55 protein-coding genes, 1 tRNA gene and 2 pseudogenes (1 of these 58 cut by a window edge) are annotated in these 56,707 nt (G+C 56.3%); 27 read left to right on the forward strand and 31 right to left on the reverse strand.

Translation table 11 applies throughout. The features are described 5' to 3' along the window. The first annotated feature begins 474 nt into the window (after positions 1–474). Positions 475–1,947: a DEAD/DEAH box helicase gene (locus ACQZ48_RS10015; RefSeq protein ID WP_080789972.1), complete on the forward strand. Its 1,473-nt coding sequence runs from the start codon at positions 475–477 to the stop codon at positions 1,945–1,947. Positions 1,948–2,200: 253 nt separating this feature from the next. Here the strand turns inward: ACQZ48_RS10015 and ACQZ48_RS10020 are convergent, their stop codons facing one another. The 4 genes from ACQZ48_RS10020 to ACQZ48_RS10035 all read right to left on the reverse strand — a co-directional run bounded on the left by ACQZ48_RS10020 (position 2,201) and on the right by ACQZ48_RS10035 (position 5,496). Further along, positions 2,201–3,109: an EamA family transporter gene (locus tag ACQZ48_RS10020; RefSeq protein WP_191218306.1), complete on the reverse strand. Its 909-nt coding sequence runs from the start codon at positions 3,107–3,109 to the stop codon at positions 2,201–2,203. Between the two features lie 161 nt (positions 3,110–3,270). Next, on the reverse strand, positions 3,271–3,660 hold the full coding sequence (locus tag ACQZ48_RS10025) for a DoxX family protein (RefSeq protein ID WP_165691093.1): 390 nt from the start codon (positions 3,658–3,660) through the stop codon (positions 3,271–3,273). A gap of 243 nt (positions 3,661–3,903) precedes the next feature. Beyond that, the gene (locus tag ACQZ48_RS10030; protein WP_077981495.1) at positions 3,904–4,521 is read right to left on the reverse strand and encodes a L,D-transpeptidase; all 618 of its coding nucleotides are present in this window, start codon (positions 4,519–4,521) and stop codon (positions 3,904–3,906) included. A gap of 78 nt (positions 4,522–4,599) precedes the next feature. Then, positions 4,600–5,496, reverse strand: coding sequence for a DMT family transporter (locus ACQZ48_RS10035; protein WP_077981494.1), 897 nt, complete (start codon positions 5,494–5,496; stop codon positions 4,600–4,602). Positions 5,497–5,940: 444 nt separating this feature from the next. On the opposite strand from ACQZ48_RS10035, the gene ACQZ48_RS10040 reads away from it, so the two are divergent. From ACQZ48_RS10040 to ACQZ48_RS10070, 7 genes are all read left to right on the forward strand, one after another. Then, complete coding sequence (locus ACQZ48_RS10040; protein ID WP_162520313.1) at positions 5,941–7,350, forward strand: circularly permuted type 2 ATP-grasp protein; 1,410 nt, start codon at positions 5,941–5,943, stop codon at positions 7,348–7,350. 3 nt (positions 7,351–7,353) lie between these two features. Next, positions 7,354–8,295, forward strand: coding sequence for an alpha-E domain-containing protein (locus tag ACQZ48_RS10045; RefSeq protein ID WP_077981493.1), 942 nt, complete (start codon positions 7,354–7,356; stop codon positions 8,293–8,295). 21 nt (positions 8,296–8,316) lie between these two features. Next, positions 8,317–9,138, forward strand: coding sequence for a transglutaminase family protein (locus ACQZ48_RS10050; RefSeq protein WP_077981492.1), 822 nt, complete (start codon positions 8,317–8,319; stop codon positions 9,136–9,138). Between the two features lie 4 nt (positions 9,139–9,142). Continuing rightward, positions 9,143–9,739, forward strand: a complete 597-nt coding sequence (locus ACQZ48_RS10055; RefSeq protein WP_191218307.1) for a class I SAM-dependent methyltransferase — start codon at positions 9,143–9,145, stop codon at positions 9,737–9,739. Between the two features lie 117 nt (positions 9,740–9,856). Beyond that, positions 9,857–10,315 (forward strand): GNAT family N-acetyltransferase, encoded by a 459-nt coding sequence (locus ACQZ48_RS10060; RefSeq protein ID WP_191218308.1) that lies wholly within the window; start codon positions 9,857–9,859, stop codon positions 10,313–10,315. 55 nt (positions 10,316–10,370) lie between these two features. Then, positions 10,371–10,787 carry a VOC family protein gene (locus ACQZ48_RS10065; protein ID WP_077981489.1) on the forward strand — a complete coding sequence of 139 codons (417 nt, stop codon included), beginning with the start codon at positions 10,371–10,373 and terminating at the stop codon, positions 10,785–10,787. Between the two features lie 18 nt (positions 10,788–10,805). Then, on the forward strand, positions 10,806–11,441 hold the full coding sequence (locus ACQZ48_RS10070) for a histidine phosphatase family protein (protein WP_077981488.1): 636 nt from the start codon (positions 10,806–10,808) through the stop codon (positions 11,439–11,441). A 97-nt stretch (positions 11,442–11,538) separates the two neighbouring features. On the opposite strand, the gene araD1 is transcribed toward ACQZ48_RS10070, so the two are convergent. The 4 genes from araD1 to chvE form a co-directional block, all read right to left on the reverse strand. Then, positions 11,539–12,534 carry a 2-keto-3-deoxy-L-arabinonate dehydratase AraD1 gene (gene araD1, locus ACQZ48_RS10075; RefSeq protein WP_191218310.1) on the reverse strand — a complete coding sequence of 332 codons (996 nt, stop codon included), beginning with the start codon at positions 12,532–12,534 and terminating at the stop codon, positions 11,539–11,541. Between the two features lie 120 nt (positions 12,535–12,654). Next, on the reverse strand, positions 12,655–13,851 hold the full coding sequence (gene gguB, locus ACQZ48_RS10080) for a sugar ABC transporter permease GguB (RefSeq protein ID WP_077981486.1): 1,197 nt from the start codon (positions 13,849–13,851) through the stop codon (positions 12,655–12,657). Next, the gene (gene gguA, locus ACQZ48_RS10085) at positions 13,848–15,386 is read right to left on the reverse strand and encodes a sugar ABC transporter ATP-binding protein GguA (RefSeq protein WP_077981485.1); all 1,539 of its coding nucleotides are present in this window, start codon (positions 15,384–15,386) and stop codon (positions 13,848–13,850) included. The genes gguB and gguA overlap by 4 nt, the downstream gene beginning before the upstream one ends. A gap of 90 nt (positions 15,387–15,476) precedes the next feature. Then, complete coding sequence (gene chvE / locus ACQZ48_RS10090) at positions 15,477–16,541, reverse strand: sugar ABC transporter substrate-binding protein ChvE (RefSeq protein WP_077981484.1); 1,065 nt, start codon at positions 16,539–16,541, stop codon at positions 15,477–15,479. 255 nt (positions 16,542–16,796) lie between these two features. Between chvE and ACQZ48_RS10095 the strand changes: the two genes are divergently transcribed. Together ACQZ48_RS10095 and ACQZ48_RS10100 are read left to right on the forward strand one after the other, a co-directional pair. Then, complete coding sequence (locus tag ACQZ48_RS10095) at positions 16,797–17,801, forward strand: LysR family transcriptional regulator (protein WP_089153201.1); 1,005 nt, start codon at positions 16,797–16,799, stop codon at positions 17,799–17,801. A 75-nt stretch (positions 17,802–17,876) separates the two neighbouring features. Beyond that, entirely contained in the window at positions 17,877–18,353 is a 477-nt protein-coding gene (locus ACQZ48_RS10100) for a hypothetical protein (RefSeq protein ID WP_077981481.1), read from the forward strand. A 55-nt stretch (positions 18,354–18,408) separates the two neighbouring features. On the opposite strand, the gene ACQZ48_RS10105 is transcribed toward ACQZ48_RS10100, so the two are convergent. Continuing rightward, a complete protein-coding gene (locus tag ACQZ48_RS10105) occupies positions 18,409–18,672 on the reverse strand; it encodes a hypothetical protein (protein ID WP_077981480.1) in 264 nt (87 codons plus the stop codon). Between the two features lie 260 nt (positions 18,673–18,932). After that, positions 18,933–19,439 (reverse strand): MarR family transcriptional regulator, encoded by a 507-nt coding sequence (locus ACQZ48_RS10110; protein ID WP_173989973.1) that lies wholly within the window; start codon positions 19,437–19,439, stop codon positions 18,933–18,935. Between the two features lie 519 nt (positions 19,440–19,958). On the opposite strand from ACQZ48_RS10110, the gene ACQZ48_RS10115 reads away from it, so the two are divergent. From ACQZ48_RS10115 to ACQZ48_RS10125, 3 genes are all read left to right on the forward strand, one after another. Beyond that, positions 19,959–20,035 (forward strand) — tRNA-Arg (locus ACQZ48_RS10115). Positions 20,036–20,113: 78 nt separating this feature from the next. Then, positions 20,114–21,439: a DUF6538 domain-containing protein gene (locus ACQZ48_RS10120; protein WP_448728773.1), complete on the forward strand. Its 1,326-nt coding sequence runs from the start codon at positions 20,114–20,116 to the stop codon at positions 21,437–21,439. Positions 21,440–21,834: 395 nt separating this feature from the next. Beyond that, a complete protein-coding gene (locus ACQZ48_RS10125) occupies positions 21,835–22,641 on the forward strand; it encodes a hypothetical protein (RefSeq protein WP_448728774.1) in 807 nt (268 codons plus the stop codon). Here the strand turns inward: ACQZ48_RS10125 and ACQZ48_RS10130 are convergent. Then, positions 22,591–23,223, reverse strand: coding sequence for a recombinase family protein (locus ACQZ48_RS10130; protein ID WP_448728775.1), 633 nt, complete (start codon positions 23,221–23,223; stop codon positions 22,591–22,593). The two genes, ACQZ48_RS10125 and ACQZ48_RS10130, sit on opposite strands and share 51 nt — an antisense overlap. A 511-nt stretch (positions 23,224–23,734) precedes the next feature. Between ACQZ48_RS10130 and ACQZ48_RS10135 the strand changes: the two genes are divergently transcribed. From ACQZ48_RS10135 to ACQZ48_RS10150, 4 genes are all read left to right on the forward strand, one after another. Continuing rightward, complete coding sequence (locus ACQZ48_RS10135) at positions 23,735–25,087, forward strand: DNA cytosine methyltransferase (RefSeq protein WP_448728776.1); 1,353 nt, start codon at positions 23,735–23,737, stop codon at positions 25,085–25,087. Between the two features lie 4 nt (positions 25,088–25,091). Beyond that, on the forward strand, positions 25,092–26,831 hold the full coding sequence (locus tag ACQZ48_RS10140) for an AAA family ATPase (protein WP_448728777.1): 1,740 nt from the start codon (positions 25,092–25,094) through the stop codon (positions 26,829–26,831). After that, positions 26,831–28,096, forward strand: a complete 1,266-nt coding sequence (locus tag ACQZ48_RS10145) for a hypothetical protein (RefSeq protein WP_448728778.1) — start codon at positions 26,831–26,833, stop codon at positions 28,094–28,096. Before ACQZ48_RS10140 ends, ACQZ48_RS10145 begins: the two co-directional genes overlap by 1 nt. A 106-nt stretch (positions 28,097–28,202) precedes the next feature. Next, positions 28,203–29,096 carry a YecA family protein gene (locus tag ACQZ48_RS10150; RefSeq protein ID WP_448728779.1) on the forward strand — a complete coding sequence of 298 codons (894 nt, stop codon included), beginning with the start codon at positions 28,203–28,205 and terminating at the stop codon, positions 29,094–29,096. A 51-nt stretch (positions 29,097–29,147) separates the two neighbouring features. Here ACQZ48_RS10150 and ACQZ48_RS10155 read toward each other — a convergent pair whose 3' ends face one another. The 3 genes from ACQZ48_RS10155 to ACQZ48_RS10165 form a co-directional block, all read right to left on the reverse strand. Beyond that, positions 29,148–29,516: a YbhB/YbcL family Raf kinase inhibitor-like protein gene (locus ACQZ48_RS10155; RefSeq protein ID WP_448728780.1), complete on the reverse strand. Its 369-nt coding sequence runs from the start codon at positions 29,514–29,516 to the stop codon at positions 29,148–29,150. A 98-nt stretch (positions 29,517–29,614) separates the two neighbouring features. Next, positions 29,615–29,962, reverse strand: coding sequence for a hypothetical protein (locus ACQZ48_RS10160; protein WP_144577103.1), 348 nt, complete (start codon positions 29,960–29,962; stop codon positions 29,615–29,617). Between the two features lie 11 nt (positions 29,963–29,973). Further along, positions 29,974–30,690, reverse strand: a complete 717-nt coding sequence (locus tag ACQZ48_RS10165; protein WP_448728781.1) for a DUF7424 family protein — start codon at positions 30,688–30,690, stop codon at positions 29,974–29,976. Positions 30,691–30,833: 143 nt separating this feature from the next. Between ACQZ48_RS10165 and ACQZ48_RS10170 the strand changes: the two genes are divergently transcribed. After that, a complete protein-coding gene (locus tag ACQZ48_RS10170) occupies positions 30,834–31,124 on the forward strand; it encodes a helix-turn-helix domain-containing protein (protein WP_448728782.1) in 291 nt (96 codons plus the stop codon). Here the strand turns inward: ACQZ48_RS10170 and ACQZ48_RS10175 are convergent. Continuing rightward, the gene (locus tag ACQZ48_RS10175) at positions 31,101–32,261 is read right to left on the reverse strand and encodes a hypothetical protein (RefSeq protein WP_448728783.1); all 1,161 of its coding nucleotides are present in this window, start codon (positions 32,259–32,261) and stop codon (positions 31,101–31,103) included. The genes ACQZ48_RS10170 and ACQZ48_RS10175 overlap by 24 nt on opposite strands. Continuing rightward, positions 32,245–32,598, reverse strand: coding sequence for a hypothetical protein (locus tag ACQZ48_RS10180; protein WP_448728784.1), 354 nt, complete (start codon positions 32,596–32,598; stop codon positions 32,245–32,247). Before ACQZ48_RS10180 ends, ACQZ48_RS10175 begins: the two co-directional genes overlap by 17 nt. A gap of 887 nt (positions 32,599–33,485) precedes the next feature. Between ACQZ48_RS10180 and ACQZ48_RS10185 the strand changes: the two genes are divergently transcribed. After that, positions 33,486–34,385, forward strand: coding sequence for a Kiwa anti-phage protein KwaB-like domain-containing protein (locus ACQZ48_RS10185; RefSeq protein ID WP_448728785.1), 900 nt, complete (start codon positions 33,486–33,488; stop codon positions 34,383–34,385). Between the two features lie 219 nt (positions 34,386–34,604). Here ACQZ48_RS10185 and ACQZ48_RS10190 read toward each other — a convergent pair. The 3 genes and pseudogenes from ACQZ48_RS10190 to uppW all read right to left on the reverse strand — a co-directional run. Further along, positions 34,605–34,724, reverse strand: a pseudogene (locus ACQZ48_RS10190) (transposase); the annotation flags it as partial. Positions 34,725–34,977: 253 nt separating this feature from the next. Continuing rightward, a pseudogene (locus ACQZ48_RS10195) lies at positions 34,978–35,208 on the reverse strand (restriction endonuclease); the annotation flags it as partial. 460 nt (positions 35,209–35,668) lie between these two features. After that, positions 35,669–36,991 carry a Wzy-type polysaccharide biosynthesis protein UppW gene (uppW, locus tag ACQZ48_RS10200; RefSeq protein WP_162520566.1) on the reverse strand — a complete coding sequence of 441 codons (1,323 nt, stop codon included), beginning with the start codon at positions 36,989–36,991 and terminating at the stop codon, positions 35,669–35,671. Between the two features lie 128 nt (positions 36,992–37,119). On the opposite strand from uppW, the gene ACQZ48_RS10205 reads away from it, so the two are divergent. Together ACQZ48_RS10205 and ACQZ48_RS10210 are read left to right on the forward strand one after the other, a co-directional pair. Then, complete coding sequence (locus tag ACQZ48_RS10205) at positions 37,120–37,302, forward strand: type 2 periplasmic-binding domain-containing protein (protein ID WP_302062089.1); 183 nt, start codon at positions 37,120–37,122, stop codon at positions 37,300–37,302. Positions 37,303–37,450: 148 nt separating this feature from the next. Then, positions 37,451–37,591 carry a hypothetical protein gene (locus ACQZ48_RS10210; protein WP_103036226.1) on the forward strand — a complete coding sequence of 47 codons (141 nt, stop codon included), beginning with the start codon at positions 37,451–37,453 and terminating at the stop codon, positions 37,589–37,591. Between the two features lie 231 nt (positions 37,592–37,822). Here ACQZ48_RS10210 and ACQZ48_RS10215 read toward each other — a convergent pair whose 3' ends face one another. The 7 genes from ACQZ48_RS10215 to ACQZ48_RS10245 all read right to left on the reverse strand — a co-directional run bounded on the left by ACQZ48_RS10215 (position 37,823) and on the right by ACQZ48_RS10245 (position 45,460). Continuing rightward, on the reverse strand, positions 37,823–39,769 hold the full coding sequence (locus ACQZ48_RS10215; protein WP_448728786.1) for a methyl-accepting chemotaxis protein: 1,947 nt from the start codon (positions 39,767–39,769) through the stop codon (positions 37,823–37,825). 380 nt (positions 39,770–40,149) lie between these two features. Continuing rightward, the gene (locus ACQZ48_RS10220; protein WP_191217859.1) at positions 40,150–41,352 is read right to left on the reverse strand and encodes an MFS transporter; all 1,203 of its coding nucleotides are present in this window, start codon (positions 41,350–41,352) and stop codon (positions 40,150–40,152) included. A gap of 139 nt (positions 41,353–41,491) precedes the next feature. After that, the gene (locus ACQZ48_RS10225) at positions 41,492–42,406 is read right to left on the reverse strand and encodes a homocysteine S-methyltransferase family protein (protein ID WP_448728787.1); all 915 of its coding nucleotides are present in this window, start codon (positions 42,404–42,406) and stop codon (positions 41,492–41,494) included. A gap of 19 nt (positions 42,407–42,425) precedes the next feature. Further along, entirely contained in the window at positions 42,426–43,115 is a 690-nt protein-coding gene (locus ACQZ48_RS10230; RefSeq protein ID WP_077981461.1) for an ABC transporter permease, read from the reverse strand. Between the two features lie 11 nt (positions 43,116–43,126). Continuing rightward, positions 43,127–43,849 carry an ABC transporter permease gene (locus tag ACQZ48_RS10235; RefSeq protein ID WP_077981460.1) on the reverse strand — a complete coding sequence of 241 codons (723 nt, stop codon included), beginning with the start codon at positions 43,847–43,849 and terminating at the stop codon, positions 43,127–43,129. Between the two features lie 12 nt (positions 43,850–43,861). Continuing rightward, a complete protein-coding gene (locus ACQZ48_RS10240; protein ID WP_137410828.1) occupies positions 43,862–44,638 on the reverse strand; it encodes a transporter substrate-binding domain-containing protein in 777 nt (258 codons plus the stop codon). Positions 44,639–44,680: 42 nt separating this feature from the next. Beyond that, positions 44,681–45,460, reverse strand: coding sequence for an ABC transporter ATP-binding protein (locus ACQZ48_RS10245; protein ID WP_191217857.1), 780 nt, complete (start codon positions 45,458–45,460; stop codon positions 44,681–44,683). A gap of 744 nt (positions 45,461–46,204) precedes the next feature. Here ACQZ48_RS10245 and ACQZ48_RS10250 point away from each other — a divergent pair. Continuing rightward, complete coding sequence (locus ACQZ48_RS10250) at positions 46,205–47,275, forward strand: GNAT family N-acetyltransferase (RefSeq protein ID WP_165691104.1); 1,071 nt, start codon at positions 46,205–46,207, stop codon at positions 47,273–47,275. Between the two features lie 42 nt (positions 47,276–47,317). Here ACQZ48_RS10250 and uppG read toward each other — a convergent pair whose 3' ends face one another. Together uppG and uppI are read right to left on the reverse strand one after the other, a co-directional pair. After that, entirely contained in the window at positions 47,318–48,397 is a 1,080-nt protein-coding gene (gene uppG, locus ACQZ48_RS10255; RefSeq protein ID WP_448728821.1) for a polysaccharide biosynthesis glycosyltransferase UppG, read from the reverse strand. A 2-nt stretch (positions 48,398–48,399) separates the two neighbouring features. Next, positions 48,400–49,467: a polysaccharide biosynthesis UDP-hexose transferase UppI gene (uppI, locus tag ACQZ48_RS10260; RefSeq protein WP_077981456.1), complete on the reverse strand. Its 1,068-nt coding sequence runs from the start codon at positions 49,465–49,467 to the stop codon at positions 48,400–48,402. A 177-nt stretch (positions 49,468–49,644) separates the two neighbouring features. On the opposite strand from uppI, the gene uppH reads away from it, so the two are divergent. Then, positions 49,645–50,556, forward strand: coding sequence for a polysaccharide biosynthesis endo-1,4-beta-xylanase UppH (gene uppH, locus ACQZ48_RS10265; protein WP_191217856.1), 912 nt, complete (start codon positions 49,645–49,647; stop codon positions 50,554–50,556). Positions 50,557–50,564: 8 nt separating this feature from the next. Then, entirely contained in the window at positions 50,565–51,509 is a 945-nt protein-coding gene (gene uppJ / locus ACQZ48_RS10270; RefSeq protein ID WP_191217855.1) for a polysaccharide biosynthesis UDP-hexose transferase UppJ, read from the forward strand. A 23-nt stretch (positions 51,510–51,532) separates the two neighbouring features. On the opposite strand, the gene ACQZ48_RS10275 is transcribed toward uppJ, so the two are convergent. Together ACQZ48_RS10275 and uppL are read right to left on the reverse strand one after the other, a co-directional pair. Then, positions 51,533–51,874: a hypothetical protein gene (locus tag ACQZ48_RS10275; RefSeq protein ID WP_321186473.1), complete on the reverse strand. Its 342-nt coding sequence runs from the start codon at positions 51,872–51,874 to the stop codon at positions 51,533–51,535. 83 nt (positions 51,875–51,957) lie between these two features. Then, the gene (uppL, locus tag ACQZ48_RS10280) at positions 51,958–52,758 is read right to left on the reverse strand and encodes a polysaccharide biosynthesis UDP-hexose transferase UppL (RefSeq protein ID WP_191217861.1); all 801 of its coding nucleotides are present in this window, start codon (positions 52,756–52,758) and stop codon (positions 51,958–51,960) included. Between the two features lie 245 nt (positions 52,759–53,003). Between uppL and ACQZ48_RS10285 the strand changes: the two genes are divergently transcribed. Then, positions 53,004–53,213, forward strand: coding sequence for a hypothetical protein (locus tag ACQZ48_RS10285; RefSeq protein ID WP_003509414.1), 210 nt, complete (start codon positions 53,004–53,006; stop codon positions 53,211–53,213). Positions 53,214–53,235: 22 nt separating this feature from the next. Here ACQZ48_RS10285 and uppM read toward each other — a convergent pair whose 3' ends face one another. After that, positions 53,236–54,858: a polysaccharide biosynthesis protein UppM gene (gene uppM, locus ACQZ48_RS10290; RefSeq protein ID WP_448728788.1), complete on the reverse strand. Its 1,623-nt coding sequence runs from the start codon at positions 54,856–54,858 to the stop codon at positions 53,236–53,238. 257 nt (positions 54,859–55,115) lie between these two features. On the opposite strand from uppM, the gene uppO reads away from it, so the two are divergent. Continuing rightward, positions 55,116–56,531, forward strand: coding sequence for a polysaccharide biosynthesis phosphomannomutase UppO (gene uppO, locus ACQZ48_RS10295; RefSeq protein ID WP_191217853.1), 1,416 nt, complete (start codon positions 55,116–55,118; stop codon positions 56,529–56,531). A gap of 38 nt (positions 56,532–56,569) precedes the next feature. Continuing rightward, positions 56,570–56,707: the 5' portion of a nucleotidyltransferase family protein gene (locus tag ACQZ48_RS10300; protein WP_448728789.1), read on the forward strand. The gene runs 159 nt beyond the window's last position; 138 of the gene's 297 nt are visible here — the first part of the coding sequence; its start codon is at positions 56,570–56,572; the stop codon falls past the right edge of the window.

The following is a 56,707-nucleotide window of genomic DNA, read 5'->3' on the forward strand; positions in this document are numbered from 1 at the left end:
CCTGTCGAATCAAATATTTCCGGACGCCGTCTCAGAAAACGTTATGTGAGAAAATCGATCTTTGCTATGTATTCGAGGGTGTCGTTACCCTTTTTTAACCATAATTCTTCGGCTGCACCCGCGTCGTTGCGGCAATCGCCGGCCACCGATGCGCATGGCTGCCATGCGCCCGCCTGCGGCCATGTTACAAAACTATCGCTTGACTTTGATGCGCAAAACGCCCACATCCCCGTCAAGCTTTCACCTTCGGCAGCCGCGTGAGCTGCAGCGTATGACCGGAAAACACCCTTAAGGTATCCGGCCCGCATGAAGGAAAAGCGCAGAGAATACAGAAGACGGCATGTGCCGCACTGATGCGCAGAAAGTTATTCCAACCCACAAGTTCCCAATTCACGCGGGGTTCTTGACGCCGAAACCGCCGGACAGCTACCCTGTTCCGGACGATTGGTTTTTGGCGCCCCGAAAGGCATTATATTGACCAGTTTTAGCGAACTCGGCCTCTCCGAAAAGATCGTGGCCAGCGTTACCCAGCTTGGCTATACCGCTCCCACCCCTATTCAGGCAAAGGCCATTCCGCTGCTGCTTGAAGGCCGCGACCTGATCGGCCTCGCACAGACCGGCACCGGCAAGACCGCCGCTTTCGGCCTTCCGATCATCGAAATGCTGATGAAGCAGGCCGACCGCCCGGCAAACCGCACCTGCCGCACCCTCATCCTCGCCCCCACCCGCGAGCTGGTGAACCAGATCGGCGAAAACCTGCGCTCCTTCGTGAAGAAGACGCCGCTGCGCATCAACCAGGTTGTCGGTGGCGCATCGATCAACAAGCAGCAGCTCCAGCTCGAAAAGGGCACGGACATTCTGGTGGCCACCCCCGGCCGTCTGCTGGACCTCATCGCCCGCAACGCCATCTCGCTCTCCAAGGTTACCTATCTGGTGCTCGATGAAGCGGACCAGATGCTCGATCTCGGCTTCATCCACGATCTGCGCAAGATTTCCAGAATGGTTCCGGCCAAGCGCCAGACGCTTTTGTTCTCGGCCACCATGCCGAAGGCGATTGCCGATCTGTCGCACAGCTACCTGACCGATCCGGTCAAGGTCGAAGTCACGCCTCCGGGCAAGGCTGCCGACAAGGTCGAGCAATATGTGCATTTCGTTGCCGGCAAGAACGACAAGACCGATCTCCTGAAAAAGTCGCTGAACGAAAACCCGGATGGCCGCGCCATCGTTTTCCTGCGCACCAAGCATGGCGCGGAAAAGCTCTACAAGCATCTCGAACATATCGGCTTCAAGGTCGCTTCCATCCATGGCAACAAGAGCCAGGGCCAGCGGGAGCGGGCACTGAAGGGCTTCAAGGACGGTGATATCAAGGTTCTGGTTGCAACCGACGTTGCCGCCCGCGGCATCGACATTCCGGCTGTGACGCACGTCTTCAACTACGACCTGCCGGAAGTGCCTGACGCCTATGTTCACCGCATCGGCCGTACCGCCCGCGCTGGCCGTGACGGCATCGCCATCGCTTTCTGCGCACCGGACGAAACCCGCCTGCTGCACGACATCGAAAAGCTGATGAAGATCGATATTCCGGTTGCCTCGGGCGAACGCCCGTCCGTGCTTGCCAGCCCGACGCGCCCCAACAACAACCGTGGCGGCCGCAACAACAATGGCGGCCAGCAGCGCGGCCCGCGTGAAGGCGGCCGTCACAACGGCGAATCCCGCCCGTCCCGCCACCATGCGCCGCGCGATGCCGACAACGATCTGGAAGTCACCTCCGACTTCAAACGCGTGAAGCAGGCAGAAGGCGATGCAGGCCGTCCGGCCGGCCCGCGCAAGCACCGCCGCCCGGCCCGCAAGCCCGGCGGCAGCGGCGCCAATCGCCACGCACCCGCTGGCGGCAACGGCCAGGAAAAACGCGCTTCCGGCAACGGCAATCGCGGCCGCAACCGCTAAGTCGGCCTGAGGCGCTCGGCGCTGCCGCGCCTTTCTTCTCCCCGCCGGGGAGAAGGTGGCCCGAAGGGTCGGATGAGGGGGCAAGCTCTCCGAAATCCGGCGAGGGGCGCCCCCTCATCCCGCTGCCGCGGACTTCTCCCCCTCGGGGAGAAGAAACAAGCGGCACCCGCTCGGTCTACATGCGGTTGTCGTGCACCCAGGCGCTTTTAAATTTCACCCCGCAAGCCCAGGCTTTGCGGGGCTTTTCTTTGCCTCAACCGCCCTGCCCAACCGCCCGGCGTCGTGACGGCAAGGTCATGGCCAGCACGCCGGCGATCACGCAGACGAGCCCCACCCACATGACCGGGGTCGGCACCTCCCCCAGAAACACCATGCCGATGGCGACACCGACCGGGACCCGCAGATACGCCTGCGAGGTGGTGCCGACCGAACCGAGCGTCTGCATCAGCCGGAAATAGATCATGAAGGCGAGCGCCGTTGAGAAGACGCTGAGGCACCCAAGTGCCATCAAAGACGCCGCCGAAGGCGACAAGGTCCACGGCCGATCAACGATCAGGCTGACGGGCAACAGCAGCACGGCACCACAGATCAACGAGCCGGCAGCCGGCATGATCGGATCAAGCCCCTTGAAGTTCTTGCCGAATATCGCAGCACAGGCATAGGAAAACGCCGCCGTCAGCACGGCAAGCTGGCTCCATATAGCCTCGCCCGCACCGCCCAACGCTTCCATGCCAATGATCATGCAAACGCCCGTCATGCCGGCAATGGTGCCGAACAGCTTGCGCCCGCTGACCGCCTCGTGCCGGATGACCAGCGCGGTGAGAAGAAAGGTGAAGATCGGCGTCGTTGCATTGAGAATGACGGCAAGCCCGGCATCGATGCTCTGTTCCGCCCAGGCGATTAATGTGAAAGGCAGAACGCTGTTGATGCAGGCCTGAATGAAAAACAGCCGCCACGTCGCCAAATCCGTGGGCAGGCGCAGCCCGCGCAGGCGGATCACCGCATATAGCAGCAGACCGGCTATCATCGTACGCGACGCGATGAAGGTGATCGGCGGTATCGTCTCCACCCCGATCTTGATGAAAGTATAGGATGCGGCCCACAGCGTGGACAGCAAGGCGAGAAACAGCAATTCACGGGCTATGGTGTTCTGAGGGGTCACGGATCGATCTTCCAACGTCGTTCAGGATGAACCGTTGCTAACCCGAAAACACGCACCAATGCTTCGGCGACGGCCGAAGTTTCTGCCACTTCAAGACACAAGGCCCCGCATGGCTCCAGCCATGCGGGGCCTTGATAAAGATCAGTGACCATCTCGGCCAATCAGGCGCGGCGCTCATCCACAGAGAAAGCGCCTGGACCGGCAACGAACAGATAGAGGAAGATGAAGCAGAACAGAATGGCGGCGTCGCCACCGTTCAGGGCCGGGAAGAAGCTCTTCGGTCCATGCGCGATGAAATAGGCAACGGCCATCTGACCGGACAGGATAAAGGCGACCGGACGCGTGAACAGGCCGATCAGCACGAGAACGCCGCCGACGAATTCCAGAAGCGCCGCCACGAGCAGCATTGTCGGCAGGGAGCCTTCCATCTGCGATGCCGGAAAACCGAACAGCTTCTGCGTTCCATGCGAAATGAAAAGTAGCGCCGTCATGATGCGCAGCGCCCCGAGCGCCTGCGGGCGATAGCGGGAGAGAGAGTCGAAAGTTGCCATGGTCATGTGTCCCCGTTGAAGTGGTGCCGCGCTCGATACAGTGCATTTACGCCTTTATGGATACACGTCTCTAACACCGGAAATCACGTTTCCGATATAGCAGAACTCCCTTAAATACAGAAAGGGAGGCATTCTACACATGGTTGATTTTCAAGCGCAAAATTGACCTTTTGCCAAAAAAAAATCAACTCAAGGATACAGGCATTTTCTGGCGTGCCAAAGGCGGAAAAATCCGCCTCTTCCTCATGCCTGCAAGACAACAACCTTCGAACCCACCGGCACGCGGCTGTAAAGATCGATGATGTCGTGGTTCAGCATGCGAATGCAGCCGCTCGACATGGCGTGGCCGATGGATTGCGGCTGGTTGGTGCCGTGCAGACGGAACATGGTGTCGTTGCCGCCGCGATAGAGATAGAGCGCGCGTGCGCCGAGCGGATTATTCGGGCCGCCCGCCATACCGCCGGCGAATTTCAGATTGCGCGGATCACGGCGCATCATGTTCGCAGTCGGCGTCCAGGACGGCCATTCCGCCTTGCGGCCGATATAGGCATCGCCCTTCAGTGCAAGACCCTGCCGGCCGACACCGACGCCATAACGCATGGCGCGGCCATCGCCCATAACGTAATAAAGCCGCCGCGCCGGCGTATCCACGACAACCGTTCCTGCCGGGTGTCTGGTGTCGTAGCTGACTTCCTGCCGACGAAGCTCCGGCTTGACCTTGTCGAGATGCATGGCGGGAAGCGGGAATTTCTCCTCCGGCTTTGCCGCATAATTCAGCCTCTGCTGACCAATACCGGTATTCGCGCAGCCAGCCAGGAACAACGGCAATCCGAACAGAACACCACGACGTGAAATAGACATGTAACCCCCGCCAAATCTTTGGATTAACGAGAGGTATAATTTTATGGTTAACAAACCCCTAATATGCGGTTGTAGTAATTAACGCGTCGCAACCGCTGCGGCAGGCCTGCGATTGGCGAGATAAACCCCCGTTACCGCCAGAACGGTGCCGGCAATCATGGCGGGTGTCAGCGTTTCGCCGAAAAGCAGCGCGGCTTCCACGGCGGCAAGCGGCGGCACGAGATAGATCAGCGAGGCGGCCCGCGAGACCTGCCCGCGCCGGATCAGATAAAGAAGCAACGCCACGGCGCCGATGGAGATCGCACCCACGGACCAAGCAAGCGTGGCGGCAAGGCCAAGGCTCCAGTCCACATGCCCATCCTCCAGCAGAAGCGCGAAGGGAACGGTGACCAGCAACGCACCGACATATTGCAGCGTGGCTACTGCCATGATGTTTCCGCCATGGACATATTTCTTCTGGTAGAGCGTGCCATAGGTCACCGACGTCATGCCCAGCACATTGACCGCCACGGCGTAGAGCGGCACCGACAGGCCGACAGCACCGGTGGCCATGACCTTCGGCAGCACGGCAATGGCGATGCCGGCAAAGCCGATAAGCAGGCCGGCGCGCTGCAGGGGCGAGATTTTCTCACCGATCATGAAACGGGCGGCCACCGCCGTCATCAGCGGCTGCAGACCGGCGATGATACCGCCGATCGCCGCCGGCACGCCCTGCCCGATCGCCCACCAGATCATGCCGAGATAAAGGCCGTGCAGGAAGACGCCGGACAGGATCGCCCGGAAGACATCGGCACGTCGCTGAGGCCACTGGATGGAGGAAACGCGGCAGATCGCCCACAGTAGCGCCCCCGCCAGCAGATAGCGCAGACAGAGAAAGGTGAGCGGTCCGGTATAATAGACCGCATATTTGGCGGTGACCCAGCCGGTCGACCAGAGAAAGACGAAGATGGCCGGAGCCAGACGGTCGAGCGACATGGGAACATCCCCTGTGCCGCACGATGCCCGTAACCGAACGCGGTGTAGGACAGGCGGCGAATTGACACTTCTTCGACTTGACGCAAAACCCGCGCGTGATCGAGCTGAGTATTCAGCAAGGCGGTATCCGCATCCGAAAAAAAGGTCAAAGGTGTTTTGGTGATCACATCTTTCAGATTTTCTGATGCAACGTCCGACATTCTTCAACCGAAAGCGACCGACTAAAATTTATGCATTCGCCCAGGGCGTACACAGCACGGCCACCTCATTACACCCCTCGCCACCGCGCAACCAATTTGCCAATGCCGCATTTATAGGCTGAAACTCAAAAAACGCTTCTTTTTTAAAACTCTAAGGCGACAAAAAATCTTCTCGGGGAGGCCTGCATAGTTCTTGCATTGCATTTCTCGTTGTATTCAAATGGCAAAAAAGGGGACATCGAAGTTGGCATTTGACGAAATGATAAATGCGGACGACACGCCGCGAAGCCCATATGAAAACTATAACGAGTGGTACAGCCGACAGGACAGGGCGCACCTGATCCAGAAATCAAAAGACGCGGAAAACATCTTTCGAAAAACCGGTATTACTTTCGCAGTCTATGGCCATGCCGACAGTTCAGAAAAACTGATCCCCTTCGATATCATCCCGCGCATCATCTCCGGCCGCGAGTGGCGCAAACTGGCCCAGGGCATCGAACAACGCGTCCTCGCCCTCAATGCTTTCCTCGACGATATCTATCACAAACAGGAAATCATCCGCGCCGGGCGCATTCCCCGCGAAATCATCGAGAAGAACGAAGCGTTCCTGCCGGAAATGATCGGCTTCACCCCGCCCGGCGGTGTCTATACCCACATTGTCGGCACTGACATTGTCCGCACCGGCGAAGACCAGTTCTACGTTCTGGAAGACAATGCCCGCACGCCTTCCGGTGTCAGCTACATGCTGGAAAATCGCGAAACGATGATGCAGATGTTCCCAGAACTCTTCCATGAAAACCGCGTGCGGCGGGTGGAGGATTACCCCTATCTGCTGCGCCAGTCGCTCGCCTCGCTCGCCCCGCCTGGCTGCACCGGCAAGCCGCGCGTCGCGGTGCTGACCCCCGGCATCTACAATTCCGCCTATTACGAACATTCCTTCCTCGCCGACATGATGGGCGTGGAGCTGGTGGAAGGATCCGACCTGCGTGTCATGGACGGCAAGGTCAAGATGCGCACCACCCGCGGTTATGAAGCAATCGATGTTCTCTATCGTCGCGTCGACGACGACTTCCTCGATCCGCTGACCTTCCGGCCGGATTCGGCGCTCGGCGTGCCCGGCATCATGGATGTCTACCGCGCCGGCAACATCACCATCGCCAATGCCCCCGGCACCGGCATTTCCGACGACAAGGCGATCTATTCCTACATGCCCGAGATCGTCGAGTTCTATACCGGCCGCAAGCCGCTCCTGGAAAACGTGCCGACCTGGCGCTGTTCCGAGCCCGACAGCCTGAAATATGTGCTCGACAACCTCGCCGAACTGGTTGTCAAGGAAGTCCACGGTTCGGGCGGTTACGGCATGCTGGTCGGCCCCACGGCGACGAAACGCGAACGCGCACTGTTTGCCGATAAGCTGCGGGCGCGCCCCTCGAATTACATCGCGCAGCCGACGCTGTCGCTCTCCACCGTGCCGATCATGGTGAAAAACGGCATCGCGCCGCGCCATGTCGATCTGCGCCCCTACGTGCTCGTCTCGGACAAGGTGCAGATCATTCCCGGCGGCCTGACCCGCGTGGCGCTGAAAAAGGGCTCGCTGGTGGTCAATTCCAGCCAGGGCGGTGGCACCAAGGATACCTGGGTACTGGAGGATTAAGCCATGCTGGGCAGAACGGCAAACGGGCTCTACTGGATGTTCCGGTACATCGAGCGCGCTGAAAACATCGCCCGGCTGATCGATGCGGGCCTGCGCGTTTCATTGACGCGCAGCGGCAGCGGCGATGAGGATTGGGATGGCGTGCTGCAAAGTGCGGGCGTGCGCGAAGCCTTTCTCGAAAAGCAAGAGAAGGTGACGACGGCGGATGCGATCGATTATCTGCTTCGGGAAAAATCGAACCCTTCCAGCGTCATGTCCTGCATAGAGGCGGGCCGCAACAACGCCCGCATGGTGCGCACGGCGCTGACGCGCGAGACATGGGAAGCCACCAATGAATTCTGGATCGAGCTGAAGAATATCCTCGGCCGCAAGCTCAACCACGCGGAACTGCCGCAGACAATCGATGTCATCAAACATCGCGCCGGTCTGGTGCGTGGCGCCTTCCACGGCTCGATGCTGCGCAACGATCTTTACAATTTCTCCCGCATTGGCACGTTCATCGAGCGGGCGGACAACACGGCGCGCATTCTCGACGTCAAATATTACGTGCTGCTGCCGGCGGTCGCCCATGTGGGGTCGTCGCTGGACAATGCGCAGTGGGAATCCATCCTGCGTTCGGTCTCGGCGCACCGTTCCTATGGCTGGGTCTACGATGCGGAATACAAGCCGGCCAATATTGCCGACTTCCTCATTCTCAATGGCCGCATGCCGCGCTCGCTGGCCTATTGTTATGAAAAGATCGCCAGCAACCTCAACCATATAGCCGAGGATTACAGCGAGAGGCACAAGGCGCATGACACGGCGGAAAGCATTCGCGACAGCCTGCGCGCGACCACCATCGCCCGGGTCATGGACGAGGGCCTGCACGAATTTCTGGAGAGGTTCGTCAACCGCAACGGCCAACTGGGACAGGAAATCACGGAAGGCTACCGCTTCTATCAATAAGCGCGTGGACGGGGACAGCTTATGCGTCTGAAAATCACCCATACGACGGAATATGTCTATGACGAGCCGATGCCCTATGCGTTGCAGCGGCTGCGCCTGACGCCGCAGACCGGCCCGGGCCAGACGGTGGAAAACTGGGATGTCTCGGTCGATGGCGCCACCGTCGAAGTGGCCTATGACGACCATTTCGGCAACCGCGTTGCGCTGGTGGAAACCGAAGGCCCGCAAAAGCGGGTGAAGGTCGTGGCAAGCGGCACGGTGAGCACGCAGGACAAGGCGGGCGTGTTCGGACACCACATCGGCAACGCACCGCTCTGGCTTTTCCTGCGCGAGACGCCGCTTACCAAACCGGGAAAGCTGGTGCGCGAACTGGTGAAGGTGAGCGCCGGCGACAGCGAGCTGGCCCGCCTGCACGACCTCATGGAAAATATTCACCGCAAGGTGGAGTATATGCCCGGCGCGACCGATATCGAAACCACGGCGGAAGCGGCGCTGGAAGCGGGCAAGGGCGTCTGCCAGGACCATGCCCATATCCTGATTTCCGCAGCCCGGCTGATGGGCCTGCCCGCGCGTTATGTTTCCGGTTATCTGATGATGGAAGAGGTGGAGGAACAGACCGCCACCCACGCCTGGGCCGAGGTTCATCTTCAGGGGCTGGGCTGGGTGGGCTTCGACGCTGCCAACAATATCTGCCCCGATGACCGTTACGTCCGCATCGCATCCGGCCTCTGCTACCGCGATTGCGCGCCTATATCCGGTATGCGCGTCGGCCCTGCCGGTGAGACCCTGAATGTGTCGGTCACCGTGCAGCAATCGCAGGGCCAGAGCCAGTCGCAAAGCTGAGACCATGGTTGCCAAGGACGACGATACAATCGGCTTTTATACGGGTAACGCCGCAGCCTATACCTCGCGCGGGCAGGCGGCAGATCGCCCGCATCTGGAAACATTCCTGGCGCGGCTTCACGAGGGTGCAAGCATTCTCGAACTGGGATGCGGCGGCGGGCAGGACAGCGAATTCATGCTGGCCGCCGGTTACGATGTCCACCCCACCGATGGAACGCCTGAAATCGCCAAAGCGGCGCAGGCCCGGCTCGGCATTCCTGTCCGGACATTGCTGTTCGAGGATATCGACGAGCGTGAGCGATATGACGGCGTCTGGGCCAATGCCTGCCTGCTGCATGTGCCCCGCCCTGCCCTGCCGGGCATTATCGGTCGCATCCACATCGCGCTGAAACGGGGCGGCGTTTTTTACGCCAGCTTCAAGGCGGGAGAAGCGGAAGGCCGCGACATGTTCGGCCGTTATTACAATTACCCTTCGAAGCCCTGGCTTGAAGACGTTTACGGCCAGTTTGGCTGGGCGATGGTGGAGATCGAGGCAAGGCAGGGCAGCGGTTACGACCAGCTCCCGACCGCATGGCTGCATGTGACGGCAACGAAACTCTGATCCGACGCGACAAGTTGGCGGTTGCGAAACGCCGTCCCACCCGGTTTAATCCCCGCATCGATTTGAAAGCACGATCCGGCTTCCACCCGCGGGAGGAAAGTCGGCCGGGAGACGGCATTGTACAGCATTTCCGACTATCGCGACTGCCAGTCGCATGGACCCATCATAGCAGAAAGGGTCTGGACGGCCTGGTGGCAGGATAGCGGCCTGCAGGTGGGCGACGTCGCCGAGCACCTGAAGGACATGACCAACCCCCATGCGCTGCCCACCGGCTTTGTCGCCCATGACGGCGGCGACTATGTCGGCTCCTCCTTCCTCATTCATTGCGACCTGGAAGAGCGTCCGCAATATTTGCCCTGGGTCGCAGCCCTGTGGGTGGAAGAAGACCGTCGGCGCTCGGGCGTGGCGCGAGCCTTGTTGCGGGCCGCGACGCAAAGGGCGGCCGAACTTGGCCACGAGACCAGCTATCTCTGCTGCCAGCGGGGACTCGAAGACTATTATGTCAACTGCGGCTGGACCGTTCTGGAACGTGGCGTCGGCAAACACGATCTGACGGTGCTGACCTACAAGACGTGACGCCGCCTGCCATTTGCCCATCATTCGCCACCGCGTCTGAACCATCGGAGGGACCATGCGACCGCCAGCAGCCATCATGGAAACCGCAATTTATGTGGACGATCTCGATGCCGCCGAAGCCTTTTACCGGGATGTCTTCGAGCTGGAGATCGTCCGCAAACTGCCCGGACAATTTGTGTTTTTCAGATGTGGGCAGCAGATGTTGCTGGTTTTCGATCCCGAGAAGTCGCGCAAGGCTGATCCAGAAAATCCCATTCCCCGCCATGGCGCGGCAGGCGAAGGCCACTTCTGCTTTTATGCGAAAGACAAACAGGACGTGGATGCCTGGAAGACGCGTTTTGAAGCATTCGGAATCCCAATCGAACATTACCACCGTTGGCCGAATGACAGCTATTCCGTTTATATCCGCGACCCTGCGGGCAACTCCGTGGAAGTTGGCGAAGGCAAGCTATGGGGAATTGAACAGGCCTGACGACAACAGGAGACAATCGTGAAGAACATTTTTGTGGTGACGCACCCGCAATCCATTCACCACATCGAAAACAAGGTTGGCGGCTGGTATGATACCGAACTGACGCCGCTCGGCAGAGCCGGTGCGGCAGCGGCGGCCGCCAGGCTGGCGACGCTGGTTGGCGGCGAGCCCGTGGAAATCTTCAGCTCCGACCTGCTTCGGGCCTCACAGACGGCCGAGATCATCGCCGAAGGCTTTGGTCAGCCGATCGAGCTCACGCGGGACTTGCGGGAAATGAGCTACGGCGAAGCCGAGGGTATGCCGCAGCAATGGCTGGACGACCGCCAAATCCCGGCACCGCACCATAATCGTCTGGATCACCGCGGCGGCATAGCCGATGGCGAGACCCGGCGCGAATTCGCCGAAAGGGTATATCGGGCCGTAGAAATGATCATCGCGCGGCCATGCGCCACGCAGATCATCGTGACCCATGGCTTCGCTCTAACATTCGTCATCGCGGCATGGATCAAGATGCCGATCGACAGCGCCGGTTATGTCAGCTTTCCGGCGCGCCCCGGAAGCATCACGCATTTGAAGGAAGACGATTACTGGCAGAACCGCGCCGTTGTCTCATTGGCGGATGTTTCGCATCTGGAGGATTTTGCCCCACGGTAACCTGACGCAGACAATATGACTTGCGTCATTCCGGCCTTGTGTGGACGAATGGAGGGAGCAATAGCTCCCCCCATCATTCGCAAAGATGGCCTGCAGATCATATCTGCCGAACGCTGATCTCTTCTTCCGCGTCAACGGCCAGCGGATTCTTCAGAGGCAGGCCGAAACCGGCGGCTTCGATTTCGAAGACGTCGCCCGCTTCCGGTTTGATGCCGTCTGCGAAGGAAAGCGTCGCGGTGCCGAACATATGCACATGAACGTCACCGGGGGTGCGGAACAGGCCGTATTTGAAGTGGTGATATTCGAGGTTCGCGAAGGTGTGGGACATGTTGTCCTCACCCGAAACGAAGGGCTTTTCGAAGATGACCTTGTCGCCGCGACGGATGCGCGACGTGCCGCGAATATCCGACGGCGGGGCGCCGACGCGGATTTCCGGGCCGAAGCTTGCCGGACGCAGCTTGGAATGGGCGAGGTACAGATAGTTGATCCGCTCGGTGACGTGATCGGAAAACTCGTTCGACACGGCAAAACCGATGCGCACCGCTTCACCCTTGTCGGAAATCACGTAGATGCCGGCCATCTCAGGCTCTTCGCCACCATCGAGCGCGAAGGATGGAGAGGTGAGCGCCGCACCCGGTGCTGCCGCCACATGACCGTTGCCCTTATAGAACCACTCGGGCTGAACGCCCTTTTCGCCAGCCTTGGGCTTGCCGTTTTCCAGACCCATGCGGAACATCTTCATGGAATCCGTCAGGCTTTCTTCAGCCGCTTCCGTGGTCTTCTTGTGCATGCTGTCGCGGGTCGCGGCCGACCCCAGATGGGTAAGGCCGGTGCCGGTCAGATGCAGATGCGCCGGATCGGGATGGGTGATCGGCGGCAGGAAACGACCTTCGGCATAAGCCTTTTCAAGATCGACGGCATCGCCGAGACCATGGGCGGAAATGACGTCGGCAAGGCTCTTGCCGCCATTGGCGGCTTCCATGGCAAGCGCGTAAACCGACGCCGCACCCTTGACGGCGTGCGCCTGCCCGCCTTCTTCGCGAACCGCTACGGTGATGTTGCCGCTGGCATCTTTGATCTGTGAAATGAGCACGGGATTTCCTTCCTCCGGCGCTAGGCGCCTTTATCTCTTCTAAGCGGCGCCTTGCGCCTGCATCTTATGAAAGTGGCCGGAAACCGGCCACTTTTTTGACTGCGATAGGGGTTGGGCCGATCAGCCCTTGTTCTTGTTGTAGACGTCGAAGAACACGGCGGCGAGCAGCACGAGGCCCTTGACCATCTGCTGGAAGTCGATGCCGAGGCCGACGATCGACATGCCGTTGTTCATGACACCCATGATGAAGGCGCCGATGACAGCACCGGTGATCTTGCCAACGCCGCCGGATGCCGAAGCGCCGCCGATGAAGCAGGCCGCGATGACGTCAAGCTCGAAGCCAACACCTGCCTTCGGCGTTGCCGAGTTGAGGCGGGTCGCGATGATCATGCCGGCAAGACCCGCCAGCACGCCCATGTTGACGAAGGTGAGGAAGCTCAGGCGTTCGGTGTTGATACCCGAAAGCTTGGTCGCCTTCTCATTGCCGCCCATGGCGTAGACGCGGCGACCGATGGTGGTGCGACGTGTTACGAAGCTATAAAGCGCGATCAGAACCAGCATCACGATCAGCACGTTCGGCAGGCCGCGATAGGTGGAAAGCTGGTAGCCGAGGAACAGGATCGCGGCCGCAATCAAAAGGTTCTCGGCGATGAAGAAACCGAAAGGCTCGACATTGATGCCGTGCTTCACGTTCACCACGCGGCGACGCCATGCGAGATAGAACATGACGACCGTAATCAGTATCGTCAGGATCATCGAGGTGGTGTTGAGACCTTCAATGCCGCCGATGTCAGGCAGGAAGCCGGTGCTGATGATCTGGAAATCGGCAGGGAACGGGCCGATATTCTTGCCGCCAAGCACAAACAGCGTCAGGCCGCGAAACACCAGCATGCCCGCCAGCGTCACGATGAACGACGGAATACGGTGATAGGCGATCCAGTAACCCTGGGCAGCACCGATGATGCCGCCGATGACAAGACAAATCAGCGCCGCCAGAAACGGGTTCATACCCCATTGCACGGTCAATATGGCGGCTATCGCGCCGACAAAGGCGACGATGGAGCCGACCGAAAGGTCGATATGCCCGGCCACGATGACCAGCAGCATGCCCAGCGCCATGATGACGATGAACGAGTTCTGCAGGATGAGGTTGGTCAGGTTCACAGGGCGGAACAGGATGCCGCCGGTGTAGAACTGGAAGAAAACCATGATGGCGACGAGCGCGATCAACATGCCGTATTCGCGGATATTGGAGCGAATATAGGACGTGACCGAGACGACGTTACTTTCTTCGTTTGTTGTGTTTGCCGAACTCATGAGTTCTTCTCCCCTGAGCGCATGATAGCGCGCATGATGCTTTCCTGGCTCGCCTCTCCCTTCGGCAATTCAGCGACGATGCGGCCTTCGTTCATGACGTAGATGCGGTCGCAATTGCCGAGCAGTTCGGGCATTTCCGATGAGATCATCAGAACGCCTTTGCCGTCGGCAGCGAGCTGGTTGATGATGGTGTAAATTTCGTATTTCGCGCCGACATCGATACCGCGGGTCGGTTCATCGAGGATCAGGACATCGGGATCGGAGAACAGCCACTTGGAGAGCACGACCTTCTGCTGGTTGCCGCCCGAAAGATTGACCGTTTCCTGGAAAATGCCTGAAGACCGGATGCGAAGACGCGTGCGAAAATCGCTCGCCACCTTCATTTCCTTGATGTCGTCGATGATGCTGGCATTCGACACACCGGCCAGATTGGCAAGCGTGGTATTGTGCAGGATGTTGTCGTTGAGCACGAGACCGAGATGCTTGCGGTCTTCCGTCACATAGGCAAGACCGGCATCGATCGCCTTGCGCACGGTGCTGACGTCAACGGGCTTGCCGTCGATCAGCACCTCGCCGCTGATCTTGTGACCATAGGACTTGCCGAACACGCTCATGGCGAATTCGGTGCGCCCGGCACCCATCAGACCGGCTATGCCAACGACTTCTCCCTTGCGCACGGTCACGTTGATATCATGCAGAACCTGGCGGTCGCGGTGCTGCTGGTGATAGGCGTTCCAGTTCTTCACTTCGAAAATGGTCTCGCCGATCGGCACGTCGCGCGGCGGATAACGATCTTCGAGATCGCGCCCCACCATGTTGCGGATGATGACATCCTCGCTGATTTCTTCCTGGTGGCAGTCGAGTGTCTTCACCGTCATGCCGTCGCGCAGCACGGTGATCTGGTCGGCCACCTTGCGCACTTCGTTGAGCTTGTGGGTGATGATGATCGAGGTCATGCCCTGCTTGCGGAATTCCATCAACAGGTTCAGCAGCGCCTCGGAATCGCTTTCGTTAAGCGACGCCGTCGGCTCGTCGAGGATAAGCAGCTTCACGCTCTTCGACAGCGCCTTGGCGATTTCGACCAGCTGCTGCTTGCCGACGCCGATATCGGTGATCAGCGTCTCCGGCGATTCCTTCAGGCCCACCTTCTTTAAAAGTTCGCGGGTGCGGTTGAAGGTCTGCTGCCAGCTGATGACGCCATTCGTGGCGACTTCGTTGCCGAGGAAGATGTTTTCTGCAATCGACAGGAGCGGTACGAGCGCCAGCTCCTGGTGAATGATGATGATACCAATATCTTCGCTGTCGTTGATGGCGCGAAAGTTTCGCACTGCGCCTTCATAGTGGATTTCGCCCTCATAGGTACCGGCGGGGTAGACACCGGAAAGGACCTTCATCAAGGTCGACTTCCCTGCGCCGTTCTCACCGACGAGTGCGTGGATCTCACCCTCTTTAACCTTGAGATTGACGTTCTCAAGCGCTTTCACGCCCGGAAACGTCTTGGTGATGTTCCGCATTTCGAGAATGGTATTGGCCATATCGCAATCCAGCGCCCGATTAATTCAGGCGTTTTTATTTTTATGGAAAAACGGGGATGACGCCAAGCCATCCCCGCATGTGTGTCGAGCTTATTTCAGCTGATCTTCGGTGTAATAACCACCATCGACGAGAACCTGCTTGTAGTTCTCCTTGGTCACGGCCACCGGCTTCAGCAGGTAGGACGGAACAACCTTGACGCCATTTTCATAGGTCTTGGTGTCGTTTACCTCAGGCTCCTTGCCTTCCATGACAGCGTTGACCATGTTCACGGTCACCTTGGCGAGTTCGCGGGTGTCCTTGAAGATAGTGGAATACTGTTCGCCGGCGATGATCGACTTGACGGAAGGAACTTCAGCGTCCTGACCGGAAACGACCGGCAGCGGCTGGTCCTTCGTGCCATAACCAACGCCCTTCAGCGAGGAGATGATGCCGATGGAAAGACCGTCGTAAGGCGACAGGACGGCGTCAACCTTGGCGTCGGTGTAATAAGCCGAAAGCAGGTTGTCCATGCGAGCCTGGGCCGTCGCCGGGTCCCAGCGCAACGTACCGACCTTGTCCATGCCCATCTGGCCGGACTTCACGACAAGCTTGCCGCTGTCGATGTATGGCTGGAGAACCGACATCGCGCCGTCATAGAAGAAGAAGGCGTTGTTGTCGTCCGGAGAGCCGCCGAAGAGTTCGATGTTGAACGGACCCTTGCCGTCCTTCAGACCGAGCTTGTCGACGATCGAAGTCGCCTGCAAAACGCCGACCTGGAAGTTGTCGAAGGTCGCGTAGTAGCTGACGTCGCCGCTGTTGCGGATAAGGCGGTCATAAGCGATGACCTTGATGCCCTGCTCGCCGGCCTGCTTGAGGACGTCCGACAGCGTCGTGCCGTCGATCGATGCGATCACGAGGACCTTGACGCCCTTGGTGACCATGTTTTCGATCTGGGAAAGCTGGTTCGGAATATCGTCATCGGCATATTGCAGATCGGTCGTGTAACCGGCTTCCTGCAGCTGCTTTACGATGTTGTTGCCGTCGTCGATCCAGCGTGCGGACGACTTGGTCGGCATTGCGATACCAACGGAACCCTTGTCCTGCGCGAAAGCCGGCGCTGCGAAAGAAGCAGCACCGATGGCACAAGCCGCCATCAGCGAAATAATGGACTTCATAAACTCTCTCCCTTGAGCCCTTCTCTGGAGCCCGCATGCTGCGGTGCACCATGAAATTCATGCCGTCAGAGGAAGAAGCCGCATCGCGCTCACTCCGATTTCGCAATTGCGAAATGGAACAGCTGCCGCTCCTCCCCGGCATTCCGCAAATTGTTCTGAATCCATATAACTGTCAAATAGAATAAATCAGTTTCCATATATCAATTATGATATATTAAATCGATACAAAAACCGATGAGGGGTATAAAACGACGAATGAACAACCTAAAAGTGTATGAGCAAGCGCAAACAACAGAGGCCCTTTTCGTCTTTGAAGACAACCCCTTGCTGCGGGCCGGATTGAAGATGAGCCACCTGCGCATGCTGGTCATGATCGAGGAACACGGACAGGTGAGCGCGGCCGCCGCGGCCATGAACATGACGCAGCCTGCAGCCTCGCGCATGCTTTCGGAAATGGAGGCGATCGTCAAATCACCCCTCTGTCAGCGGGCGTCGCGCGGCGTGGTGTTGACGAAATTCGGCGAGGCGCTGGCGCGCCGGGCGCGCACCATATTGCTGGAGCTGCGCGAGGCGAGCCGCGAACTGAACCAGATGAAATCCGGCAGCGGCGGCTCGGTCTATATCGGCGCCGTCACTGCACCGGCGATCAGCCTCGTGGTTCCCGCCATAAGGCGCGCCATGGACACCTATCCCGGCATCGAAATCAACGTGCAGGTGGAAAGCAGCAACGTGCTGGCCCGCGAACTGCTGGCGGCCCGCCACGATTTCATCATCGGCCGCATTCCCGACGATTTCGATCCCGGCCTCTTTTCCATCCATGAAATCGGCATAGAACGCGCCTGTCTGGTGGTGCGCGAAGGTCACCCGCTGCTTCAGGGCGCGCCCGTGACCTTGCAAGACCTTTCCGGCTACGACTGGGTCTTCCAGCCGCCCGGCGCGCTTTTACGCAGAACCATGGAAGATGTGTTCCTTACCCACGGCGTCGCCATGCCGCGCAACGTCATCAACACGCCATCCGTAGTGCTCACCCTTGCGCTTGTCTGCAACACGGACGCCATCGCCCCGATTGCCCAGGACATGGCCGAATTCGTTACCGGCCAGCAGGCGGATATCGGCCGAACCCGAATATTGCCGACGGATTTCGAGCTCGTGGTCAAGCCTTACAGCATCATCACCACCAAGGGCCGTGTTTTGCCGCCCAGCGCCCGCCTGCTTTACGATCTGGTTCTGGATGAAAGCCGCAAACTGACCACCACATGACGAGATGGCAAGCCCGACTCCACCTTCATCCCCTATGAAGGCCGGATCATTGAGGCCGGCGCAGGGAACAGCCGCATGCTCTTCGGACAATCCGTTTTCCAATCGGTCGTCGAAAGACTGAAACAGGAGGAAGAAGAACAAGGCGCGGAGCCTTCACCGCCTGCCGGCCACCGTATTGCCGGTTTCAGCTCGGGGTTCGTTGTCGATACCCATATAGAAGCGCCACCGCCCGCGAACGGCAATCTCGATGCCTATCTCGCCTTCCTGGCCGACCCCGCGCCGCCGCCGGAACCGGAGCAGGAACCCGAACCGGAACCGATGCCGGCTCATCTCGAAAAGACGTCGCTTGCCGATGTTTCGGTGGAACTGGCGATCCACGACGCGGACACGGCCGCAACGCTTGCGGAGAAGCGTCGCGCCTTTGCCCGCCTCAATCATCCCGACCGGGTGAAACCGCAGTTCCGGCACAATGCGACGCTGCGCATGACGGCTGCCAATCTCCTGATCGACCAGGCGATAAGGATGCTGCGGGCGCGCGAGCATTTCCGGTAAAAGTGCCGGACGGCCTTATCCCGCAAGATACCTCAAACGAAAGATAGAAGGCGCTTCAGCCCGCATCGTTCTTGTCGGCGGGCGCGCTTTCGGCGGCGTGCTCATTCGTGCCGTCCCCGCTTTTGGCGGCATCGCTAGCGGGTTTGAACTTCAGCAACAATTCATAGGCCGCATAGGCCCCGATGCCGGCAACGATGGTTCCCCAGAAAAACTCGCGATTGACGAATTCGATGACGGCCCATGCGGCGCAAAAGCCGACGATGAGCAACCGGACCCACAAGGGACGATAAAGCGGATGACTCGTATCGATATTCAGCATGGCGTTCCCGTCCCGGGCCTCTCCAGTCGATCGCATGATTGCGGTTCCACGCCCAACGGCGTGAAGATGCTTACGCGTCTTGGCGGTTTCACAGGAAAATTGCAACGCAATTCAGCCCTGCCGCCGATCAGGCTCGCGTGAAAGACCAGCGCAGCAAGATCGTCACCGGCGCCGCAGACATGGGAAGACAGGAATATCTGCAAACCAGGCCGCACCTTGCGGCTGCCTGCGCCATTGTGACCCATCGCTCTCTTCGAATGTCAGTCGCGCAGGCGTCCGAGCAGCGCCAGAAGCTGATCGCGGGCCTTCTTGCCGCCGATCCTGTCGATCAGCTTGTCCTCACGATCCCGCCAGGTGTTGGAAAGCCGGTCAAGAAGGTTGCTGCCCTCCTCCGTCATGTCGAGGAAGTGAACGCGCCTGTCCTCTTCCGATTTGCGGCGGACGAGTAGTCCCTTGTCTTCCATGCTGTCGACGATGGCGACGAAATTGGCGCGCTGTATGCCGAGCGCTTCGGCCACATCGCTCTGCTTGAGACCCGGATTGCCGCCGACGATGACGAGAACGGAAAAATCGGCCGGCCGCAATCCCTGCTCCGCCAGCACATCGGCAAAACCGTTTGCCACGGCAAGTTGCGAGTGCCGCAAATGATAGCTGATCGCAGTCGTCAGCAACCCATAGTCGATAGCCGTGATATGCGCCGCTTCCGCGCTGCCGTTTTCGGCCTTTTCCGTCCGCGGCCCGTTGCTGTGTGCCAATCGCAAAGCCATCCGATCCCCCGCCTGATTCGTTCCTTTACCTTGCCGAAATCATAACCGACAACGTCACGAAACTGTATCCCAAATAAATGTAGATGATACTAATATTGTATAATAATTTGACAGTTAATCGCCGACGACGCAAACCCTGACACCGGATCGCCACGCGGCGAGCAAAATAAGTATGACTATTTACCCGCCAATTTTGAGGGGATAAAACCGCTTCCCGAGCCGCTTTTGAAAGGCGTTGACCTCATCCGAGCACCTCTTCACGAAGGCGGCAAAACAGCGTTTCGACCCGGCAATAACATACTACTTATAAGAGAAACCCCGTTCCAACAAAAAACAATACGTCAAACGACGCATCGCCCCGCCACCGCGCAAAGGGCGGCGGCCGCCGCGAAACACGCCCCACAACGAGTTCCGCCCAAAAACAGGCAACGTTTCGCAAAACTCTGATTTTTAGACATTGATGCGCAAACAAAGCTGGGGTATGAACCAACCGCTGCACGCGATTCAAGCGTGACCGCTGCACCCGTAGCTCAGCTGGATAGAGTGTTGGATTCCGATTCCAAAGGTCACAGGTTCGAATCCTGTCGGGTGCGCCATTTTACTCAACTAACATATTGTTTTTATTGGCACATCAGGTGATTTCATGACCTATATAGTACAAAGAAAGGTACAAATTGAGAAAAATAACGAAGGAGCTCGCAAACCTCTACCGGAATGAAAAGAGCGGAGTTTACGTTTTTCGAAGGGCAATCCCTGAGAAATATCGTGATCTAGCTGGGAAACGGGAATTCAAATTTTCCCTTAAAACGACTGATTTCAAGACAGCCCTAGAAAACTTCGAAGCTGCAAAGAATGCCGTCGACAAAATGATGCTCGACTTAAGTCACGGGAAATCCATCAGGGAATCTATCACGTTTGACGAGTCAGCCACTCTAGCGAAAGCGCAAGGACGAGAACTACGCCCGCTCAAACAGCTTTTGAGCGATTCCGCCGAAATCCTTGCCGCCCACGCCCAGTGGAAAAACACCTCGCGCGCAACGCCAGAAATATTCAAATCATATTTTAACGCCGGCACGACCGATGTGCGGATATCCGAACTCGTTAGCTGCTACGAGCGCGAACAAGCACATAACCTTGTCGATCTGAACATTCGCGATCAAAAGAAAAAAGTCGCGCCCCTGAAGTTGGCATGCAAGGATCTTGTTGATCACCTTAAAGAGGACAAGCTACTAGGAAGCCTTACGGATAACGACGCAAAAACGTACGAGAGCGTCCTAAAATCCCGAATTGCCGACCAGAAGATAAAAGCGAATACCGCCAACAAGCGCCTCGTAGCTCTGAGAATTCTGATAAAAACTTATCTTGGCTCGAAGGGCGTAAAAAAAAATTCGCGTCAGACTCCTTTCGACGAAATGAAGTTTAAGGAAAAGCGTACCAAACGCGTGGCATTTTCTGTAGGCTTCGTGAGAGATCATTTGTTAAAGGCTGGCGCACTCGCAGGACTGAACGACCAAGCCAGTAACTTGGTTTTTGCCTTGATCGACACTGGTTGCGGCTTCAAAGAGTTATGCGGTCTCGATCCTTTGGACATAAGGCTTGATGCGGATATCCCGCACATACTAATCAGACCTAACGCTAACCGCACACTAAAGACCGATTTCCGCGAGCGCACAATCCCTCTCGTAGGTCTCGCTTTAACGGCATTCAAAAATTGCCCTGCGGGTTTCTCGCGATATTCGGGTCCGACTGGCTATGAGAGCGCATCTGCTACAATCAACAAATTTCTGAAGCAAAACAACCTTGATGAACAAGGCCAATGTACAGCGAACGGACTTCGACACTTATTCAAGGATAGACTCCGTGAGCATAATATTGCTTCGGAACTCCAAGACTGCTTGATGGGTCATCAAACACCGGGCATGTCACCAGAATATGGGAAAGGCTTCAGTTTGAAAGCGCGCCTTGCGGCAATGAACGAACTCGAAACCGACTTCAGTTGATATTGACAATTTTCTGAAAATCCTCTAGTAAAATTGTACAACATCGAAAATTTTGACAATAACATAGCTCGGGATGATTTCACTCGAGCTTTTTCTGTTTGTGAAATATTCATATTAACATAGCGATCTTATTATCGCGTAGAAATAGAAAGGATTTTTTATATTGCAGCCGACAAAACCCGAAGCCGTACTCGAAGCGCTGAAAGAAATTGGGGAGTACGCCTATAAAAATGGGTTAAAAGACGAGTACCACCTTATAAACGAAGAATACAGAAGACTATACAAAGAATTCGATATGGAGAGACCAGCGTGGGTGACTCTCCATTGATTTTTAAATCTAGTTTATGGTTATCATTACGTGAAAATTTATTGAAAGGAATTGAGTTAGAGTACGCATGAAAAAAAGAATTTATACCAAGTATCTAAATTATAACACTGCTTCAAATATCTTGCATGCATTTGATTTTTCTAAATTTATTGGAAGACCATTGAATGTTCTTATTACTATAAATTTTTATAATTATGATAATGCTTATAAAAAATTTCAAAAGATTAGAGAGTTATATAGTGGATGGATACGCGCGAAGCGCAAGAAGTCTGGTAAGACTTCTTATTTAAATCCGTGGGTTTATGTATTTGAAAAACCACATTCGAATTTACATGTTCATTGGGCTATTAATATTGAAGATGATTTCATTTTAGATTTATATGAAAAGCTTGAAAAATGGATTCCAAAATATGTTGGTTGTATCAAAAAAAGACAGATAGATGTGAGACCCATCAACATTTACAATGACAAGGTTTTGGCAAACTATCTCGTAAAGGGCGTAAATCCTTTTGCTTCGAAAAGATTGAACTTGGAAAAATATCGTAAATACCAAGGTCTTTTCCACGGCCCGCGAGCGAGCGCGGCTCGGTGTCTTGGCAAGGCAGCGAGAAAGAAGGCTGGTTTCATACCACGCCGTGATCGCTATAAATGGGCGATTAGGCATCCCGACTTGATGATCGGGCACATTCGGCCAGCAGATTGGGATTTGCGTGTGGCCAAAGCGCAATCACAGCGTAATAAGCAAAAGTCCGCTGGGAAAACAAAAAACACTTCGTTTTCGGGAAAGAGGAATCGCTCATCGAAAACGGGCGGTGCGCCAGTGTTATATGGTCCTGTCGGTCGTCAAAGGTCGAATCTTATTCAATCTCGATAGAGTGGATCGAGAGCAACCTGTGGCAGCCACAATGCTGTTCCAGCTCTGACCGCCGGCAAGCATTTTTAGGATGGCAGCATTTCTTGCATCGTTTGCAGGGCGGCCCTTGTAGAGACCGGCATCTTTTGCTTTCGCAATTCCTTGAATTTGACGACGTCTTCGATCCTCATAATCCTTACGAGCAATAGCCGCGATCATATCCAGCATCATGCTGTTGATGGCTTCACTCATCCGCATGGTGAACTCGTCAGCATTCGATGACATCAACGACCATGAAGTCGGCAGGTCCAGAGCAACAACTCTCACCTGCCGGCTTTTGATTTCATTCTTCAGCTTTTCCCAATCCTCAGCATTGAGGCGGCTTAATCGGTCTACCTGTTCAATTAGCAAAATGTCTCCCGGCTGGGAATCCGAAAGCAGCCTGAATAGCTCGGGCCTCTGCAAAGATGCTCCGCTCTCGTTCTCAACATAGGAAGAAGCGATCTTCAGACCTCGCTCTTTTGCGAAAGAAAGCAAATCCATTTTTGCACGGTTCGCATCCTGTTCTTTCGTTGAGGCTCTGAGGTAGGCTCGGACAAACATTTATAGCACCACAGTTCGTTTAATGTGGTTCTATAGTACTCAGTTCGATTTAAGTTTCAATAGCACAGTTACCGAACCAGAAAGCAGGTAGTTCGATTGAGGTATACGCATCTGAAACCGAAGCAGGCACTGTCCGACTGCTTCGTATTCTCGTGGGAGGCTGCCGCACTACTGCACACAGGCAATACGGCCGTCTCTGTTGCGAACTAAGTGGGTTACTTCGGGACATGTAGGAACGCCAGTGCTATAGCCCCCCTGGAAGCGGGGGTGCGCCAATCAGCAAGTTCTGTGCGTAGCCATCATTCGAGAAGAAGAATGTGGAGCTTTCCCGGTCCCTGCTTCCCCAGTCGTCGGCGCTCGACAGCCTCTAGTAGAAAATTGGTTCCAGAAATGTGCCGATAACTTCGCGATAGGAAGAAAAAAATACCTCAGGTCAATTGGAAATTGCTAGGCTGACACTTGAAGATTCGCATGTGTTCACGTAATGTTCTGCTGAATTTGGAGTACTGAGATGGCGCACAACGTAAAGAAAATACAAGAAAAACAAGAACTTGCTCCGCGCGTACTCGATTTGTTCTCGGGTGCGGGCGGAATATCGTGGGGCTTCCGTTCTGCTGGGTTCAAAATCGTTGGAGGCCTCGATTATTTTGGCGCGTCCATCGAGTCGTTTCAGTATAACATGCCAGAGGCTGTCGGCATGGTTCGGGACTTGCGTAAACCGGGGTTCGATGACGTCCGTGAAGCAATGGGCAAGGACGTCGATGTCATCGTCGGGGGGCCATCGTGCCAAGGATTCTCGACCAGTGGCGGCCTGAGCCGTGCTTCTGGCAGAGACGAAACCGATCCGAGAAATAAACTTTTCATCAATTACCTCGATATGGTCGATGAATTCCGTCCGTCTTGGATCGTATTTGAAAATGTGCCCGGCTTGCTGCTTTATAATCAGGGGCGTGTGGCGCTCGACATTGTCCGTGCATTCAAAGAAATTGGCTACTCGGTAGCCCCTATGATCTTGTTGGCAGCTGATTTCGGCGTGCCGCAGCTTCGCCGACGCTTGTTCTTTATCGGAAATCGCACGGGTGCTGATAATTGCTTTCCAGCTGCGACGCATGGAAATCCCGATCTTTGGAAAAATTACTCGCTTCCATTTGCCCACCTTTCTAGGATTGGACATGGTGCAAACAGAGAAGTTGCGTCGCATGTGAGTTTTGCTGACGCTTGCTCCGATCTTCCACCTATTAAAGAGGGCGAAGAACTTAATGATGTTCCGTATCTCACTGACCCAGCTACGCCTTATCAGTCGTTGATGCGGGCACATTCAAAAACAGTCGCGCAACATGCTGCGGCAGACCTTCCTAATCTTGACCGATTAGCCGCTCAGGTCCTTTTGGAGGGTCAAAATTGGCGCAATATGCCGGCCAATTCGCTTCCCCCCAGATTTAGCCGAATTCGCCCTTACGATGCTACAACCTTGCTCAAGCGGCTTTCAAACGGACTGCCGTCATACACCATTACGACAAAGTTTAATGAGGCGACTACAGGAGCCTTCATTCATCCGACACAGGCTAGAACGATCAGCTTACGCGAGGCCGCGCGGTTACAGTCGTTCCCGGACCATTTCAAATTCTCTGGCACCGCGTCTCAAATAAGGCAACAGATTGGTAATGCTGTTCCGCCACTGCTTGCCCAATCTATTGCAGAGGCCATCTATCCGTCAGTTGTACGCGACGTCTTTAAGGAGGAAGTCGAATCAACTAGGGATAGTGTTGTCGTTGAGAATTGTTTGAGTGAAAGCGACATACTGAAGCTCAAGGCACCGCGTAAGGTCCGTGAGCAGGAAGAAATTGCTTACGACGCGGTATAACCTCATGCCATTTGTTTCGATTCAGCATCTCGAACTTTCACTCCAATATATGTTCGAACACACTCATCCGGCTTTGATGAGTGTGTTAGCACTTGCAAGAGATGGTGCCCCTGTCAGCGATGACCCCGAGCAAACCATAAAGTATGGGCAAGCTACCGAAAAGCGATTGATGGCAGAATACTTTAGCCCCTCGGGTGGAAGCCCACAGAGGCCGTACTATATCCCTTTCGGCGATGCTCAAGGAAAGTCGCGATGGCGCGATGATGGCTATGCCGGCTCGAGTCTTCAGCGACAACGAAAAGATAAGCGAGAGTTGTTTCGGCAACATCCGTCAGATCGAGGTCGTTGGGCATTCGCGGCTGGAGCGCAAGGATGGCTGTCCGTAAACGCGGTACAGGCGATAGGGGATATCCCGATTGTAATCGGCTATCTTGCGGCGTGGTGTTATAGAGGCATTGAAATTTACAACTGGGCGTCGGCCATTGAGCGCTTCTCAACAGAGTTTCAATTGAGCGAATTAGGGTTCGTCCCTGAGCTTTTCACAAAGGATGTGCCAAAACAGCTTGCTGAGATTGCCTTCGAAGAAAGCCCGTTCGATGAGGCTCTTCTCCTCGAACGCTTGCAACTTAGCGAGCCGTCAAAGGGGGTTGCACCAGAGGCTATTCTGGTCGGCCATTCCGGGTATGTGCCGTCACTAGCTGACCCTAAAATTGTAAAGGCTCCTGTGGACACGACTGGAAGCTGGGACTTAGGGATTACCGATCTTGAGACTCTTGAAGATTTGCAGGGTGTATTGGAGCCCGCAAGGCGTGCGGTGGCGGCGCTTCAAGCCGGGATGCATATCATTTTTACCGGCCCGCCGGGAACCGGGAAAACAAGTTTAGCCAGAGCGTTGCTTGAAAAAGCTGACTTCTCGTACAGCATAGTACCTGCTACGGACCAATGGACGACATTCGATACGATTGGTGGCTATTTTCCCAAACCTCAGATGGATGGCAGTGAGCGACTGGACTTCATGCCCGGTAAAATCGTTCAAGCGATTGAAAAGGGTCAGTGTCTAATCGTTGATGAGATAAATCGTGCTGACATCGACAAGGCGTTCGGTGAGCTATTTACGCTACTTACCGGTAACTTCGTGAGCTTGCCCTATCAGCGCCGATGGGAGCCGGAGGTTGGAAAGGTAGCATTTCGTAACATTCGACTCCAGTTCGGTCCTGCCAAGGCTAACGATGACGATGACGTAATTCCTGTACCAAAGTGGTGGCGTCTGATTGGCTCAATGAATGATTCAGATAAAGCGAGCCTGAAAAAATTGTCGATGGCTTTCGTAAGAAGGTTTGCTTTCGTACCTGTAGATCTTCCCGAACAGACAGTCTTCGAGAACCTTATCCGGACTTGGGCCGAAAAAACAGAGGCAGCAAAAGCAGGACTGGAGCAGGTCTCGTCAGTCACTGAGACTCTCGTCACGTTGTTTGCGGATCCCGAAAATGGCTTCGCTAAAATCGGCATGCCATTAGGCCCGTCTTTCCCTAAAAGCGCTATCTCTTACATGGATAGTGAATTAAAAATCGACCCTACGCGGTCGGCCGATGACATTCTATTGTCGGCCTTCGAACTTCATATCATGCCGCAATTTCAAGGCAGGCCCGATCTCCATGAGCAATGCCGCGAGCTAATTGGGGCATTCGTGGGTGGGGAAGACCGGATTGACGCTCATTTGGCCGTGTGGACTGGCTATATCTGATGTCGAGGGAGGCGTGGCGGGACTTTATATGTTCTGAAGAGCACGCTGGTCGACACCTAGCCAGCATCGGAAAGGGTGTCGTCGGCTCCACCCACGCATCTATAGACCTATCTGCATTACAGGCTTTTCTGGAAAAATTGGGCGGCGCAAATGCAGACGTCAGTCTACTCGCAAACGTTGTTGATTTGCTAACGGGAGGCTACCTTCAGTTCCTTCGTGGCGGTTTCCAGAAGCTCCTATATGCGTTGTCTAACGAACGACTAGTACGCGAGGAAATCGTGGGCCCCGCATTGCGCGGAAATCCGAAGTGGGGAGCCACAATGTTGCGACGTCGAATTGGGACGTTGTCTCGCGCACACTACGTAACCCACACAGCGCACAGATCTTTTGATTTGCCCGAGAACCAACTTCTTGCATGGTTCATCAATGACACTGCGCAACGGGTAAAATCCATAGAAAAGAGAGTTGGTTTCAAGAGCCTTCATCCGGATCTTCGTGACATGTCGTTGGTTTGCAGAGACGCACTCAAACACGAGTATTTCGTAGATATCGAAATACCATCGCAATTGACACAAACTCTCGTGCTGAGTGGACAGCGCCAAAAGCGGCCCGAATATCGCGATGTTGCTGCGTTCGCTCGAAAGTCCGAAATATTCTCAATGAATGACCCTAATGCTTGGTGGTACAATATAATATCTCTGCTTGCTGTTAATTGGCTAGAACCGATCAGTAGTGATGATCTTTTCGAGCTCTATATTTTAGTCCTGACTATCGATGTATTGGCGAAAGAGTTATGCTTTGGGGATCCTCTGGAATACGGCTTGGTAGTCGCAAAACGAGATCGAATTGCTCACTTTGCAGGACAAAATCTGACCATCGACTTGTTCTTCGACCAAACGCCGGCTGCAAGCTTGAAAATTGCAACGGCATACGGAAGTGTCGTCGCCGATTATAAAGAGCTGAAGGGTGCCGAACGTCGGCCCGACATTATGCTTCACGTTGAGAAAAACGGCGTTAAAAAGTTGATTTTGATTGAGGTGAAGAAGACAAATGATGACAAGTATGCCAGCGACAGCGTCTATAAAATGTTCGGTTACATTCACGATTTCAGCTCGCTTAGCGGTCGCGAGGTTGTTGGTATTTTGATGCTGCCGGGAGGTGTGACGCAGCCATTGACCCGCAAGATCAATACGAAGCTTTATGTTGCGTCTGGTAGCTCAAGAGCCGATTTTGCCAGCGTGTTGAAAGCGGTATTGACCTTCTAGCTATGGAGAAGCTTCGCCAACGAATTCGCCATAAAAATGGCTATGAAAAACAGGCAGCATAGAGCCGAATAGAAAGCTAAAGACTCTCCGCAATCCCGGAGAAGATTTGGGTCTCTGGTTTTTTGAAAAAACCGATAAAGGGGGTGGCGGATTGGGCGAAGCTAAGACCAAAAGAGAAAAGCCGTGCCATTGTGGAAGTGGTCTGGCTTACGTCAAATGCTGTATGAGCCGCGACCATAGTAACCGAACGCAAGGCTTTGTCTTCAGCGTCAAGGAATCCTCATTAATTACTGGATTGCAAATAAGCAGCGACGGCCGGGTTGAACTGTTGTCCGGTGACTCGGTGTTGTCTATGGAAGACGTTAGGCCAACCGAATGGCGGGAAACTACCAAAGGTCTGAAAGCCAAATCACAAGCATTCACCTCGCAAACCGGTTACGTTAGCCCAGAGGCTGCCATTGCGGGGGCGGATTACGTCTTCGGAATTGACACGAATACCTTGAGCAAGGAAGGAAGGTCAGTGCACGTCTCTTGTTTAACGTGTGCGACGACGCAAATTGCCCAAGAGTATTTTGAAGGTAGCATCCAGCAAATCCTATGTGTGGATTTTCAGGATGCTGAGTGCCATCCAGAAAGGGTCGGTTGGCTTATCGCAATCGAAGCAATTTTGCGGTCCTCGCCTCATGCGGGCGCAGACATTGTTTTAGTTACGGATCACGATTTGAACAGTCTGGGTAAAATCAATTTACGTCAAGCGCCGGTGGCCCTTGACCAATTTTTACCACCCGGTTTTCGAATGGTTTATGCTGCTGACAAGGGAACAGCGATGCCCAACAAGCTCATCAAAGCCGCACACACTGGAGCTACCAAAGTCGCCCAACTCGTTCTTTCAGAAGATATTCCCGGTCAAAACGTTCTGCCGCTTCTCCTAAATGGAAAAGAGGCCCATGGCATGCGCAGGTGGATAAACGACAGGAATTTATCCCAATTTTTCTCGTAAACCTGCTTTTAAAGAGACGAGTGAACTCGTCTCTTTATTGAAGTAAGCAGATCATGGAAAAGATTTTGCTGCGCTCGCACTTCCCAATTCTTTTCCCTTTGCGTCAAGAGCTTTCACAGTGAAGGTATAGCGGTGCTTCGTTGGAGGACATGGGCCCTTGTAGCGAAAAGCGCCGTAAGGAAGATCTGATTGCCCAGTGTAGTCGACTTTGCCACCACCATGATAAAAGTCCGGTGCGTCCAGATCCTTCATCAGAAACGAAAGCTTGGTTGTGCCCGCGGGAACGCCAGAAACTTTGAAAGGCGGCGATTTGCTGTCAAAGCATTTTCCGGTAGGGCCCCACTCGAACGAAGCCTTCATTCCTGCGAAGGCCGTTCCTGATAACGCCAGAGAAAGTGCTAATACTAAAAGAATGCGCATTGAAAACCCCCGATATAGATTTGCTATTTCAGCTTAGTGTGCCGCCCACCTAATGCAACTTAAATTTGATTAATTGGGCATTGAAAAATGTGATTACATCAACCCGCAGCGACGACGGCTTTCTTGGTCCCGAACGTTGCCAGCAAACCGCCGATGAACGCGAGCACCATGCAAATCGCTACAAGCATGCCCCCGAGAACGGCTCCTACGACGGCACACAGCATGAGGAGCATTCCGGGAGTTTTCGTTTTGGCACCCATCGCGACCGCTCCGAGCACGATGGTCAGGAACGAGAAGGCAACACCACCCCATCCAAGACCGACAACCGTGGAAGCACCTTCAGCTTCGAGTCCTGCACCGATACCCCCGATCAACAATGTTGCCAAAGCCGCGATAACACCGAAGATGCCCGCAACGAGACCGATAATTCCACCTGCTTTCTGCATGTCTAAATTCCTTAGTTTGATTGTGTTTGTTGATTTTGGTGTTTCCAGCCCAGCAGGAACGCCCAGCCGTTCTTTCCGAGAAAGGCCGTTTTCACATCGCCAAGCTCTATGATCGCTTCTTCGCGAAGCTGAAGAGCGCGGTCCTTCGTAGTGTCAATGGCTTCACCATCTACGAAAGAGCCCGGCATGAGGAACAGCGGCACGCGAGCGCCAGTGTCGTTGTTGACCGTAATTGAAACCCGCGTGTCGGAAAGCTTGATGTTGGACATCATGCTAATCCTTTTCAGATCATCCTGGAGTTCCGCGTATTTCTGCGGATCGAACCGCAGCGACAAAGGATCAACATTCTCATCAGGTCTTCTGCTGGCCTGAAGCTCGATCAGATATTTGATCGGAGCGTCTTCACCCTCAGGGGCAGCCAATCGTGTGGTTGCCTTGATTGACATGCGGCCATTCATGCTTCCGGTGATTTTCTCGCATCCAAGCAAAGTAGCCTTCTCAAAATGAGCTGCCACGGCCTCTAGAATCTTTTGACCGGATGGCTTTTGGCATTCCTGTTCGATGCTCGTTTCGTAGACATCGATTTTGATTTCGACTGGCATTTCAGCCGGTGCCGTTGATGAAAGAAGCTGTTGAACGTCTCGCAAATAGACGGTGGCTGAAACCTTCTGCTCACAGCCCGCCAGTGCAACCGCAACCAAGCAGATGCTCGATAATTTCCTGATCAATTTTTATCCCCTTACCCCAACCATTAAGACGCCAAATGTCACCTGAGTCCGGGACAAAATCAGATAATTACAGATTTAGAGTCTTATATAACCACGTTTAATATAACGTGGTGTGGAGAATGCCAAGGTGGTTTTTTACGACCATGGATATTCAAGAAATCTTCGCGCTCAATCTTCGCCGAATTCGGGTTGCAAAGCAGATCTCACAGGATGAGCTCGCGCTTACGTCAGGCGTAGAGCGGTCATACGTGGGCTACGTCGAGCGAGGGGCAAAGAACCCGACAATCAAGACTGTGGAGAAGCTCGCCATTGCGCTCGGATGCAAGGTGTCCGAGCTCTTCGAAGATATTGCAGAAGGCGAGGAAAAATCGATCACGACGCTTCCCCGTGGCCGGAAAACCAAATCGCCCTCAGAAGTCCTTCTTGATCCCTGATTGCCCCGCGAATTTCGAGAGATAGCTGTCTACCCCAGCCGTGATGAGCGGTGTTATGCGGCTGCATCCCCCGGAGAATCGAACACGATCAGTTGGCTCAATCGGCATAGTTTTGTAGAGTTGGAAAAGCTTGTAATCGGCATCCTTCTCCATCTTGTTTGTTGCCTTGCTCCATAGCGACTGGATGTCTATGCCTTTGCTTCCGGCAAACTTATCCATTTCCTTCATTCTGGCTTTGGCACCGTTAAGGCCAAAACTGCCGGAGTAGCTCAGGTCGCAGATAGCCTTCGCGAGGATATAGGTTTCGTAAACCGTCGATATGTATTCGGCAGCTTCACCATCGGGCTGCTGTGACGATGACGATGCGAGTGGATCAGGTTTGACATCCGCAACCTGTTCTGTGGGCTTCGTAGGGGGCTCTACAGGCATAGTTTTAGTGCTCGTGACACGATCCAACCCATAGCGGCAAATACCATTCCACAGCGCTTGCGAACGGCTAACAAGCTCAGCAGAAACATCGCCGTTCAGTTCTTCGGCCAAATCGCTGCCAATCCCCACAAGAACTTTCTTGTCAGCCCAATAGGCCGCACCGTTATCGATATCGCAATATAGGGAAACCCACTCGGCATCGACTTTCGCTTCAACCAAATTCGACAGGTTTTCTTTGATATCCAACCGCTTCACCGGAATGGCGAACAAACTTCCATCGAAAGAAATGGAAACCTGATCAGGCAGGTTTTCAAGTGTCGAAGACGGTGCGGGACGCTTTGATACTTTGGCGAACTCTTTTCGGCAAACGGCCTGCCACAGCTCCCATGTGAACTTTTCTGCGCTGCTTGGCGTCTTCTTAACCCGGATAGCATGATTAACGTTTGCATCGTCCAAAACCTGCGCATTATGACGATTGCAGTTGACCACGAAATCTCGGGTTTCGATTTCGCCCAGATTATTGGAAAAGCGGACGGTTGCCACCACGTTCTGCTCGATAGACGTCTTTTCCGTCCCGGTCAAAAACATATCAGCATAGTGGCCTGAGCGGCCTTCGCTGGAAAAATACTGCGCCTGTGCGGCTTGAGATGCGCTCATACTGAAAATAGCCGCACCGGTCGTGAGCAAAACCTTATTTGCAGCGTTCATAGATACCGCCTCCCTCGACGTTGATCCGATCATTGCCGACAGGGGTGATTTTCAACGTGTCCCGGACCGTTTCCCCTTCAGTCTCGCAGAGGATCTGAAGGACATGCACGTCCTTTTGTTTGCTTTGACGTGTGATCTCGCAAGCGCCTTCATAACGAGCGATCTGCTTTTGGCCGATTTTCAGAAAGTCTTCGGTGCTTTCCTCTTTTACAGCAGCGCAGCTTTCAGCGTATTTGCCGCGCCATGAGCCGATGAGGGAAACTTCTTGCGCGCCGGCATACTGAGTGAGAGATAATGTGAAGAACGCCGTGAAAGCGGCAGCTGTCGTGGATTTCATGTCGCCTCGAAATGACCCGTGGATGCAATAAACATGGTATTAAAGAACCATAATAAATTGCACGTGTCGCGTAATTTTTTGTCGCCGCGGGTAAACGCAATCAAGGTGACATCAACGAACTCGATGATGAGCAGAGTAGGGTACTGCCTGCGTAGCGTGGGACGGGACCCTTAGTATTCTAAAAATGATCTGGACGATCGCACTTACGAACGTTTATCAAAATCAATAAGTTCGACGTCCAATAAGCGCGTAGAAAAGGCGCTACCGTGAGGAATGAGCGATGCAATTGAGGTTATGGATAGCCGCTTCAGTTTTCTTGGGATCCTATTTTCCGCTCTCAGTAATCCTACTGGTGCAAGACTACGAGACGAAATTTTTATCACAAAATATCTGTCTCGACTTTATCTCGCCCGACAGCAGCTGCGTGCTTCCTCTAAAAAACCCCATCACCTCACTGCTATTTGTGACGGTATGCCTTACCGGCCTGCTGTTAACTAGTTCAGTTTTTCTGACCGCGAGATCTAAGAGGCAGATAGAAATCAGAACAAGCAAGCATATTCCGTCCGAGATGATTAATTATACTCTTCCATATATAGTTTCATTCATGGGACTAAATTACGATGAGCCGAACAAAGTTCTCGGTTTCTTTATTTTTTTATCTTGGATGTTTTGGATAACGTACAAGTCTGGGCTCATTGTCTTGAATCCCGTACTTATAGTTATGGGGTGGCGGCTGTATGAAATTACATGCAGGGAGATAGGGAAGAAAGCTGAGTACCAAGCGGTTGTATTATCCAGAGCTGAAATTTTTAGTGGAAAAATTTACAAGTATGCGCCTATACAGGATATCTACATCATAAAAGGCGCAAGTGAATTGAGGTTATCGGATGGCGTTGCATGAGCTTAAAGACTTTGATTTTAGCCATTCCACCGTTACTCTATGGACGTTCAAAGGACGAGTTCCCAGCATAAACGGTCACTGGATCGACACAACTACTGATCTGGACGCCGAGTTTCAAAAGATCGCCAGTGCGCAGTTGGCGGGGCTTGAGGAGGAAATGGAATATAGTCTTCTGGCAGAAAACAATGAAGCCAGCGTCCTAACTCTTCCGCATGATGAAACGCGCTTCTACCTCGTCGAAGAAGCACTTTCCAACAGAAGCTATGCGCGGAAAATTCGTGACGTAAAAACTATTCAGAACGCCAAATTTTATGTTGTAGAGTTCGTCAACAACGACGAAGTCGTCTACGCGGTCCGCCGTACGGATAAAAGCTGGAGAACTAAAGAAAAGACTGATCTTTTGACTCTGATCTGGAAAGACAAAGAGCTAGACATAATTGAAGATGAAGGATTCCAGATTCATAAGTCATTTGATTTTTTTATTCTCAATAACAATATTTTTATTGTTAATAAGGGAAATTTTGAAATAGTAATGAATTATCGCGAAGCGCACGCGCAGGACTTTCATGATCTCTGCTCCGAACCGGAGTTCAGGAATCTCTTCGAAGAATTGGACGTGCTGATTTCGTACGTTGGACAAAACAAAGTGCAACTTCGTCGGATGTCCGCCATTAGGCAGAAGGCGTTCTATAAGGACGCCAACTTCATGGCTCGATTAAGTGCTCAATTCGCCGATCATGGCTTGAATTTAACTTACAGCGCAAACGGGCTGCTTGTTCCGACCCCAGAGAACTGCAAGGACGTGCTTACCGCACTTCTCGACCACAGGCTTCGATCCTCATTTTCGGAAAACACTTATGATGTTCAGAACACGACTAGTGTCTGAGCCGGAGATCAACGTGACAAAATGACCACCGAAAGGGCAAGAAACCCTTTCACTTCCGGCTGAGAGGCTGCTGGGCAAAGGCGTACGAAAACGTCTGTGAGACCCCAATACTTCTTCATTTTCAGTATTGACGGTGATGCCTCCATTCAACACGTACGACCTCCCCTCATTGTTCAACTCATCAAACCAATCACCGCGATGTCTCCACTTTCAACGTGAGTTGGTAGTGAGGGCAGGCGAAATCCCGTGTCTACGGAAAAGATCAGCCGCTTTCGCTCCGGCCCCCTGCTCCTTCAACACTGCAATGATCTGCTCTTCCGTAAATCGCTGCTTCTTCATAAGTCCGTCCTCAAAGGGCCGGACTCTAATCCATTCTGGAGGAAATTCTCAGTGGGAGGCCAATTTAATTCACTGTCGAGGTTTGTCTGGCCATAAAACCATATGTCCAAGCGCAACTCTGGTTGCGAGCCCACATTCAGTGGCGCTAACATGCTAATAGCCGGGGTTAACAAAAGCCCAGAAAACCGGCCTTTTTTACCATATAGAGAACCCGGATCAGGTTCACAGGTTGCCCCTCTCCCTTTCTCGTCGCTTATCCATAATCACGAAGATTCAGCTCCTTTCTCGCCTCGCGCAGATCAATTTTGGCGCGACAACCGTGCCTATCGAGTAGGTGCAACAAGTTAGCTTCCGTAAAGAGCGTTATCGGTTTTCCAGATGCAAAACTGTAGGCGTCTGGACCATAATCAGCAGTTGTTATCAGAATGCCCCGTGAAGCACACTCGTATTGCATGGTTCCATACAAGTCGCGAACAGCATTGACGGATGATGTCGCGGCTAGCTGAGTGCTCCTGAAACCGACCGCAAGGAAGAGAAAAAGTTTGAAGTTTCCTTATATGGGTGGTCGCGGTACAAAACGAAGTACAAAACCGACAACGCACCCAAATAAAGACCATTGATTTCAATAATGAATTTTGCTTTGATATACCTAATCGAATGATGTCGGGTGCGCCATTAAAATCAACTATTTATTGATTTTCGAGCAACCAAGCATGAAGCCTTGAGCAGCTTGCTCTTCGATACGCTTGGAAGCAAACGTTTCTGAGGCCATGGCACAAGCAATTTCAGACACCCTCATATGGCTTCAGGCAACATCGCTGATCGCACATTCACTGTGTGAGCTCGCGCTCGACACAGCCGATGGGTCGCATCTGCCCGAAGCCCGCCGTGCTCCAGGCGACATTGAGAACATTCTTCACTTTTGTGGAGATCAAGCTTTTTAATTACATAATCGCATCGCTCCCGGTCAGGGCGGGTTTCGCCTCCACCTCGTCTTCGGCAAGGCTGGCGTTTGCCTGCAGGTGCAGGCCCATGACCGCGACGAGGAGAAAAAACCAGACGAAGCCCGAACTGAGCAAGAACAGCGTTTCCAGAAAGCCGTAGAGCAGGACATAAAGCCAGACGCCGACATAAAGCCGCGTCAGGGGGCTATTGCGCGTGGCCTCATCCATTTTACCGAGATAGTGAAGCGGCAGCAGGAAAATCCACATTAGCACCAGCCCAAACCCCGGGACGCCGCCCGCAAGCAGCAGGTCGAAATACCCATTATGCGAATCCGGCGCGGTCGTCGCCCAGGTGTTGTTCTCGGTGAAACTCGACATCAGGGCGTCGCTGCGCCAGAAGGCCTGATAGCCGTATCCGAGTAGCGGGCTTTGACGGATGTAATCGATGGCGACGGTCCAGATATCCCGTCTGCCGGTAAAGCTGGCATCGAGCCCCAGCTTCGTCAGCATCTGCGAAAAGACGGGATCGACCGTGGTGCCGACGGTCACGAGCGCGAAAACCGCCAGAAACAAGGTGACGACAGGGTAGCGCCAACGGGGCCAGCGCAGGATGAACCAGCCTGTCGCAATGATGATAGGCATCAGGCCGAGCGCGGTCTTGCCGCCTGACTTCACCAGAAAGAGCAGCGACAGCAACAGCACCGACAACCCGCCGATGAACGACCAGCGCTTGCAGAGATAAATACCGACGATGATCAAAACCGCCATGACCGAGGCGGCCTCGTTCTTATGGCGGAAAACCCCGCGCCAGTCCCCTGCCAGCAATGGCTCCAGCGCATCGCTGGCCTGATGGATCGAGCGTGAGGGCAGCACGATGATTCCGAAATAGCACAGGAACAATATGATCAGGGTGCATGCGGCAAGCAGCGTGGTAAAATGCCGCTCGGTGCGCGGCAATTGCAGGAAGCCGCCGGCAAGCACACAGATGATGGCGCACATGGCAAGCCGCCGCAGCGAAAACGCCGGCGCCTCGCCCATCAGCGAGGTGAAAACAAACCAGCCGAAAACCGCCGCCATCAGCAGACGCGGTGAGAAGACGAGGGAAAACGAACGCTCCTTCGCCATGAACGCCAAGAAACTGAAAAGCAGAATGATCGCGGTAAGCTGGTTCAGCAGGTTGGACCCTGCCGCCATGGCGGATCCCTGATAGGTCGAAGAAAGCGAAATATAGGGCGAGAAGCCGACCGTGAAATAAAGGAACGTCACATAAAACAGTGTATTCCGCCAATATGCACGCGCCTGTTCTTCGTGCGCTGCAGCCATAAGGGGGGCTTCTCTGTCTTTTTCCATGCGTGCCACATCGTACCCGATGCTTCATTGCGGTACCATGAGTATCCCGCCAAAAACCTATTTTTTAGTTATTCCGAATTCACGGATGAATAGCAATTCCTGTGCACGGCCTCGCCTATCTGCCGCTCGATCAGGTTCGGCCGCATCTGGATGCAGGCCGATCGATGCGGGTGCCCGGCAAGTTTACGCCCGACCTGCCGGGCTATCACCTCTATTATCCCTGCCGACGGCATCCATCCGCCGCCTTCAGCCTGTTTGTCGAGACCCTGCAGTTTCGCGGGTAAGATTGAAGAGCTCCGGATGAAACGATCCGGCCCGGGCTGCGTCAAAAAGACCCTGCACGAAGGCATAAAATGGCGTTGTTGAAGCAGTGGTTTTAAGGTAGCCCTACCCTCGATAGATTGTGTCAAGTAACAGACTGGAAATACGAAAATGATGGATTGGGATTGGGTAGATTTGTTTCCCTTAGTCTTCTTTCCTTTCAAGATTCTCGTGCTGGGCACGGGCATGTTCTTCGCCATCAAGTGGCATCACGATCAAGCAAAGAAAGAAAAGGACCCCAGCGGGCCGTGAGTGTCCGCCGGTCGGGTTCGGACTTCACCAATTGAATGTTTTCCCGCTTGAGCCGGCGCCGACCCCCATGGCGCTGGTTGCGGATGCGGATGATCTGGCTGTCGCGAAAATATTGCGTTTCACACGGTGGACATCGATTTCGCCAGAACGGCTTTCCATTGCGCCGCATCGCCGTTGAACGCCGGCGGGGATGTCTCCCCGCCGAAACGCATGCTGGAAACGGACCGCCGCTCAGAACTCCCGCCAGTCGCCTTTTGTATCGACGGCGGCATTGCCCGAAAACGCAGAGGCGATCTTGCGACCCAGCGCGCGGACCGGGGATGCCACATATCTGTCGTTATCGCCTGCGCTGCGAACCGGCGCAGGCTGGTTTTTCGGCTGCTGGGTGCCGTCGGCGAGCCGAAACTGGGAGAGCAGCTGGTTGAGCGACGCCACTTCCTTGGCGAGGCTGTGGCTTGCGGCATTGGTTTCTTCCACCATGGCCGCATTCTTCTGCGTGTCCTGGTCCATCTGGTTGACGGCCGTATTGATCTGCTGCAGTCCGGAAGACTGTTCCTGCGCGGCCTCCACAATGGAGACGACGTGCCGGTTGATCTCCTGAACTTCCGAAACGATGGTTTCCAGCGCCTTGCCGGTGTCGCCCACCAGTTGAACACCCTGCTGTACCTGATCGTTCGAGGTGGTGATCAGCGCCTTGATCTCTTTCGCCGCGTTGGCGGAGCGCTGGGCAAGCTCGCGCACTTCCTGTGCGACGACGGCGAAACCCTTACCGGCCTCACCAGCGCGGGCTGCTTCCACGCCCGCATTCAGCGCGAGCAAATTGGTCTGGAAGGCGATTTCGTCGATCACGCCGATGATGTTGCTGATCTCACTGGCGGATTTGGCGATCTGCTCCATGGCGACCACGGCGCGGCGCACCACCTGGCCGGATTGTTCGGCGCCCGTCTTGGCGCGACTGACGATCAGGCCCGCCTCCTGCGCGCGCTTGGTGGAATCCCTGACCGTCGTGGTGATTTCTTCCAGAGCGGCGGCGGTTTCCTCCACGGCCGCGGCCTGCTGCTCGGTGCGCTTGGCCAGATCGTCGGCAGCAGACTTGATCTCGTCCGCACCCGCGCCGATGCCGCTGGCGTTCTGAGCCACCTTGGTCAGCGCCGCCTGCAGCTTTTCAGCGGACATGTTGAAATCGTTACGAACGGCGTCGAGCGTCGCGGTGAACGGCTGGCCGATGCGATAGGAAACATCGCCTTCCGAAAGCTTCGAGAGGCCGGCTGCAAGATTGTCGACGGCGAATTTGACGTCGGCGGCTTCCCTTGCCTTCTGCTGTTCTCGCTCGATACGGTCTTTCTCCGAGAGGGTGCGGTTGGCATCTGTTTCCTGTTCGAGACGAATGCGCTCAATAGCGTTTTCCCGGAAGACCTGCACGGCTTTCGCCATCTGGCCCACCTCATCCCGACGCGCCATGCCATCGATCTCCGTGGCCGTCTCGCCGCCGGCAAGCGATACCATGCGCTCGCGCAGACGGGCGATCGGGGTGGTGATGCCACGGGACGCCACGAACAGCGCCAGAATGATACCGACCGCAAAAGCGATGCCGACAATCACCAGCGAGGCCATGATGGTCGAATTGGTCTGATCCGTCAGTTGGGTGCTTCCCTTGACGACACCCTTGGCAAGCTTGTCCAAGAGGGCGGCGATATCACTTCCGACCGAGCGGATTGCAACATCGGCCTTTAGCAGTTCCGCAGCGGATTCTTGGTTGCTGTTGGCAGAGCCAAGTTCCACAGCCTTATCGGTAATTGCAATAATGCCCTGAACCTGCCCCAACAACCTGTCCACCGTCGCGGCCTCTTCCGGGAAAATGGCTTTGACATTGTTCAGGCGCGATATCAAATCTCCCTTGTCTCCCTGATATTCCCGCATGACGATCTTGAAGTCGGGAGCCTTCGCATCGTAGGCCATGACCTGATAGGCGCCATAGGCCATCGCCTCCAGATTGCGATTTGCGCGGGAAAGCTCCACCAGCGCGGCACTGTCAGTAGCGATAAAGAAAGAATAAGCCATGTCCGCTTGCTTGTAATGGGTGGACATGTAAGCCGTGGCGCCAAGGCCGACGATGCAGAGCGGGAGAATGAGTGACAGGATTTTGGTGCGAATACTGGCGTTTTGAAGAAAAGACACGGAAAGCCTCACGTCATTAAAAACCGCTCCTTCCCCGTGCCGGAGGTGTTCGGCAAGACTCACATTGCACGTCAAGCGCCCCGATCATCGAGGCTTCGCTAGCCGCATCATAGGCTCTGGTCGCATCTGCATCATGCATGCGCCGCAGAAAGCAGCCCGTCCCCTCAAATGCGGGGAGGCCGCTTCCCGCGTTGGCGCGGCGACCCGCCAGCAGGCGGAAACGCCGGGCCTAATTTCCGGGAAAAAGCGAAAGCATGCGAGCTTTCAGCCGTCACCATCGATTTATTTTACAGTAAAATGATTATAATCAAAAACTTTACAATTCCTTCATGCCGTGGCGGGCAAAACCCGCGTGTTTTTTGCCCGTCGAAGACCGGTCGTCAGTCGCCCGGCGTGAAGGGTCGCGCCCTTCGCATGAGCGTCCATCGTTGCAAAATGGCGGCCATGACGGCAAGTCCTGCCATGGCGGCGAATATCGAGGCGATGTCGCGATAGGCGGCGGCAAAACCGAAGCGGGCAATCCATGGCTGGCTTGCCAGCGGCGAGATGAAATGCCCGAGAAACATCGAGGCGGTGACGATTCCGGCGATACGCCCGCGCAGTCTGAGCGGTGCCAGCAAGATGGTGGTGGACATGATGCCCGGCATCACCAGGCCGAGGCCAAACCCCACCACCGCAAGCGATGACAGCAAGGCAACCAGCCCTTCGGCCCTGGCAAGCAGCGCAAAACCCGCCGCCATCGACACCAGCCCGACGGCAATGATGGCGGTGACGGTGACCCTTGCCCGCAATCGTCCGAAATTGAGCGCCGCCAGCGCCCCGGCCAAATTGAAAATGCCGATGGAGTATCCCGCAATGCTACCGGAAAACACCCCAAGCTCCCGCAGGAAAAACGGCAGCTGCGAGGGAATGGTGTAGAACAGGGCATTGACGAGAAACACCGCCAGCGCCAACACGCCCACCAGCAGCCAGTTGACCGCAAAATCCCGTTCGCCTCCGGCCTTGACAGCGCCATCGTTCCTCACCGGCTCCGTCAGAAAGAACAGGGCTGCCGGCAGAATGAGCAGGGCGACGGCATAGACCGCGAAGGGCGCGCGCCAATGCAGATCCGCCAGCAAACCGCCCGCCACCACAAAAACCACGCCGCCGATCTGAGTAAAGGCCTGTTGCAGGCCGAGATAGCGCTCCCGCGCCGAACCTTCGAAATAATCGCCCACCAGCGCCGTGCCGATCGTCATGATGGCGCCGATCGCCAGCCCCAGAAAAGCGCGCCCGACGAGCAGGCCGACAAGACTTTCGGAAAAAAGGCCGGACATGCCGGAAAAGCTGTAAAGCAGGATCGCGCCGAGCAGCAGTCGCTTGCGGCCGAAGCGATCCGCCAACACGCCGGCGACCGGTGCACAGAGCGCCACGAACACCGATGGCAATGTCAGCACCATGCGGCTCATGATCTCGACATTGGGCGTCGACAGGAAGCTCTGTTCGATGGCGGGCAACGAGGGCGCGACCGTGGTTCCGGCCATGATGGTGAGTGTGGCAACGAATAGCAGCGTGAGCTTCAACGCCTTGGAATTCTCGATCATGGAACGTCCTTATTATAGTGTTCCATGCACTGATAATTCCTCAACTATGGTTGAGGTCAATAGCCGCAGACAAAAAAGCGGCCGGCCTCTCAGCCCGCCGCATTCATTCCCGATAGTGCGTTAAAAGCCGCCGACCGCGTCAGGCGGCCGCGCGCCGCAATGCCGTTGCCACCTTGTGGATATGGGCTGCACCGATGCCGCAGCAGCCGCCGATCATGGTCGCGCGCGCATCCGCCCAGGAGCAGGCAAAACGGGAATAGACATCGTCTGTCAGGTCGGCGCGGGTGCCGTGCAGGCCTTCATTGGCGGCAGAATCGCCCTGTTCGCCTTCAAAGGCATTGGCATAAACGCCGATCTCGAGCGAAACACCCTTGTCCGCGAAAACGGCGGAGGCGGTTTCGACGGCGGCTTTCATGATTTCCGGCTTGCTGCAGTTGAACAGCAGGGCGGCAGCACCCGATTGCGCCGCCCATTCGGCGGCAGCCTTCACCGTTTCGCCTGACCGTAGCGCGGGTTCGCCACCGGCGACCGCAGCGGCGTCATCGTTGAGCGTAAAGGAGATCCAGAACGGCTTATCCGTTGTGGCAACGGCTTGCCGCACCGCCTCGCCCTCAGCGATCAGGCTCAGCGTCTCGCCGAGCCAGACATCGACATGAGGCGCGAGATTGTCGACCAGCACCTTGAGATAGGCCTGCACCCGCGTGGCGTCGAAATTCTGCGGCTCATAGGAGCCGAAGATCGGCGGCAGCGAACCGGCAACCAGCACCTTGCGACCGGAAGCATCCGCCGCCTCGCGGGCCAGCTTGCCAGAAAGGGCGATCAGCGATGCGCCATCCTTCTGAAAGCGCTCCTCGCCGATGTGGAAGGGCACCAGCGCATAGGAATTGGTGGTGACGACATCGGCACCGGCCTCGATGAACTCCGCATGCACCTGCCGCACGATATCGGGGGAATTGATCAGCGCCAGCGCCGACCATTCCGGCTGTTTCAGCTCGGCGCCGAGCCGCTGCAATTCGCGGCTCATGCCGCCGTCGAGGATACGGATAGTGCCCATGGTGATACTCCTTGAATGTTTACCGCCGGACCGGCACCTGCCGTTCGACAAGGCCGAAACAGCGGGCGATGATGGCGGTGAGAATGAGATAAAAGACGGTGACGACGATCAGCGGCTCATAGACCAGAAGCGTATCCTGCCGCACCTTGTAGGCGACGGCGTAAAGGTCCATGACCGTCACGGTGAAAGCAAGCGGCGTGGCTTTCAACTGCATCACCACCTCGCCAGCGATGGTCGGCAGCGCGATGCGGATCGCGCGCGGCAGCCAGATGCGTCGAATGAGGGTGAAGCGGCCCATGCCGAAAGCCCTGCCCGCCTCCAGCTCGCCCTTCGGCACCGCCAGCAGCGCGCCGCGCAGCACCTCCGCCTCATAGGCCGCATAATTCAGCGTGAAGCTGACGGCCGCGAAGAAGAACCCTTCGCGCAGCACCGGCCACATAAAACTTTGCCGGAGGCCTGGGACCATCGGCAGAAGCGAGCCGACGCCGTAATAAAGCAGCCAGAGCTGGATGAGCAGCGGCGTTCCGCGAAAGAAGGTGCAATAGGCCCGCGCCAGAATTTTCGTCACCCGCCCGCCGCTGACCTGCGCGAAGGCAAGCCCGATGGCGAGCACGAAGCCGATGCTGACGGAGATGACGAGCAGCGCCAGCGTCTGCCATGCGCCGGACAGAAGCAGCGGCCAATATTTGGCGACCCAGGAAAAATCCATGCCGTTCCCCCTTACGCCAAAGCCGGCTGGCCGCGCCGCACCCGGCGTTCCAGCAGTGAAAAGACGAGATTGGAGACGAGCGTGATGGCGAGATAGAGAAATGCCGCCGCGAGGAAGAACAGGAAATATTGCTTGGTGCTGGCGCCTGCCAACCGCGTCGCGAGCGCCAGTTCCTGGTAACCGACAACAGCCACCAGCGCGCTGTCCTTCGTCACCGCAAGCCAGAGATTGGCGAGCCCCGGCAGTGCATTCGGCAGCAGGGCCGGCAGGATAACCCGGCGGAACCGAAGCGCCGGTGGCATGCCGAAGGCGCGCGCCGCCTCGATCTGCCCGTTCGGAATGGCAAGGATCGCGCCGCGCAGCACCTCGGTCATATAGGCGCCCTGCACGAAACCCAGAACTGCAACGGCGGCAACGAAACCGTTGACCTCCAGCGGCGGCATGCCGGCGAGCAGCAGCAGCCGGTTGAGACCGTCCGTCCCGGCATAATAGAGCCCGACAATGAGGATCAGTTCGGGAACGGCGCGGATGGCCGTGGTGTAGAGATTGAGCAGCAGGCCGAGCGGCCTGTTGCCCGAAAGCTTGCCGAGTGCGCCGGCAAGCCCGATGACGATGCCGATGAGGTAAGCACCGGCGGAAATGGCAAGCGTCGACGCCGCACCCTTCAAAAGGGTGCCGCCCCATCCCGGAGGATAGGGTGACAGCAGTTGCAGCGTGGTTTCAAGGCTTGCCATCGATGTGACCGATCAGGGCTTGCTGCCGTAAATATCGAAGCTGAAATACTTCTTGGTGATTTCGTCATATTTCCCGCTGGCGCGGACGGCGGCGAGAGCGGCGTTCAGCTTGGTCTTCAGTTCCGTATCGTCCTTGCGCAGGCCGCCGGAAACGCCAAGACCAAGGATTTGCTTGTCGTCGGCCACATTGCCCATGTCGGCACAGCAATCCTTGCCGGCATCGCTCTTCACGAAGGCATCGAGAACCAGCGAGTCACCGAAGACGTAGTCGATACGGCCGGCGGCCAAATCCTGAAACGCCTCGTCCAGCGTCTGGTAGGTCTTTTCGTCAGCGACATCAGCGAAATATTTCTTGTAATATTCGGACTGGATGGTGGCGACCTGAATGCCGATGGTCTTGCCCTTGACGTCCTCGGCCGTCGCACCCGCCTTTTCACCCTTGGCGCCGATCAGCTTGCTGGGTGTGTTGTAATATTTGTCGGTGAAATCGATCACCTTCTGGCGCTCTTCCGTGTTGGACATGGACGACCAGATGACGTCGAACTTCTTGGTCTGCAGCGCCGGGATCAGGCCATCCCAGGACAGCTCGACGATCGAGCATTTTTCCTTCATTTCCGCGCAGACCGCGTCCATGAGATCGATTTCCCAGCCCTGCCACTTGCCGGTAGCGTCTTTGGCAAAGAAAGGCGGGTAGGACTCGTTCATGATGCCGAAGCGCACGTCGGCGCTGGCGGTGAAGGCGGAAAACGCAAATGCCGTTCCGGCAAGCAGCGTAGCGAAGAATTTCATTTAAAGTCTCTCCTGTTGAATACGAACTGTCAGGCAAAAGGGTCAATTGGCCAGCGCGCCGGTGAATTCACGACACCGGGCGCTTGTGGGGTTGCCGAACACCTGCGCCGGCGGTCCCGCTTCCTCCACCCTGCCCTGATGCAGAAACATCACTTCCGAGGAAACATCCCGCGCAAAGCGCATTTCGTGGGTGACAAGCAGCATGGTGCGGCCTTCCTCGGCCAGATCGCGAATGACCTTCAGCACTTCTCCCACCAGTTCCGGGTCAAGCGCCGAGGTGGGTTCGTCAAACAGCATCACCGCCGGTTCCATGCAGAGCGCGCGCGCAATGGCGGCGCGCTGCTGCTGTCCGCCGGAAAGGAACGCCGGATAGGCGTTTTTCTTGTCATAAAGCCCGACCTTGTTCAGCAGAGCCTCGGCTTTTTCGACCGCCTCCTGCCGCCTGACGCCCAGGACGTGAACCGGCGCCTCGATGACATTTTCGAGAACGGTGCGATGGGCCCAGAGATTGAAATTCTGGAACACCATGCCAAGCCCGGTGCGCAGTTTTTCCACCTGCCGCCAGTTTTTCGGCACGGCCTTGCCGTCACGACCGGTTCTCGTGGCGATTTCCTCGCCATTGACGATGACGCGGCCGCGATCCGGCGTTTCGAGGAAGTTGATACAGCGCAGAAAGGTGCTTTTGCCGGAACCGGAGGACCCGATAATGGAGATCACATCGCCCTTGTGGGCCTGCAGCGAAACGCCCTTCAAAACTTCATGCGTGCCGAAGCTCTTGTGGATGTCATCCGCCTCGAGCGCACAGGCGCCTGTATCTGTCATCGATTGACCTTGCCGATCCGTTTTTAGTGCCGCCTCGCCAATAGCCAGGGTCTCGCGGTGCGACGTGCACAATAACAAAGACTTGAGCCGCGCATGTTTAGCGAAAATAGCCACAGACGCGCGCAACAATCGGCTCTTTTACATATTTGCAACGAAAAATCATTTCAAAATATCACCTTGGACGAACAACAGCGGAAACCTGTGCGTCTGGGGATGTCGGAGCGACGCCCGCTTCTGGCCCTGTCCGGTTCCCCTCCGTCTTTCTCCACAATGGCCGGCCCGCCAATGCGATTTTTGGGTTATCCGCGATGCACGAGGAGATAGCGCCGTGAACGCACGCTTTGCCCTCGGGAAATCAAAATCGGGAGACAAAAATCAAGACAGTCATTTCCAAAAGTTAAACTTCGACACCCCAAAAAGCATCCGCAAAAAATGATCCACATTTCATCCACCGGTTGCTTATGTGAGTATATTTTGTTAACCTCGAATAGCGCAGGATTATAAATCCAACTTGTTGATATAAATGTGATTTATCTTCAATTCGATATTTCACACCCGAGCGGATCGCAGGCTTTATATCTATATTAATACATTAAAATATACGCTGCCTATGGTTGATTTCATCTATGCGCAAAAGCTTGGGGGCCGACGGTGGACGTTCCGATACACACCAAAATGGACGACGGCGATAGTGGTCAGTCGCCACAACGCCCGGTTCAGCCAGGTGTCTCCGGCGTTCGCCCCATGCGCAGGGATGACGTGCCCGCCGTCGAAGCCGTCCTCAACAGCGCTTTCAGGAAGACCGGGCAGGAGCGCAATTTCGACTTCCGCTCCTATATAGAAAAACTGTTTTTCGGCAGTCCCGCCTTCAGCCCGGAAAACGGCAGCGTTGTCTACGACGCCGGGGAAAACGGGGTCACCAGCGTCATTCTCGCCGTGCCCATGCGCTTCGTTGCGAATGGAAAAACGATTACCGCCCGGCTGCTTTGCGCCTTCGCATCGGACGGGAAACGCGGCGCGCTCGGCGCGGCGCGCCTGTCCCGCGGCATGCGGGCATCCAAACACGACATGTTGTTCTCGGATACGGCTTCTCCTGTCAGCGCCGATCACTGGGTGGCGACCGGCGGCGACATGCTGCCGATTGAAAGCCTGCAATGGCACAAGGCGCTCAAGCCCTTCTGCACCATAGCGTTGCGCATGCCGCGCCGCTCGAAACTGGCCAAAACCACGCTGGCGCTCGCCGCGCTTGGACTTGTGGATGGAATCCTGCGGCGGTGGAAAAAGGGTCTGAGGCCGCAGGAGGCCGCTGGCGCCAGGGTGAGAACCGTGGATTACGAAACCTTCCGACGCAGCGCGCTCGCGATGATCGAGCGTTTTTCCATCCGCCCGGAATGGTCTCACAAAGAGTTCCACTGGCTGATAGAGATGAGCAAGGCCAATGAAAGCCTCGGCGAACTGAAAAGCGTGATGATCGAGAATGCCGAAGGTCACGCCATGGGCGCCGCACTGTTTTTCGGCCAGCGGGGAAGAACGGCCTATGTGCTCAATCTCGTCTGCGATGCCGGCTGCGAAAACGATGTGCTCAACACCCTGTTCCGCCATTTCGATGATGAAAACTATGCCCATGTCACCGGCATGGCGCAGCCCTTTCTCATCAACGCGCTTTACCGCCAGAACCACATGAGCTTCCGCCACGACGGTTATTTCTGCATGGCGACGCGCGATGACGCGCTGAGGGAAAAGGCGCTGGGCGGCGACATCTATATTGGCGGGTTGTGCTCGGAAAGCTGGAGCAAACTCATCACCGACTACTGAGGTTCCTGCCCGGCCCCGGAGCGGAACACGGGCGCGACGCCCTCAAGCCTTGCGGAACCGCCCGACATTCGCCGAGATGAGATGGCGCAGCGCTTTCGCATAACGTTTGGAGCGCGTCTTGGCCGCCAGCGCACTTCCCCAGTCCACCATCGACCCGTTGATATCGAAATCGCCCAGCTGGCCTTCGGGAATATCGCCCTTCTCGATGCGCTCGACGATGGAGGGTAGAGCCGCATAGAATTCCGGCGAACGATAGGGCGGATGCAGCGAATACATGCCCTTGCTCGTGCCGAGAAAATCGAGCCGGTAAACGCCGGTGCGCATCATGTTGGTGCTCAGCACTTCCTCGGCGGGCATGGAGACCGGCTGCTGGTTATAGGCATAGGAGCGGATACGCCGTTTGACATCGGGCCTGAGCAGTTCCAGCGAGCCGATCCTTTTCGCAAGACGGTCCATGTCGATCATGAAAAGCCGGGTGGACACGGTGGCGAAACGCCAGGTGGGAATGCGCGACGGCAGCTTGCGCGGCGCAGGGATGTTCTTCACGCCGGGCATGCCGACATGGCGGGAAATATCCAGATCGCCGCGAACCGTCGGCGGCCCGGAAAAGGGCGTGATGCACAGCGCATCCGGATTGGCCTTCTGCAATGCAATCGCCTCACTGAACCAGCTCTGGCTGCCGCCACCGAACATCATGTCGCTGTCCATGTGCATCACGTAACGGGCATTGGCGCGTTTCAGCCCGTAGAAATAGACATGGAAAGGCCCGCCATCGAAAGCCTTGGCGGGATAGGGGATGGGAGAGCGCGAAAAGAAGGTCTGCGTCACCGTATCACGCGCCGCATCGCTGTAATCGACGATATCCACAGAGAGATGCGGATAATTGGTCTGCATTTCCTCCAGCATGTCGAAGAGACGCTGGCGCGCCGCATCGAAACCATTGCCCTTGTACCGCCCCGCCCCCACCTGGCCCGTATCGACCGTCAGCAAAATGCGGTCCACCTGCCCGCCCCAGACCCTGAGCTGATGCGGCAGCGTCAGGGCCGCATGCGGGGCGTCGAAGGGATGGAGGTTGATTTGCAGCGCCTTCTGCACGGGAGGAAGCGGCATTTCAGCATTCATAGTCATGCACCACGGTTGCGGAATTCATTGATGATGGCCATCATGGGTTTTTCGTTGAAACTCCAGTCCAGCGGCAGCGGCCGGTTGGCGGTGCCGTCCCGGCGAGGATAGGCCCAGCGGATCCAGGTATATTGATCCGAGATGCCCCATGTGGTGATGGAGGAAAGCGCGCCGCCCGCCGAGGCGGCCTCCAGAAACTCGCGGACCTGACCGTTGATCAGCATATCCCGTTCGGCCTCCGGCGCGGGCAGCGTCTGGTCCATCACGTCAAGCTCCGTCACCAGAACGGCAAGACCGTAGCTGCGCATTTCCGTCGTGAAGGCGGCAAGCTCGTCCTTGGCGATCGGCCAGCCGCCGCGCAAATGCCCCTGCAGGCCAACGGCGTTGATCGGCGCGCCCTTTTCCAGCAGTTCGAGGATGAGATTGCGGAAAGCGGCGCGTTTGGCCGGCGATTTCTCGGCGGCAAATTCGACATCATATTCGTTGAGAACGAGCTGCGCCTTCGGATCGACCGCATGGGCGATCTCGAAAGCCTTCTTGATGGCGTCAGGCCCCGCGCCATAATACCAGGCATCGCGCCGCGCACGCACATTGCCCGGCACGTCGGGGATCGGTTCGTTGACCACGTCCCAGCTGTGGATCACGTCCTTATACCGCTCCATCACGGTGACGATATGGGTTTCCATCAGCTTCTCGACCTTGGCGCCGCCAACACTGGCAAGCCAAGGCGCGTTGGAGGCATACCAGATCAGCGGATGGCCATGCATGGCTAGCTTGTGCTGGCGCGCGAAATTGGCGAGTGCATCGGCAGCGGCGAAATCGAACACTTCCGCCGAAGGCCGCATCACCTCCCATTTCATTTCGGTGACAGGGGTGATGCGCGAGCAATATTTCACCACCGCCTCGCCGATGCGGCTATCGGCATTAAGGTCAGGCAGGTAGACGGCGGCGCCATAGGGGGCGGTTTTGATCGTGGCTTTCTTCTGCGCGGCAAAGGCCGGGCCGGCCACGGCATGCAGCAGGCCAGCGCTTGCCGCACCGCCTATAAAATTCCGCCGCCCGATCCGCATTCGCCCGCCTCCGCAACCTATATTCCCAAAACATAACATCCCTATCATAGGAAAAGGATATTAAAGATTTGCAAGGTTAACTGACGTTATACCACGTCATAATTGGCCAGACCCGCTTAATGCGGTAGTAACTTCGCTGTGCGAATTCTTGGCCCACGCCGCAGGGAGTTTGAAGTCTTGGTTTCCGTTTCGATTGTCATTCCCGTTCGCAATGGCGAGCGTTACATCGTGGAAGCAATCGAAAGCGTGTTGCTGCAGGGCGAGACCATCGGTGAAGTGCTTGTCGTCGATGACGGCTCCACCGACACCACCGCTCAGAAAGTGGAGGGTTTTTCCGATCCCCGCGTCAAATTGCTTGCACGGCCGCAGGGAAGGCAGGGCGTTTCCGCCGTGCGCAATTTCGGCCTGTCGCAGGCCCGCGGCGAATGGACGATGTTCCTCGATGCCGACGACCGCCTGAAACCCGGCGCCATCGCGGCCCTTTGCGCCGGCATTTCCGGGCCGGATGTCGTCGCCGTCTATGGCGATTACGAACGCATCGATGAAGATGGCTTCAAGATCGGCCGGCGCAACCTCATTCGCCGCCGGGAAAAACCCGATGGTTTCATTCTCCAGCCGCTGCTCGGCGGCAACTTCATCGTCAATGGCGGCATCATGCTGGTCAGAACCCGCATCTTTCAGGAATTCGGCGGTTTCGACGAGACCTTGCGTTATGCCGAAGACTGGTATGGCTGGTGCAGGCTGGCCGCCGCCGGCCGTTTCGTTTACCTGCCCGGCTGCCATGTGCTGGATTACCGCGTGCACAGAACAAGCGTGATGATGAACCGGCTTTTGACATTCCGGGATTGCGAGCCGGCCATCGAGGCCGTCTTTTCCGATCCCGCCATCGTCGCCGCCATTTCGCCGCCGGAACTGCGACGGCTTCGCCGCCGGTCGGAGAACCATATGAACGCCTATACCGTGGCGCAGGCCTTCCGCGCCCGCCGTTACCGCGAGGCTTTTTCGGCGCTGGCCGACACCTTCCTCAACCGCCCGCGCCAAAGCCTCAGGGCCGTCGTTTTTTCCGCCGCAGCGCTTGCCGGAATTTAGGAGTTTCCATGTCCGAGATCATGCCGGAAGCGGTGGTGTGCATTCCGAGTTTCCGCCGGCCGGAAGGCCTGAAAAAGACGCTTCGGTCACTCGCGGCCCAGAAGGTTGATTTTCCCTTCGCCATTGTCGTGGTCGATAATGACGGCGCAGGCCAGCAGGGTCTCGCCGTCGCACGCACATTTTTCTCCGAGAGCGGCGTGAACGGTCAGGCACTGGTGGAGCCGACGCAGGGCAATTGTTACGCCATCAACACGGCCTTCCGCACCGCCCGGCAAAGCTATGCTTCGGCTGAGTGGTTCCTGATGATCGATGACGACGAGGCCGCCTCCCCCCAATGGCTTGCCGAAATGGTTTCAGCGGCGAAATCCTTCGGCGTCGACATCGTCGGCGGCCCGGTCAACCGGGAATTCGACGCACCGGCTTCGAAGGCAGTTCTCTCGCATCCGCTGTTCGGCTCCATCGAAGCGCCGACCGGTCTCGTCGAGCAAATCCACGGATCGGGCAATTGCCTGATCTCACGTCGAGTGTTCGAAAGCCTGCCGAAACCGGAATTCGACGTGCAGTTCAACTTCCTCGGCGGCGGCGACATGGATTTCTTCACCCGCTGCCGCAAGGCAGGTTTCAAATTTGCCTGGAATGCCCGCGCCGTCATCATTGAATATGTGCCGGAAAGTCGGATGGCGCCGCGCTGGATCATGGAGCGCTCGCTCCGCACCGGCATCATAAATTACAGCATCGACCGCGCCCGCCACCCCGGCCTGAGGGGCGGACTGCTGCTGACCGCCAAAAATGCCGTCAGCCTGTGCCTGTCTCTGCTGCGCGCCGGTTCCGCCGGGCTGAAAACCGGCGCCTGGCTGCCCGCCACACATCCGCCGCTGATGTCCATTGGCCGGATGATGGCAAGCCTCGGCATCACACTCACCCCCTACAAGGCGCCGGCGAAGAAGAGCTGACCGCAATCGCTCTCGTCGCCGGTTTAGCTGAGGTTCTTTTCCCTGCCGAACGACAGCACGTTCTCGCGTCGTTTTTGCAAACCGAGCGCCGAAAAAGCCGTCGCAACAACGAAAAGCGGCACCAGCAGCGGCCAGAAGAAACAAAGGACGATGCCGGTCACCCGGTAAAAATCCCAATTCTTATCGCGGCGGGCACCTTCAATATAGGTCATGGCGAGAGAGGTGGCGGTGCCAATTCCATATATCAAAAGAGAAATGGACGTAATCACCATGGGTGTCCCCAAAATATCTCTGATTCGAATAAATTTATAATATTGGGACAGTGTAGCGCGCTCCTTCGCAGTTGCAACGAATTTCAGCGGCAAAGCCCGTTTTCTCAATATGTTAGGGAAAACTGATTAACTGACGCGATGCAATATGCCTGCCGCCTGCGGGGCTTGCCGCAGCTTTACCGGCCCTGACCCGACGCTCCGAAGCGATACTTCAGCAGCGAATATATGGCGATCGGATTGGTCAGCAAATATCGTTTTCCGAGACGCTTCGGCTCGAGCATTGCCCGATAGAGCCATTCCAGCCCCATATCCTGCATCCATTGCGGCGCCCGGCTGTTCTTGCCGGCAAGGAAGTCGAAAAGGCCGCCGCAGGTCTTGACCACGGCGATGCCGGAAAGCCTGTCGAGATTGCGCGAAACGAAGCGCTGCTCCAGCGGAATGCCGAAGCCGACCCAGAGAATATCCGTTTTCGAAGCGGCGATATCGGCAAGGACTGCGTCTTCCTCGGCGCGGCTGAAATAACCGTTGCGCCGTCCCGAAAATACGAGACGCGGATAGAGCCTCTGCATTTCTTCGACCGCCGCACGGTTCACCTCTTCCGAACCGCCGAGGAAATAAAACCGGCTTCCCGTCTCTTCGGCACGCTTGGCGACCGCATGAACGAGATCGGTCGTCGCGACCCGTTCCCTCAGCGCCTGCCGGCAGAATTTTCGGGAGAAGATCACCAGTGACATACCATCGGCATGAATCTGGTCCGCCTGCCGCAGCATGGCGTCGAATTCCCGGTCGTGATGACAAAGCGCAATGACCTGGCCGTTCGCCGAGGTCGAATAAAACGGTCTTGCATCGGACACGCGCTCGCTTCCCGCACGCAGGATGAAATCCCGCGCCGTTTCATCGATGGTCGCGTCAGTGATGGGCAGTGCCGCAAGGGAAATAACCGGCCATGCCTGGCCCGGCGCTCCCGCATCCGGCATCTCTCTCCCTGTCATGATCTGTCCGGTGTCCAAGATAGGCATCGTTTCATTGTTATAGTCACGCTTATGCATAGGATATAAGGCTTCAGACACTACGAAGAACTATCATTAATATTTTTATAAATCCCCGTATGCAGTGGGCATTTTACACGCCTGAAGGTTGTGCGCCACATTTTCTGACTATTCCGGTTTTCCAGCCGATGGGTTAAGGGACGCGGAAATCAAACCACGGAAGGGCTCCGGCCATGGAAACAATCTCGATCGACAATCGCGGCGATTTCGGCCTCTGGGCGATAGAACGGGCAAAAGAAATCGTCGCCAACGAAGCGTCCGACCTTGCCATTTCGGTTCGCGATGGAGACGAGGCCGGTATTCGCGATGCCGGCAATGCGCTGGGCGCGGCCATCGCCGCCGCCCTGCTCGAGGTTTATGACGGTCTGATTTCGGAAGAATAAGGCGACACGCAGCCGCCTCGTCTTACCGCGCCACGACATCCGCGTGATCGTCCCGGCGCAGATAACCCCAGAGGCCGAGCGCCACGGCAATGCCAAGACCGAGGAACAGGCCGCCCATGCCGCCGGCGATCAGGAAGGTCAGCTTGCCCGGCGGCCAGCTTCTGGAATTGGGCGCAACCGGCTGCGAAATCACCCGCACATTGGTGGAATCGATCGACTGCTGTTCGGCAAGCTGGCGCGAGCGGGTGAGGTAAGTCTCATAGATCGCCGCCGCCGAGCGGGCGTCGCGCTCCAGATCGCGCAGCCGCACCTGCGCCTCATTGTCGGTAAAGACATTGGCGCGTTCCGCCACGGCCTTCAGCCTCAGCGCATCCAGCGAGGAGCGCGCTTCGGCGACATTGATCTTGGCCGCCTGCAGGATGCGCCGCGCCTCGTCCGCCATGCCGCGTTCCAGCATTGCCCGCTCCGCACCCGCCGTCGCCAGACGCGGATGGCGTGCGCCATAGGTCAGCGTCATCGCGCCGATCTGCTGCTGCAGGGTGCTATATTGCGCGCGGATGGTGTTCATGGTCTGGCTGTCAAAGATGGCGTCGCTTTGCGTGCGGTTCTGGGCAATCGCCGCCTCCATCTGCTTCAGGCGGGATTCCTCCTGAATGAGCCGCTGCTGGGTGGCAAGAACCTGCGCATTCAATTCGCCGGAGGCGAGATTGCTGACGAGCTGGCCATTATTTTCCTGCAAACCGTTCTCGCGGCGGAAATCGGCCACGCGCTTTTCGGCGATGGTCACATTTTCGCGCATTTCCTCCAGCCGCTTCCTGAGATCGTCAACGACACGCTGGCTGCTGTCGGAGGTCGTCTGGAACAGTTCGCTTTCGAAAGCTTTCACGATGGCCTTGGAGACCGTCACCGATTTTTCGGCATCATTGGTCCAGACCGAAAGCGTGACCACGAAGGAGCGCGGGTCGCGTTCCGCCGCCACCCGATCACCCAGTGAACGAAGCGCGCCGACGCGGTTGTCATCATCTTCCGGCTTCGATGAGAACATTGCCTTCAGCCGCGCAAGCGGCGGCGGGCTGATGAATTCAGGATCCTGATCGAGCTTCAGCTCGTCCACCACCCGCGCCAGCACGTTGCGCGAAGTGATGGTGCGCAGCTTGCTTTCCACCTCGAGTATCTGTGTGTCACGCTGCTGGTTGGGCGAAAACACCCCATCATTGACGACATTCAGATTGGAGGGATTAACGACGATATCCGTATAGGCCTTGTAGCGCGGCGGCGTCATAGAGGCGTAAGTGAGCGCGCCGGCGACGCAGAGAATGATCGCCAGCACGATCCAGACGACACCTCTGCGAAGCCAGAGGATGACGTCATCCACACCGATCCTGTCGATATGTTTCAGGCCCGGCAGCGCAGCCGCCAGATTGCCGCTCGGCGAAACAGCCTTTACCGGCGCCACTAGCGGGGCCGGCGCAGCGGCGGTCTTCGGCGGTTTCGGCTCAAGATGGTCCTTCAGCACCGTGCGCTCGAAAACCTCGTCCTCATCCACCAGATCGTCCAGCAGGGAACCATGGGTTCTCGCGGCAGGCGCCGTTTTTTCATCGAGCGGGCGTGCCTGCTTATGTCCCGCCTTTTGAAGCCTGTACATCAGCCAATCCAACTCGAACGAACCACAAAAAGGCCGGCAACAGAGGGTTCCCACCGTCGCCAGAGCCGCCATCGACGGACAAGTTTAAATATGACGGGTGAATTTTAGGTTACCCGCACCAGTCCCGCTATCATCGCCTATTCGCGGCCACGTTGAAAGGGATGATTGACTTGGATGGATCGATACGGTTCTTTCAACCGTTATATTTTTGCATTATCCATTTGACCCTCAAAGATTTTATCGAAACGGAGTTTGGCATGAGCCTGAAATTTGGAACGAGCGGCCTTCGCGGCCTCTCCGTCGATCTGAAAGGAAAAGCCTCGGCCGTCTATGCCACGGCATTTGCAAAACACCTTCTCATATCGGGCCAGGCAAAGGCGGGCGACCCCATTCTCGTCGGCCGCGATTTCCGCGATTCGAGCCCGGAAGTTTCCGCCACCTGCATCGCCGCGCTCAAAAAAGCCGGCCTGAACCCGTTCGATTGCGGCGCCGTGCCGACACCGGCGCTGGCGCTTTACGGCCTGTCGCTGAAGGCCGGCGCGCTGATGATCACCGGTTCGCATATCCCGGCCGACCGCAACGGCATCAAGTTCTACCGCCCGGACGGCGAAATCGACAAGCAGGACGAGACGGCGATTGCCGCTCTTGCCGCCGAAATCGAGGCCGAAGGCATAAGCGCCGAGGCGGCGACCGCCGAAGACCATTCCGCCACCGCAGCCGAACTTTTCTACGAGCGCAACATCGCGTTGCTGCCGGAAAAGGCGCTTTCCGGCCTCAAGATCGGCGTTTACCAGCACAGCACGGTGGCGCGCGATCTCTTTGTCGACGTGCTTGCCCATTATGGGGCGGAGGTCGTTCCACTCGGCCGCTCCGAAACCTTCATCCCCGTCGATACTGAAGCAGTCTCCCCGGAAACGCTGGCCCTTCTCAAAAAATGGTCGCCGGAGCACGGTCTCGACGCCATCGTTTCCGCCGATGGCGACGGCGACCGCCCCCTGCTGACCGATGAAAACGGTGTGCCGCTGCGCGGCGACCTTATCGGCCTGATCACCGCAAATTTCCTCGGCGCCGGCGTGGTCGTTACCCCCGTCACCTCCAATTCGGGTATCGAGGCCAACGGTTCGTTCGACGTCGTCCGCACCAAGGTCGGCTCCCCCTTCGTGATCGCGGGCATGGCTGAGGCGCTCGCCGCCGGCAAGAACGGCGTCATGGGCTTCGAGGCCAATGGCGGCCTGCTGACGGCCTCCGCCTTCACGCTCAACGGCAGGCCGCTTTCGCCTCTGCCGACGCGTGACAGCTTCCTGCCGGTTCTCGCCGTGCTGCTTCTCTCGGCGGAACAGAAAAAGCCGCTGTCGCAGATCGCCGCCGCCTATAACCTGCCGGTCGCCGCCGCCGACCGCCTGGAAAATTTCGCCCAGGAAAAGAGCGCCGCGCTGATGACACATCTGCGCGCCTCCCGCGACAATCTCGAAACCTTCCTCGCCCCGGTCGGCACGGTAAAGGCGCTGAGCGACATCGACGGCCTGCGTGTGGCGCTCACCGATGGCAGCACCATTCATTTCCGCCCTTCCGGCAACGCCCCGGAAATGCGCTGCTACGTCGAAGCCGCCAATCAGGATGAGGCCGAAACGCTTCTGAAAAAGGGGCTCGACCTCATCCGTAATTTTGGCTGAGTCTGGATGCCACCTGCACGATGGTGTAAGCTTGCCGCATGAAGAGAGCGGAGGCCATCAGGAAACTCAAAATGCACGCCCATGCCATGAAAAGCATGGGCGCGACATCGCTTTATGTTTTTGGATCGACCGCCCGCGATGAAGCATTGACCGCAAGCGATCTGGATGTCTTCATC

Source organism: Agrobacterium sp. 22-209-1 (assembly GCF_053522485.1).

Excerpts from the sequence above, each read along its gene's own strand:
- ACQZ48_RS10025 (WP_165691093.1), bottom strand. The coding sequence starts at position 3,660 with ATGGCAACTTTCGACTCTCTCTCCCGCTATCGCCCGCAGGCGCTCGGG.
- ACQZ48_RS10030 (WP_077981495.1), bottom strand. The coding sequence starts at position 4,521 with ATGTCTATTTCACGTCGTGGTGTTCTGTTCGGATTGCCGTTGTTCCTG.
- ACQZ48_RS10035 (WP_077981494.1), bottom strand. The coding sequence starts at position 5,496 with ATGTCGCTCGACCGTCTGGCTCCGGCCATCTTCGTCTTTCTCTGGTCG.
- ACQZ48_RS10045 (WP_077981493.1), top strand. The coding sequence starts at position 7,354 with ATGCTGGGCAGAACGGCAAACGGGCTCTACTGGATGTTCCGGTACATC.
- ACQZ48_RS10050 (WP_077981492.1), top strand. The coding sequence starts at position 8,317 with ATGCGTCTGAAAATCACCCATACGACGGAATATGTCTATGACGAGCCG.
- ACQZ48_RS10055 (WP_191218307.1), top strand. The coding sequence starts at position 9,143 with ATGGTTGCCAAGGACGACGATACAATCGGCTTTTATACGGGTAACGCC.
- ACQZ48_RS10065 (WP_077981489.1), top strand. The coding sequence starts at position 10,371 with ATGCGACCGCCAGCAGCCATCATGGAAACCGCAATTTATGTGGACGAT.
- gguB (WP_077981486.1), bottom strand. The coding sequence starts at position 13,851 with ATGAGTTCGGCAAACACAACAAACGAAGAAAGTAACGTCGTCTCGGTC.
- gguA (WP_077981485.1), bottom strand. The coding sequence starts at position 15,386 with ATGGCCAATACCATTCTCGAAATGCGGAACATCACCAAGACGTTTCCG.
- chvE (WP_077981484.1), bottom strand. The coding sequence starts at position 16,541 with ATGAAGTCCATTATTTCGCTGATGGCGGCTTGTGCCATCGGTGCTGCT.
- ACQZ48_RS10095 (WP_089153201.1), top strand. The coding sequence starts at position 16,797 with ATGAACAACCTAAAAGTGTATGAGCAAGCGCAAACAACAGAGGCCCTT.
- ACQZ48_RS10100 (WP_077981481.1), top strand. The coding sequence starts at position 17,877 with ATGCTCTTCGGACAATCCGTTTTCCAATCGGTCGTCGAAAGACTGAAA.
- ACQZ48_RS10105 (WP_077981480.1), bottom strand. The coding sequence starts at position 18,672 with ATGCTGAATATCGATACGAGTCATCCGCTTTATCGTCCCTTGTGGGTC.
- ACQZ48_RS10110 (WP_173989973.1), bottom strand. The coding sequence starts at position 19,439 with ATGGCTTTGCGATTGGCACACAGCAACGGGCCGCGGACGGAAAAGGCC.
- ACQZ48_RS10125 (WP_448728774.1), top strand. The coding sequence starts at position 21,835 with ATGAAAAAAAGAATTTATACCAAGTATCTAAATTATAACACTGCTTCA.
- ACQZ48_RS10130 (WP_448728775.1), bottom strand. The coding sequence starts at position 23,223 with ATGTTTGTCCGAGCCTACCTCAGAGCCTCAACGAAAGAACAGGATGCG.
- ACQZ48_RS10135 (WP_448728776.1), top strand. The coding sequence starts at position 23,735 with ATGGCGCACAACGTAAAGAAAATACAAGAAAAACAAGAACTTGCTCCG.
- ACQZ48_RS10140 (WP_448728777.1), top strand. The coding sequence starts at position 25,092 with ATGCCATTTGTTTCGATTCAGCATCTCGAACTTTCACTCCAATATATG.
- ACQZ48_RS10145 (WP_448728778.1), top strand. The coding sequence starts at position 26,831 with ATGTCGAGGGAGGCGTGGCGGGACTTTATATGTTCTGAAGAGCACGCT.
- ACQZ48_RS10155 (WP_448728780.1), bottom strand. The coding sequence starts at position 29,516 with ATGCGCATTCTTTTAGTATTAGCACTTTCTCTGGCGTTATCAGGAACG.
- ACQZ48_RS10160 (WP_144577103.1), bottom strand. The coding sequence starts at position 29,962 with ATGCAGAAAGCAGGTGGAATTATCGGTCTCGTTGCGGGCATCTTCGGT.
- ACQZ48_RS10170 (WP_448728782.1), top strand. The coding sequence starts at position 30,834 with ATGGATATTCAAGAAATCTTCGCGCTCAATCTTCGCCGAATTCGGGTT.
- ACQZ48_RS10175 (WP_448728783.1), bottom strand. The coding sequence starts at position 32,261 with ATGAACGCTGCAAATAAGGTTTTGCTCACGACCGGTGCGGCTATTTTC.
- ACQZ48_RS10180 (WP_448728784.1), bottom strand. The coding sequence starts at position 32,598 with ATGAAATCCACGACAGCTGCCGCTTTCACGGCGTTCTTCACATTATCT.
- ACQZ48_RS10185 (WP_448728785.1), top strand. The coding sequence starts at position 33,486 with ATGGCGTTGCATGAGCTTAAAGACTTTGATTTTAGCCATTCCACCGTT.
- uppW (WP_162520566.1), bottom strand. The coding sequence starts at position 36,991 with ATGGCTGCAGCGCACGAAGAACAGGCGCGTGCATATTGGCGGAATACA.
- ACQZ48_RS10210 (WP_103036226.1), top strand. The coding sequence starts at position 37,451 with ATGATGGATTGGGATTGGGTAGATTTGTTTCCCTTAGTCTTCTTTCCT.
- ACQZ48_RS10220 (WP_191217859.1), bottom strand. The coding sequence starts at position 41,352 with ATGATCGAGAATTCCAAGGCGTTGAAGCTCACGCTGCTATTCGTTGCC.
- ACQZ48_RS10225 (WP_448728787.1), bottom strand. The coding sequence starts at position 42,406 with ATGGGCACTATCCGTATCCTCGACGGCGGCATGAGCCGCGAATTGCAG.
- ACQZ48_RS10230 (WP_077981461.1), bottom strand. The coding sequence starts at position 43,115 with ATGGATTTTTCCTGGGTCGCCAAATATTGGCCGCTGCTTCTGTCCGGC.
- ACQZ48_RS10235 (WP_077981460.1), bottom strand. The coding sequence starts at position 43,849 with ATGGCAAGCCTTGAAACCACGCTGCAACTGCTGTCACCCTATCCTCCG.
- ACQZ48_RS10240 (WP_137410828.1), bottom strand. The coding sequence starts at position 44,638 with ATGAAATTCTTCGCTACGCTGCTTGCCGGAACGGCATTTGCGTTTTCC.
- ACQZ48_RS10245 (WP_191217857.1), bottom strand. The coding sequence starts at position 45,460 with ATGACAGATACAGGCGCCTGTGCGCTCGAGGCGGATGACATCCACAAG.
- ACQZ48_RS10250 (WP_165691104.1), top strand. The coding sequence starts at position 46,205 with ATGCGCAGGGATGACGTGCCCGCCGTCGAAGCCGTCCTCAACAGCGCT.
- uppG (WP_448728821.1), bottom strand. The coding sequence starts at position 48,397 with ATGAATGCTGAAATGCCGCTTCCTCCCGTGCAGAAGGCGCTGCAAATC.
- uppI (WP_077981456.1), bottom strand. The coding sequence starts at position 49,467 with ATGCGGATCGGGCGGCGGAATTTTATAGGCGGTGCGGCAAGCGCTGGC.
- uppJ (WP_191217855.1), top strand. The coding sequence starts at position 50,565 with ATGTCCGAGATCATGCCGGAAGCGGTGGTGTGCATTCCGAGTTTCCGC.
- uppL (WP_191217861.1), bottom strand. The coding sequence starts at position 52,758 with ATGCCGGATGCGGGAGCGCCGGGCCAGGCATGGCCGGTTATTTCCCTT.
- ACQZ48_RS10285 (WP_003509414.1), top strand. The coding sequence starts at position 53,004 with ATGGAAACAATCTCGATCGACAATCGCGGCGATTTCGGCCTCTGGGCG.
- uppM (WP_448728788.1), bottom strand. The coding sequence starts at position 54,858 with ATGTACAGGCTTCAAAAGGCGGGACATAAGCAGGCACGCCCGCTCGAT.
- uppO (WP_191217853.1), top strand. The coding sequence starts at position 55,116 with ATGAGCCTGAAATTTGGAACGAGCGGCCTTCGCGGCCTCTCCGTCGAT.